General features: G+C 69.8%; 55 protein-coding genes (1 of these 55 only partly in view). 34 read left to right on the top strand and 21 right to left on the bottom strand.

The window, feature by feature from the left end; genetic code table 11:
* From FV234_RS11690 to FV234_RS11675, 4 genes are all read right to left on the bottom strand, one after another.
* Positions 1–572, bottom strand: partial view of a bifunctional transaldolase/phosoglucose isomerase gene (locus FV234_RS11690; RefSeq protein WP_147829425.1) — the 5' end (the start) only. The gene continues 2,278 nt to the left of window position 1, outside the view; the window shows 572 of its 2,850 coding nt (coding positions 1–572); its start codon is at positions 570–572; the stop codon falls past the left edge of the window.
* A 174-nt stretch (positions 573–746) separates the two neighbouring features.
* Positions 747–2,840 carry a transketolase gene (gene tkt, locus FV234_RS11685; RefSeq protein ID WP_147763362.1) on the bottom strand — a complete coding sequence of 698 codons (2,094 nt, stop codon included), beginning with the start codon at positions 2,838–2,840 and terminating at the stop codon, positions 747–749.
* Positions 2,841–2,862: 22 nt separating this feature from the next.
* Positions 2,863–4,740, bottom strand: a complete 1,878-nt coding sequence (locus FV234_RS11680; RefSeq protein ID WP_147829423.1) for a glycoside hydrolase family 15 protein — start codon at positions 4,738–4,740, stop codon at positions 2,863–2,865.
* 177 nt (positions 4,741–4,917) lie between these two features.
* A complete protein-coding gene (locus tag FV234_RS11675) occupies positions 4,918–5,484 on the bottom strand; it encodes a hypothetical protein (RefSeq protein ID WP_147763364.1) in 567 nt (188 codons plus the stop codon).
* A gap of 300 nt (positions 5,485–5,784) precedes the next feature.
* On the opposite strand from FV234_RS11675, the gene FV234_RS11670 reads away from it, so the two are divergent.
* The 8 genes from FV234_RS11670 to FV234_RS11635 all read left to right on the top strand — a co-directional run bounded on the left by FV234_RS11670 (position 5,785) and on the right by FV234_RS11635 (position 17,877).
* Entirely contained in the window at positions 5,785–6,372 is a 588-nt protein-coding gene (locus tag FV234_RS11670; RefSeq protein ID WP_147751501.1) for an ANTAR domain-containing protein, read from the top strand.
* A gap of 34 nt (positions 6,373–6,406) precedes the next feature.
* Complete coding sequence (locus tag FV234_RS11665) at positions 6,407–7,423, top strand: CmpA/NrtA family ABC transporter substrate-binding protein (RefSeq protein ID WP_147763365.1); 1,017 nt, start codon at positions 6,407–6,409, stop codon at positions 7,421–7,423.
* Between the two features lie 653 nt (positions 7,424–8,076).
* Positions 8,077–9,351, top strand: a complete 1,275-nt coding sequence (locus tag FV234_RS11660) for an FAD-dependent oxidoreductase (protein ID WP_147763366.1) — start codon at positions 8,077–8,079, stop codon at positions 9,349–9,351.
* A gap of 33 nt (positions 9,352–9,384) precedes the next feature.
* The gene (locus tag FV234_RS11655; RefSeq protein ID WP_147763367.1) at positions 9,385–11,169 is read left to right on the top strand and encodes a NirA family protein; all 1,785 of its coding nucleotides are present in this window, start codon (positions 9,385–9,387) and stop codon (positions 11,167–11,169) included.
* Positions 11,166–12,770, top strand: a complete 1,605-nt coding sequence (locus FV234_RS11650; RefSeq protein WP_147763368.1) for a sulfite reductase subunit alpha — start codon at positions 11,166–11,168, stop codon at positions 12,768–12,770. Before FV234_RS11655 ends, FV234_RS11650 begins: the two co-directional genes overlap by 4 nt.
* A 134-nt stretch (positions 12,771–12,904) precedes the next feature.
* On the top strand, positions 12,905–15,592 hold the full coding sequence (locus tag FV234_RS11645; RefSeq protein ID WP_147763369.1) for a nitrate reductase: 2,688 nt from the start codon (positions 12,905–12,907) through the stop codon (positions 15,590–15,592).
* Positions 15,593–15,636: 44 nt separating this feature from the next.
* Complete coding sequence (gene cysG / locus FV234_RS11640) at positions 15,637–17,115, top strand: siroheme synthase CysG (protein WP_147763370.1); 1,479 nt, start codon at positions 15,637–15,639, stop codon at positions 17,113–17,115.
* A gap of 180 nt (positions 17,116–17,295) precedes the next feature.
* Positions 17,296–17,877: an SCO family protein gene (locus FV234_RS11635; RefSeq protein ID WP_147763371.1), complete on the top strand. Its 582-nt coding sequence runs from the start codon at positions 17,296–17,298 to the stop codon at positions 17,875–17,877.
* A 24-nt stretch (positions 17,878–17,901) separates the two neighbouring features.
* Here the strand turns inward: FV234_RS11635 and FV234_RS11630 are convergent, their stop codons facing one another.
* Complete coding sequence (locus tag FV234_RS11630; RefSeq protein WP_147829421.1) at positions 17,902–19,770, bottom strand: glycosyltransferase; 1,869 nt, start codon at positions 19,768–19,770, stop codon at positions 17,902–17,904.
* A 171-nt stretch (positions 19,771–19,941) separates the two neighbouring features.
* On the opposite strand from FV234_RS11630, the gene FV234_RS11625 reads away from it, so the two are divergent.
* Together FV234_RS11625 and FV234_RS11620 are read left to right on the top strand one after the other, a co-directional pair.
* Positions 19,942–20,772 carry a transporter substrate-binding domain-containing protein gene (locus tag FV234_RS11625; protein WP_246686180.1) on the top strand — a complete coding sequence of 277 codons (831 nt, stop codon included), beginning with the start codon at positions 19,942–19,944 and terminating at the stop codon, positions 20,770–20,772.
* Between the two features lie 315 nt (positions 20,773–21,087).
* Complete coding sequence (locus FV234_RS11620; protein ID WP_147829419.1) at positions 21,088–22,806, top strand: lysine--tRNA ligase; 1,719 nt, start codon at positions 21,088–21,090, stop codon at positions 22,804–22,806.
* 46 nt (positions 22,807–22,852) lie between these two features.
* Here FV234_RS11620 and FV234_RS11615 read toward each other — a convergent pair whose 3' ends face one another.
* Positions 22,853–24,040: a putative zinc-binding peptidase gene (locus tag FV234_RS11615; protein WP_147751512.1), complete on the bottom strand. Its 1,188-nt coding sequence runs from the start codon at positions 24,038–24,040 to the stop codon at positions 22,853–22,855.
* Positions 24,041–24,355: 315 nt separating this feature from the next.
* Between FV234_RS11615 and FV234_RS11610 the strand changes: the two genes are divergently transcribed.
* From FV234_RS11610 to FV234_RS11600, 3 genes are read left to right on the top strand one after another with little or no spacing between them, the layout of a single operon-like run.
* Positions 24,356–27,664, top strand: a complete 3,309-nt coding sequence (locus FV234_RS11610; RefSeq protein WP_147829418.1) for a transglutaminase family protein — start codon at positions 24,356–24,358, stop codon at positions 27,662–27,664.
* Positions 27,661–30,219: a circularly permuted type 2 ATP-grasp protein gene (locus FV234_RS11605; RefSeq protein ID WP_147751514.1), complete on the top strand. Its 2,559-nt coding sequence runs from the start codon at positions 27,661–27,663 to the stop codon at positions 30,217–30,219. Before FV234_RS11610 ends, FV234_RS11605 begins: the two co-directional genes overlap by 4 nt.
* Positions 30,216–31,115 (top strand): transglutaminase family protein, encoded by a 900-nt coding sequence (locus tag FV234_RS11600; protein ID WP_147829416.1) that lies wholly within the window; start codon positions 30,216–30,218, stop codon positions 31,113–31,115. The genes FV234_RS11605 and FV234_RS11600 overlap by 4 nt, the downstream gene beginning before the upstream one ends.
* 13 nt (positions 31,116–31,128) lie before the next feature.
* Here the strand turns inward: FV234_RS11600 and FV234_RS11595 are convergent, their stop codons facing one another.
* From FV234_RS11595 to FV234_RS11570, 5 genes are all read right to left on the bottom strand, one after another.
* The gene (locus tag FV234_RS11595; RefSeq protein ID WP_147754785.1) at positions 31,129–31,650 is read right to left on the bottom strand and encodes a catalase; all 522 of its coding nucleotides are present in this window, start codon (positions 31,648–31,650) and stop codon (positions 31,129–31,131) included.
* 160 nt (positions 31,651–31,810) lie between these two features.
* Positions 31,811–32,023: a hypothetical protein gene (locus FV234_RS11590; protein WP_147754784.1), complete on the bottom strand. Its 213-nt coding sequence runs from the start codon at positions 32,021–32,023 to the stop codon at positions 31,811–31,813.
* 297 nt (positions 32,024–32,320) lie between these two features.
* Positions 32,321–32,515 carry a hypothetical protein gene (locus FV234_RS11580; protein WP_147816088.1) on the bottom strand — a complete coding sequence of 65 codons (195 nt, stop codon included), beginning with the start codon at positions 32,513–32,515 and terminating at the stop codon, positions 32,321–32,323.
* 64 nt (positions 32,516–32,579) lie between these two features.
* Positions 32,580–33,212 (bottom strand): acyl-homoserine-lactone synthase, encoded by a 633-nt coding sequence (locus tag FV234_RS11575; protein ID WP_147754772.1) that lies wholly within the window; start codon positions 33,210–33,212, stop codon positions 32,580–32,582.
* 199 nt (positions 33,213–33,411) lie between these two features.
* Positions 33,412–34,143 (bottom strand): autoinducer binding domain-containing protein, encoded by a 732-nt coding sequence (locus FV234_RS11570; RefSeq protein ID WP_147754771.1) that lies wholly within the window; start codon positions 34,141–34,143, stop codon positions 33,412–33,414.
* A gap of 174 nt (positions 34,144–34,317) precedes the next feature.
* Between FV234_RS11570 and FV234_RS11565 the strand changes: the two genes are divergently transcribed.
* The 6 genes from FV234_RS11565 (at position 34,318) to FV234_RS11540 (ending at position 39,267) form a co-directional block, all read left to right on the top strand.
* Positions 34,318–34,569 carry a hypothetical protein gene (locus FV234_RS11565; RefSeq protein ID WP_147754770.1) on the top strand — a complete coding sequence of 84 codons (252 nt, stop codon included), beginning with the start codon at positions 34,318–34,320 and terminating at the stop codon, positions 34,567–34,569.
* Between the two features lie 66 nt (positions 34,570–34,635).
* A complete protein-coding gene (locus FV234_RS11560; protein ID WP_238271521.1) occupies positions 34,636–35,484 on the top strand; it encodes a trypsin-like serine protease in 849 nt (282 codons plus the stop codon).
* Between the two features lie 171 nt (positions 35,485–35,655).
* Positions 35,656–35,892 carry a hypothetical protein gene (locus FV234_RS11555; RefSeq protein ID WP_147829412.1) on the top strand — a complete coding sequence of 79 codons (237 nt, stop codon included), beginning with the start codon at positions 35,656–35,658 and terminating at the stop codon, positions 35,890–35,892.
* A 124-nt stretch (positions 35,893–36,016) separates the two neighbouring features.
* Positions 36,017–36,406, top strand: a complete 390-nt coding sequence (locus FV234_RS11550; RefSeq protein WP_187273657.1) for a phage holin family protein — start codon at positions 36,017–36,019, stop codon at positions 36,404–36,406.
* A gap of 134 nt (positions 36,407–36,540) precedes the next feature.
* Positions 36,541–38,421 carry a hypothetical protein gene (locus FV234_RS11545; RefSeq protein ID WP_147829409.1) on the top strand — a complete coding sequence of 627 codons (1,881 nt, stop codon included), beginning with the start codon at positions 36,541–36,543 and terminating at the stop codon, positions 38,419–38,421.
* 108 nt (positions 38,422–38,529) lie between these two features.
* The gene (locus tag FV234_RS11540; protein ID WP_147829407.1) at positions 38,530–39,267 is read left to right on the top strand and encodes a hypothetical protein; all 738 of its coding nucleotides are present in this window, start codon (positions 38,530–38,532) and stop codon (positions 39,265–39,267) included.
* An 82-nt stretch (positions 39,268–39,349) separates the two neighbouring features.
* Here the strand turns inward: FV234_RS11540 and FV234_RS11535 are convergent, their stop codons facing one another.
* From FV234_RS11535 to FV234_RS11510, 7 genes are all read right to left on the bottom strand, one after another.
* Positions 39,350–40,150: a fumarylacetoacetate hydrolase family protein gene (locus FV234_RS11535; RefSeq protein WP_147829405.1), complete on the bottom strand. Its 801-nt coding sequence runs from the start codon at positions 40,148–40,150 to the stop codon at positions 39,350–39,352.
* Between the two features lie 108 nt (positions 40,151–40,258).
* Entirely contained in the window at positions 40,259–41,323 is a 1,065-nt protein-coding gene (locus FV234_RS11530; protein ID WP_147829403.1) for a response regulator, read from the bottom strand.
* Complete coding sequence (locus tag FV234_RS11525; protein ID WP_147754180.1) at positions 41,320–41,754, bottom strand: response regulator; 435 nt, start codon at positions 41,752–41,754, stop codon at positions 41,320–41,322. The genes FV234_RS11530 and FV234_RS11525 overlap by 4 nt, the downstream gene beginning before the upstream one ends.
* Before the next feature lie 14 nt (positions 41,755–41,768).
* A complete protein-coding gene (locus FV234_RS11520) occupies positions 41,769–43,667 on the bottom strand; it encodes an MHYT domain-containing protein (RefSeq protein WP_147829431.1) in 1,899 nt (632 codons plus the stop codon).
* Between the two features lie 232 nt (positions 43,668–43,899).
* A complete protein-coding gene (locus tag FV234_RS26190; protein ID WP_187273655.1) occupies positions 43,900–44,052 on the bottom strand; it encodes a hypothetical protein in 153 nt (50 codons plus the stop codon).
* Positions 44,046–44,291, bottom strand: a complete 246-nt coding sequence (locus FV234_RS11515) for a hypothetical protein (RefSeq protein ID WP_147829400.1) — start codon at positions 44,289–44,291, stop codon at positions 44,046–44,048. The genes FV234_RS26190 and FV234_RS11515 overlap by 7 nt, the downstream gene beginning before the upstream one ends.
* A 113-nt stretch (positions 44,292–44,404) precedes the next feature.
* Positions 44,405–44,647 (bottom strand): cysteine rich repeat-containing protein, encoded by a 243-nt coding sequence (locus tag FV234_RS11510; protein WP_147829398.1) that lies wholly within the window; start codon positions 44,645–44,647, stop codon positions 44,405–44,407.
* Between the two features lie 186 nt (positions 44,648–44,833).
* On the opposite strand from FV234_RS11510, the gene FV234_RS11505 reads away from it, so the two are divergent.
* The 6 genes from FV234_RS11505 to FV234_RS11480 all read left to right on the top strand — a co-directional run bounded on the left by FV234_RS11505 (position 44,834) and on the right by FV234_RS11480 (position 49,934).
* Positions 44,834–45,904, top strand: coding sequence for a UV damage endonuclease UvsE (locus FV234_RS11505; RefSeq protein WP_147829396.1), 1,071 nt, complete (start codon positions 44,834–44,836; stop codon positions 45,902–45,904).
* A 131-nt stretch (positions 45,905–46,035) separates the two neighbouring features.
* Positions 46,036–46,350, top strand: coding sequence for a hypothetical protein (locus FV234_RS11500; protein WP_147754176.1), 315 nt, complete (start codon positions 46,036–46,038; stop codon positions 46,348–46,350).
* Between the two features lie 559 nt (positions 46,351–46,909).
* Complete coding sequence (locus FV234_RS11495; protein WP_147829394.1) at positions 46,910–47,596, top strand: class I SAM-dependent methyltransferase; 687 nt, start codon at positions 46,910–46,912, stop codon at positions 47,594–47,596.
* 22 nt (positions 47,597–47,618) lie between these two features.
* Positions 47,619–48,368 carry a TylF/MycF/NovP-related O-methyltransferase gene (locus tag FV234_RS11490; RefSeq protein WP_147829392.1) on the top strand — a complete coding sequence of 250 codons (750 nt, stop codon included), beginning with the start codon at positions 47,619–47,621 and terminating at the stop codon, positions 48,366–48,368.
* A gap of 166 nt (positions 48,369–48,534) precedes the next feature.
* Positions 48,535–48,837 carry a hypothetical protein gene (locus FV234_RS11485; protein ID WP_147829389.1) on the top strand — a complete coding sequence of 101 codons (303 nt, stop codon included), beginning with the start codon at positions 48,535–48,537 and terminating at the stop codon, positions 48,835–48,837.
* Positions 48,838–49,049: 212 nt separating this feature from the next.
* On the top strand, positions 49,050–49,934 hold the full coding sequence (locus FV234_RS11480) for a class I SAM-dependent methyltransferase (protein WP_147829387.1): 885 nt from the start codon (positions 49,050–49,052) through the stop codon (positions 49,932–49,934).
* 207 nt (positions 49,935–50,141) lie between these two features.
* On the opposite strand, the gene FV234_RS11475 is transcribed toward FV234_RS11480, so the two are convergent.
* Positions 50,142–50,861, bottom strand: coding sequence for a thermonuclease family protein (locus FV234_RS11475; RefSeq protein ID WP_147829386.1), 720 nt, complete (start codon positions 50,859–50,861; stop codon positions 50,142–50,144).
* Positions 50,862–51,017: 156 nt separating this feature from the next.
* On the opposite strand from FV234_RS11475, the gene FV234_RS11470 reads away from it, so the two are divergent.
* Genes FV234_RS11470 through FV234_RS11460 form a run of 3 tightly spaced genes read left to right on the top strand, consistent with a single transcriptional unit; the run spans position 51,018 to position 52,142 of the window.
* Positions 51,018–51,278 (top strand): hypothetical protein, encoded by a 261-nt coding sequence (locus FV234_RS11470; RefSeq protein WP_147829384.1) that lies wholly within the window; start codon positions 51,018–51,020, stop codon positions 51,276–51,278.
* Complete coding sequence (locus FV234_RS11465) at positions 51,275–51,643, top strand: hypothetical protein (protein ID WP_147829382.1); 369 nt, start codon at positions 51,275–51,277, stop codon at positions 51,641–51,643. Before FV234_RS11470 ends, FV234_RS11465 begins: the two co-directional genes overlap by 4 nt.
* A 40-nt stretch (positions 51,644–51,683) precedes the next feature.
* Positions 51,684–52,142 carry a hypothetical protein gene (locus FV234_RS11460; RefSeq protein WP_147829380.1) on the top strand — a complete coding sequence of 153 codons (459 nt, stop codon included), beginning with the start codon at positions 51,684–51,686 and terminating at the stop codon, positions 52,140–52,142.
* 116 nt (positions 52,143–52,258) lie between these two features.
* Here the strand turns inward: FV234_RS11460 and FV234_RS11455 are convergent, their stop codons facing one another.
* Both FV234_RS11455 and FV234_RS26185 read right to left on the bottom strand, forming a co-directional pair.
* Positions 52,259–52,903 (bottom strand): hypothetical protein, encoded by a 645-nt coding sequence (locus tag FV234_RS11455; protein ID WP_210250882.1) that lies wholly within the window; start codon positions 52,901–52,903, stop codon positions 52,259–52,261.
* 538 nt (positions 52,904–53,441) lie between these two features.
* Complete coding sequence (locus FV234_RS26185) at positions 53,442–53,618, bottom strand: hypothetical protein (protein ID WP_187273654.1); 177 nt, start codon at positions 53,616–53,618, stop codon at positions 53,442–53,444.
* A 23-nt stretch (positions 53,619–53,641) separates the two neighbouring features.
* On the opposite strand from FV234_RS26185, the gene FV234_RS11450 reads away from it, so the two are divergent.
* The 6 genes from FV234_RS11450 (at position 53,642) to FV234_RS11425 (ending at position 56,061) form a co-directional block, all read left to right on the top strand.
* Positions 53,642–53,941, top strand: a complete 300-nt coding sequence (locus FV234_RS11450; RefSeq protein ID WP_147829376.1) for a hypothetical protein — start codon at positions 53,642–53,644, stop codon at positions 53,939–53,941.
* The gene (locus FV234_RS11445) at positions 53,938–54,162 is read left to right on the top strand and encodes a hypothetical protein (RefSeq protein WP_147829374.1); all 225 of its coding nucleotides are present in this window, start codon (positions 53,938–53,940) and stop codon (positions 54,160–54,162) included. Before FV234_RS11450 ends, FV234_RS11445 begins: the two co-directional genes overlap by 4 nt.
* A complete protein-coding gene (locus FV234_RS26180; RefSeq protein ID WP_187273653.1) occupies positions 54,159–54,329 on the top strand; it encodes a hypothetical protein in 171 nt (56 codons plus the stop codon). The genes FV234_RS11445 and FV234_RS26180 overlap by 4 nt, the downstream gene beginning before the upstream one ends.
* A 410-nt stretch (positions 54,330–54,739) precedes the next feature.
* Positions 54,740–54,964 (top strand): Arc family DNA-binding protein, encoded by a 225-nt coding sequence (locus tag FV234_RS26935; RefSeq protein ID WP_348643058.1) that lies wholly within the window; start codon positions 54,740–54,742, stop codon positions 54,962–54,964.
* 115 nt (positions 54,965–55,079) lie between these two features.
* On the top strand, positions 55,080–55,268 hold the full coding sequence (locus FV234_RS11430) for a hypothetical protein (protein ID WP_147829372.1): 189 nt from the start codon (positions 55,080–55,082) through the stop codon (positions 55,266–55,268).
* Positions 55,269–55,272: 4 nt separating this feature from the next.
* Positions 55,273–56,061, top strand: coding sequence for a helix-turn-helix domain-containing protein (locus FV234_RS11425; protein WP_147829370.1), 789 nt, complete (start codon positions 55,273–55,275; stop codon positions 56,059–56,061).
* The last annotated feature ends 102 nt before the right edge of the window (positions 56,062–56,163 follow it).

Genomic DNA, 56,163 nt, shown 5'->3' with positions numbered 1-56,163 from the left:
CCGTTCCTCGCGCGCTCCGCGAGGCCGTCGACGAAGGCGCGGGCGACCTTCTCGTACTCGCCCTGCGAGAACAGCAGGGTGACGTTGATCGAGATGCCTTCCGCCGTGAGCTGGCGGATCGCCGGGATGCCCTCCGGGGTCGCGGGCACCTTCACCATCAGGTTGTCGCGCGCCACGGCCTTGTGGAGCCTGCGAGCCTCCTCCAGCGTGTCCTCGGTCTGCAGGGCGAGGTAGGGCGAGACCTCGAGGCTGACGTAGCCGTCTGCGCCGTCGGACGCCTCGTAGACCGGGCGCAGCACGTCGGCCGCCGCCTGGATGTCGGCGATGGCCAAGCCCTCGTAGAGGTCGATGACGCGGCTGTCGCCCTGCTCCATCACGCTCTTGAGGCTGGCATCGTACTCGTCGGAATGGCCGATGGCCTTCTCGAAGATCGAGGGGTTGGAGGTCACGCCGCGCAGGCCGTCGTTCTCGACCAGCGCCTTGAGCTCGCCCTTGGCGACGAAGCCGCGGGCGACGAAGTCGAGCCAGACCGCCTGATCCTGTTCGGCGTGCAGGGCCTTGAGCGCGTTCATGTCGATGCCTCGCAAAGTCGTCGGTCTCGGTTCGTCGTGTCGTCGACCCCCCGCTCGGGAGATCAACCCGCGGACCCAGGCCTTGGCTCCGGCGTGGAGCGCAGGCCTGGGTCGCGATGCCCAGGACTCGTGCTTGTACGCGTGCTTGTACGCGTGCCTGTCTCAGTGCTTGTCTCAGTGCTTGGCGTTGTGATCGTTCTTGTGCTTGGCGATCTGGTCTCGCGCCGCCAGCAGCACCTTCTCCGGCGTGAACCCGAACTTGGCCTGCAGGTCCTTGATCGGCGCCGAGGAGCCGAAGGTGTGCATCCCGATGATCGTGCCGGCCGAGCCCGCATAGCGGTCCCAGCCGATCACCGAGCCCTGCTCGACGGCGACGCGGGCCAGCACGGCCGGCGGCAGCACGCTCTCGCGATAGGCCTCGTCCTGGCGCTCGAACAGGTCCCAGGACGGCATCGAGACGACGCGCGCCGCCACGCCCTCGGCCTTCAGGCTCTCGTAGGCCTGGAGGCAGAGCTGCACTTCGGAGCCGGAGCCGATCAGGATCACCTCCGGCGTCGCGTCGCCGCCCGCGAGCACGTAGCCGCCCTTGGCGACGCCCGACGCGCTGGCGAAGGTCGTGCGGTCGATGGTCGGCAGCGGCTGGCGCGAGAGGGCGAGCACCGCCGGCTGGTCTTTCAGCGAGAAGATCACGCGGTAGGCTTCCGCGACCTCGTTGGCGTCGGCGGGGCGCAGGGTCACGAGGCCGGGGATGCAGCGCAGGCTCAGGAGCTGCTCCACCGGCTGGTGGGTCGGCCCGTCTTCGCCGACGCCGATGGAGTCGTGCGTGAAGATGTGGAAGACCGGCAACTCCATCAAAGAAGCCAGCCGCACCGCCGGGCGCATGTAGTCGACGAAGACCAGGAAGGTCGCGCCGTAGGCCCTGAGGCCCGAGAGCCCGAGCCCGTTCACGATCGAGCCCATGGCGTGCTCGCGCACGCCGAAGTGGATGTTGCGGCCGCCCGGCTCGAACGGGGTGAGCGAGCCCGCCCCCTCGAAGGTGAGGTTCGACTTGTTCGAGGGCGCCAGATCCGCCGAGCCGCCGAGCATGAACGGCACGTGCTGGGCGATGGCGTTCAACACCTTTCCAGAGGATTCGCGGGTCGCGAGCCCCTTGGCGTCGGGCTCGAACACCGGGATGTCCCGGTCCCAGCCCTCGGGCAGGCGGCCCTCGAAGAAGGCGTCGAGGGTCTCGGCGTGCTCGGGGTCGGCGTCCTTGGCGGCCGTCAGGAAGCCCTGCCACTGGTCGTAGAGCTCGGCGCCGCGCTTGCCGATGTTGTCGGAAAAGTTCTGCTGCACGCCGTCGGGCACCAGGAACTGCGCGTCCTCCGGCCAGCCGTAGGCGCGCTTGGCGCCCTTGGCCTCGTCCTCGCCGAGCGCGTCCGAGTGGGCCTTCGACGTGTTCTGCTTCTTCGGCGCGCCGAAGCCGATGATCGAGTTGACGATGATGATCGTCGGCCGGTCGCTCGACTGCAGGAAGGTCTCGATCGCACCCGAGATCGAATGCACGTCGTTGGCGTCGGCGACGCGCAGCACCTGCCAGCCGTAGGCGAGGAACCGGGTCGCGACCTCTTCGCCGAAGGCCAGTTCGGTGTGGCCCTCGATGGTGATGGTGTTGTTGTCGTAGATCCAGCACAGGTTCGACAGGCGCAGGTGCCCGGCGATCGAGGCGGCCTCGGAGGCGACGCCCTCCATCAGGTCGCCGTCCGAGCAGATCGCGTAGACGTTGTAGTCGAACAGCGGCAGCTCGGGCCGGTTCAGGTGCTCACCGAGGTAGCGGCCGCCCATCGCCATGCCGACGGAGTTCGCCACGCCCTGGCCGAGGGGCCCTGTGGTGGTCTCGACGCCGGTGGTGAAGTGGTATTCCGGGTGGCCCGGCGTGCGGCTGTCGAGCTGCCGAAACTTCTTGATGTCCTCGAGCGTCACGGCCGGCGCGTTGCCGCCGTCCTTTTCCGCCACGCCTGCAAGGTGCAGCAGCGCGTAGAGCAGCATCGAGGCGTGGCCGCAGGACAGAACGAAGCGGTCGCGGTTGGGCCAGTGGGGATGCGCCGGGTCGTAGCGGAGGTATCGGTTCCACAGGGTGTAGGCCACCGGAGCCAGCGCCATCGGCGCGCCGGCGTGTCCCGAATTGGCCTTCTGCACCGCATCGATCGCCAACGTGCGGATGGTGTCGATCGAGAGCTTGTCGATCTCGGAAAGCGCCGTCTTGGGCACGGTGTCAGCTCCGCTCATGGTGTCGTCTTTCCCGTTGTCGTCACTGCGGCGCGAGACCGCTCGCGACCGCGTGCGGTTGGTGCACGCGCAAATCGCGGCCGGCGGGCGCGTCCGAATCGTCCGCGCCGCCCCGCTCCTTCGCAGGCCCTTCGGCCCGGCTGTAATTGAGGATGGTGTTCACGAGCGCAACATGCGTGAACGCCTGCGGGAAGTTGCCGACCAGCCGCCGGGCCTTCCCGTCATACTCCTCGGAGACGAGGCCGAGGTCGTTGCAGATGCCGATCAGGCGCTCGATCAGGGCGCGGGCCTCCGCGCGGCGGCCGAGGCCGATCAGGTTGTCCGCGTACCAGAAGGTGCAGGGCAGGAATGCGCCCTCGTTGCCGGGCAGCCCGTCCGTGGTCTGGCCCCGCGTGTCGTAGCGCAGGATGAAGCCATCGCGCATCAGGTCCCGGCCGATCGCCTCGACGGTGCCGACCACGCGCGGGTCGTCCTGGGGCAGAAAGCCCATATGGGCGATCAGCAGCAGGCTCGCGTCGAGCTTCTTCGAGCCGTAATACTGCACGAAGCTGTTCAGCTCCGGATCGAAGCCCTTCTCGCAGACCTCCGCGTGGATCTGGTCGCGGATCGCCTTCCAGCGCGCGACCGGCGCGTCGGGGGCGTCGGCCTGTCCCGTATGGCTGCGGATCGCGCGATCGAAGGCGACCCAGGCCATGACCTTCGAGTGGACGAAGTGCTTGCGCCCGCCGCGCACCTCCCAGATGCCCTCGTCCGGCTCGCTCCAGACCTTCTCCAGGTGGGCGATGATGGCGAGGCCCACGCGCCAGCCGTCCTTGTCGGTCGGCATGCCGCGCATCCGCGCCTGGTAGAGCGCGTCGAACAATTCGCCGTAGACGTCGAGCTGGAACTGCGACACCGCGGCGTTGCCGACCCGGACCGGCTTCGAGCCCTCGTAGCCGGGCAGCCAGTCGAGCTCGATCTCGGGCAGCAGCCGCTCGCCGGCGATGCCGTAGAGGATGTGCGCCTGCTCCGGGTTGCCGGCCACCGCGCGCTGCAGCCAGTCGCGCCAGGCGCGGGCCTCGTCGAGGAAGCCGCCATCCATCAGCGCGAGGAGAGTGAAGGTCGAGTCGCGCAGCCAGCAGAAGCGGTAGTCCCAGTTGCGCACGCCGCCAAGGTCCTCCGGCAGCGACGTCGTCGGCGCGGCCACGATCCCGCCCGTCGGCATGTAGATCAGCGCCTTCAGCGTCAGCAGCGAGCGCTTCAGCATCGCGTCCCAGGGCGTGCCGCTGGCGCAGCGGTCGGACCAGTCCCGCCAGAACCGGTCGGTGGCGGCGAGCACCTTGCGCGGCTCGATCGGCGCCGGGTCTTCCTCGTGGCTCGCGCCGTAGCTCAAGGTGAAGGCGACCGCCTCGCCGGCATGCACCGTGAACTCGGAGACCGTGGTCTGCCCATGCCCACGCAGAGGCGCCTTGGTACGCAGGACCGCCTTGTGCGGCCCCGAGATCGCGCGGAGGTCGCCAAGCTCGTTGTGCGAGACCCAGGGGACCGCCGAGCCGTAATCGAAGCGCATCGCGAGATCCATGCGCATCGCCACGCGGCCGTGCAGGCCCTCGACCAGGCGGATCAGGTGCGACCCGTCGCCGACGGGCATGTAGTCGACGACACGCACCTCGCCCTCGCGGGTCTTGTGGTGGGTCTCCAGCACGAGGCTGCCCTCGCGGTAGGCCCAGCGGGTCTCGACGTGGGCGGCCTGCGGCGCGAGGCGCCAGAACCCGTGCTCCTCGGTGCCGAGGAGGGCGGCGAACAGGGCGGAGGCGTCGAAGCGCGGCCAGCACAGCCAGTCGACGCTGCCCTGCCGGCTAATCAGCGCGGCGGTGCGGCCGTCGCCGATCAGCGCGTAGTCCTCGATGCGTGCGGCCATGAAGCGGATCCGTCGCGGCCGGCGACGGGCGCCGTCCGATGCACTGCACCTAGTTCGGCAAAGCGATGCGGTCCAGGGCGCGACGGGGAAAACGGACGCCGCCCAAGACGCTAATCACGGCGCCCGTCACGGTGCGCACGCGGCCGGACGGCCGCAGCGCAGCATGGCGGAAAGCCCTCAGTCCAAACGGTCGACCAGGACCGAAACCGGGCTGCCGAGTGCGGAGGCGCCGGTGCGCAGGTAGGCGGCGGCGTCCCCGACCGCGCGCACGGCCGGGGCGAAGGGCAGGGCGAGGTCCGGCAGCAGGCCGTCGCGCACCTGCGCCTCGGCCTCGACGGGTGAGGGCCGGACGATTTCGGAGAACGGGTCGGGCCGGCGCGGCGGCCCCTCGGCGCAGCGCGGTCCGGAGCAGGCGCGGCGCGGCGTCACGGCCGTCGTCGCGACCCGCGCGACCGGATGCGACGCGGTGCGGATCTCCGGCAGGACGAGGCTCGGCGGGAACTGCGCGAAGGCGATCGCGGCCGGCGGCCGGGGCAGGGCGGCCTCGGCCGGGGCCGCCGCATGGAAGGCGTGGGGCGCGACGGAGGCGGAGGGCGCCGGGACGGCCGGTGCCTGGGCCGGCTCGCGGCACAGGAGCGAGGCTGCCCCGATCACGAGCGCCGTAGCCAGGGTCGGCAGGAAGGGGAGGGAAAGCCGGCCGGAACCGCCGCCGTCCAGGGTCGCGAAGGGGTCTGGCTTCGACATCCGATGCTTCGAACCTCCTCGACCGTCGCGACGACCGCCTGGGTGATCCCGATTTGCGGCGGAAGCTAGACCGTTTCCTTTCCGCTCCGTTGCCCGGAGCGATCCGGCAGGGCGCGAAGGGCGCCCCGCGGAGCGAAAGCCCAAACCCGTGGAGGCAGGCGCCGTTGATCGAGACCGAAGAAAAAAGAGCCGGCGCTTTCAAGCGATCGCCCTGGCGATCCGGGGCACGACGCTTGCCTTGCGGGGCAGCCGGCGGCATGCGTCGCCGCGATCCGATTTGTCGCCCAGCACCGGGCCTAGATGTCAGACACCAGCCTCACCGTCGCCGTGATCGATCCGAGCCGGGCGCGTGCCGCGATCCTGGAGGAGGGCCTGCGCGCCGCCGGGATCGGTCGCGTCGTGGTGATGGCCGACACCGCCGACCTGATGGAGCGCGTCGCCGCGCTCGCCCCCGACGTGGTGGTGATCCACCTGGAAAGCCCGAGCCGGGACATCCTGGAGCAGATGTCCGGCGTCGCGCGCCACGTCGAGCGGCCGGTGGCGATGTTCGTGGACCGCTCGGACGCCACGATGATGCAGGCGGCGGTCGACGCAGGAATCTCGGCCTACGTCGTGGACGGCCTGCGCCCCGAGCGGATCAAGCCGATCCTCGACATTGCGATCCTGCGCTTCAACGCGTTCTCGCGCCTGCAGCGGGAGCTCTCGGAGGCGCGCGGCGAACTCGCCGACCGCAAGCTGATCGAGCGCGCCAAGGGCATCCTCATGAGCATGAAGGGCCTGTCCGAGGACGAGGCCTACAAGCAGCTGCGCAAGAAGGCGATGAACGAGAAGCGGAAGATCGCCGACATCGCGCGGGCGATCGTCACCGCGGCCGACCTGCTCGGATGAGGGCGCCAGTGACTTCGCCGAGGAGGCTTCGCAGATGAGACTTCATCTGGGCTACGTGCCCCTCTGCGACGCAGCCCCCGTGATCGCCGCCCACGAGATGGGCTTCGCCCGCGCCGAGGGGCTCGACCTGGAGCTGACCGCCGAGCCGTCCTGGGCGACGCTGCGCGACCGGCTGGCGCTCGGATACCTCGACGCCGCGCACATCCTGGCGCCGCTGGCGTTGGCGAGCGCGCTCGCCCTGTCGGGGCCGCCCTCCGACCTGATCGTGCCGCTGTCGCTCAGCCTGAACGGCAACGCGATCACCCTATCCAACCCCCTCTGGGCCACGATGGCGCCGGAGAGCGAGCGCCTCGCCGACGTCGCCGGCGCCTTCGCCCGGATGGCGGGCGCGCGCAGGGAAGCCGGCCGGCCGCTGACGCTGGGCACGGTCCATCCGTTCTCCTCGCACACCTACCAGCTCCGGCTGTTCTGCGAGGCCGGCGGACTAGACCCGGCCGCCGTCCGCCTGGTGGCGGTGCCGCCCCAGCACAGCGTCGAAGCCCTATCGCGCGGGATCGTCGACGGCTTCTGCGCCGGCGCGCCCTGGAACGCGGTGGCGGTCGCGGCCGGACTCGGGCGCATCGCCGCGCTGGGCTGCGAGGTGGCCCCGGACGCGCCCGAGAAGGTGCTCGCCGTCGCGCCGCGGCTCGAGGGCGCGATCCCGCCCCTGGTGCGGGCCGTCGCCCACGCCGGGCGCTGGTGCGCCGACCCGGCCAATCGCACCGAGCTCGCCCACCGCCTCGCGCGGCGGCCCTACCTGAACCTCGACCCCCATCTGATCGCCCGCACCTTCGAGGGGACGATCGTCCTCGACGGGCCGGGCCGGGAGCGCGAAGCGCCCGATTACCTGCGCCTCGACGCGGCGGCGCAGGAGCCGCGCGCCGCCCATGTCGGCTGGATCCTGTCGCAGATGCGAGCCGCCGGGCAGATGCCGGCCGAGGACCTCCTGCCGGCCGCGGAAGCCGTCTACCGGCCGGACCTCTACGCAGCGGCCGGGCTGTCCCCGGCCTGAGCCCTCCGGACCGCACCGGCACGACGATCGCAACGGAACGCGGGCGCCGCGACGCAGTTATGGTTCTGCCATGCCAGGTTGCCGCAAGCTCGACACCGCCTCGTCCAGTCCCGCCTCGCGCGGACGCGTCGATCTTTCGGCCTACGTTCGACACCGTGGACGCGCGCCGCGGGCGATGAACGACAACCGGCGCGCGAAGGCCGCGCATCCGTGGCGCTGGGTCCTGCTCGGCGCGGTTCCCGTCGTCGGCCTGATGGCCGCTCTCTCGACCCTCATCTAGCCTCCGCAGCGGGCCTCGACCCCGCCGAAGCGCATCGCGACCGCCCCCCTAAGCCGGAGCCGTCGCGTTCGCACATGCCTGCCTGATCAGCGCTCAATAGCCTGATCTTTGTGCAGCGCACGCGTGTGATCGAAAGGCCCGCGAAGGTGCCGTTCGCGTTCCCGGCGACAGCGGGCGAACCGTATCCTCACGAATTGGCACGGAACCTGCTGAGATCGCCTGCCCCGTCAACGACGACGGGCAACACCGTCAGCGAGGCCGCTGAACCGATGTCTCCTCGCGGGCGGATACGCTCGCCCGAGGTCGATCGGCGGCGGCTTTTTTCGTGGCGGACGTGCCCGCGCAGTTTTTCGAGGACGAGACCCTTCCACCGATGCTCACAGCGCAGACGGATCAGGTTCCAGCGGCGGAGATTCCGCGCGAGAGGCTCGTCGTGGTCGGCAACGGCATGGCCTCGTTGCGCTTCCTCGAACGGCTGACCGAAGGGTCGCCCGGCCGCTACGACGTCACCGTCGTCGGCGCCGAGCCGGTGGCCGCCTACAACCGTGTGCTGCTGTCCTCCCTGCTCGGCGGCGAAGTGGACGAGGCGGCTTGCGCCTTCCGCGGGCTCGACTGGTACGAGAGCCACGGCATCCGCCTGATCACCGGCGCCCCCGCGACGCAAGTCGACCGCGAGAACGCGCTGGTCGTCGTCGGCGAGACCCACGTGCTGCCCTTCGACAAGCTGGTGCTGGCGGTGGGCTCCGTGCCGATCCGCCTGCCCAAGCCCGGGATGGACCTGCCCGGCATCATCACCTTCCGCGACCTCGCGGACGTGTCGGCGATCCGGAAGGCGGCGGTCGAGCACGCCAAGGCCATCGTCATCGGCGGCGGCCTGCTCGGATTGGAGGCCGCGGTCGGGCTGGCGCGGCTCGGCGTCAACACCACCCTGCTCCACGTCATGGACCGGCTGATGGAGCGTCAGCTCGATCATTCCGCCGCCACCCTCGTCCGTCGGGCGATGGAGGCGCGGGGCGTCAAGGTGCTGCTCAAGGCCGACACCGACCGCGTCGAGGGCGACGGCCGGGTCGAGCGCCTGATCCTCGCCGACGGCACGGTGCTGCCGGCCGACCTCGTCGTCATGTCGGTCGGCGTGCGCCCGAACCTCGCCCTGGCGCAGGGCGCAGGGCTCGAGACCGGCCGCGGCATCAAGGTCGACGACCGGATGACCACCTCGGACCCGCGGATCTTCGCGCTCGGCGAATGCGCCGAGCACCGCGGCATGGTCTACGGCCTCGTCGAGCCCGCCTACGAGCACGCCGAGACCCTGAGCCGCCACCTTTCCGGGCAGGAGGCGCGGTATTCCGGCACGGCGCTGTCCACGAGCCTCAAGGTCTCGGGGCTGCCGGTGTTCTCCGCAGGCGTCGTCGACACGCCCGAGACCGCCGAGGCGATCGTGATGAGCGATCCGGGCGCCGGCCTCTACCGCAAGCTCCTGATCGAGCGCGACCGCCTGATCGGCGCGGTCTTCGTCGGCGACATCGGCGAGCAGGCCCGATGCAAGACACTGATCCGCACCGGCGAACCGGTGGGAGACCAGATCGACGACCTGATGTTCGGGCGCCCCGCGACGGCGGCCGACCCCCTCGCCGAGACCTTGGCCGCGTGAGCAAGGATCTTGGCCGCGTGAAGGAGGCGGACCATGGCTGAAGACTTCAACGCCGAGCAGAAGCGCTACCTCGAAGGCTTCGCCTCGGGCGTGGCCGCCGCCCGGCTGACGGGCGGCCTGGCCATCGGGCAGGGCGGTCCGCCGCCCGAGCCGACCGGGCCGGACGCGATCCACATCAAGGCGCAGGACGCCACGGTGAAGGCTGGCGGCAAGCTCTGCGAGCAGGAGAAATGGAAGCGCGCCGAGAACCCGTTCGAGGGCCACAACCGGCTGAAGGTCGAGGCGGCGACGGGCAAGGCGCCGAAGCCCGAGGACAACTTCCGCTGGCGCTATCACGGCCTGTTCTGGGTCGCCCCGAACCAGACCTCGTTCATGGCCCGCCTGCGCATCCCCAACGGCATCCTGCACCACTGGCAGTTTTCAGGTGTCGCCGACCTCGCCGACGCGCATGGCGGCGGCTTCGTCCACGTGACCACGCGGGCCAACCTCCAGGTGCGCCACATCGCGCCCGAGCACGCCCAGCCCTTCCTCGACGGGCTGGTCGACATCGGGCTGACCGCGCGCGGCTCGGGTGCGGATAACATCCGCAACGTCACCGGCTCGCCCACCGCCGGCATCGATCATCAGGAGCTTCTGGACACCCGCCCGCTCGCCAAGTCCTGGAACAACTGGATCATCAACGACCAGTCGCTCTACGGCCTGCCGCGCAAGTTCAACGTCGCCTTCGACGGCGGCGGCATCGTCGCGGTGCTGGAGGAGACCAACGACATCGGCTTCCAGGCGATCGAGGTGCTGGAGGGCGCGAGCGTCACGCCGGGCGTGTGGATGCGCCTCGTGCTCGGCGGCATCTCCGGCCACCGGGATCTGGCCCGCGACACCGGCATCGTGTTGAAGCCCGAGGATTGCAACAAGGTCTCAGACGCGATCATCCGCGTGTTCATCGAGAACGGCGACCGGACGAACCGCAACAAGAGCCGGATGAAGTACGTCCTCGACGCCTGGGGCTTCGACAAGTACCTCGCCGCGGTCGAAGAGAAGCTCGGATACAAGCTCGACCGGGTCGATCCGGCCCACGTCGTGCCGCGGAAAGCCACCGACCGGTTCGCCCATGTCGGCGTCCACGCCCAGGTGCAGCCCGGCCTCAACTGGATCGGCGTGATCCTGCCGGTGGGCAAGATCATGAGCGATCAGGTCCGCGAGCTCGCGCGGATCGCGCAGGAATGCGGCGACGGGCAGATCCGCATGACGGTCTGGCAGAACTTCCTGTTCTCCGGCGTGCCCGACGTCAAGGTCGCCGAGGTCGAGGCGCGGGTGGCGGCGCTCGGCCTCACCACCAAGGCGGCGGGCATCCGCTCGGGCCTCGTCGCCTGCACCGGCTCGAACGGCTGCAAGTTCGCCGCCGCGGACACTAAGGGCGACGCGATGATCATCGCCGGCCACGTCGAGGCGACGCTCCCCGAGCTCGACGTGCCGGTGAACGTCCACATCACCGGCTGCCACCATTCCTGCGCCCAGCACTACATCGGCGACATCGGCCTGATCGGCGCCAAGGTGGTGGTCTCGGAGGAGGGCGACACCGTTCCTGGCTACGACGTCGTGGTCGGCGGCGGGTTCGCCGAGAACCCGAAGATCGGCACCGGGATCTGGACGGCGATTAAGGCCGAGGACGCGCCGTCACGCGTCGAGGCGCTGCTGCGCACCTACCTCGCCCGCCGCACCGGGCCAGAGGAGAGCTTCCAGACCTTCACGGCGCGAACGGGGCCGGAAGCCCTGCGCGACCTTGCCGAAGAACAGCCAGCCCTCAAGGCAGCCGCATGAGCGAGCACGTCTCCCCCCCCCTCGTCCTCGTTCCCGAGAACGCCCCGTTCTCCGCCGACCAGCGCTCGTGGCTTTCGGGCTACTTCGCCGCCCTCCTCGGCCCGGCGGTCGAGGGCGCCACCGCGATCGGCACGGCCGAGATGCCCGGCGGCCCGAAGCTCGCCGACAACGACGACGCGCCCTGGCACGACCCGTCGATGCCGATCACTGAGCGCATGGAGATGGCCAAGGCCCGGCCCGAGCCGCAGAAGCTCATGGCGGCGATGGCCCAGCAGGATTGCGGCCAGTGCGGCTACAACTGCGCCGACTACGCCAACGCCATCTTCCTCAAGAGCGAAGCGCGTCTGAACCTCTGCCAGCCCGGCGGCAAGGAGACGCTCCGGATGCTGAAGAAGCTCGACGAGGAGTTCGGCACGGGCGACGCGGCCGCCCCGGCTGCGGCCGCAGGCGAGGCGGCGGCGGCGGACAAGCCCATCGACCTCGGCCCGCTGGGCTATTGCCGCGAGAACCCGGTCGAGGCGATCTTCCTCGGCCGGCGCCGGCTCAACGAGCCAGGCGGCGAGAAGGAGACGTGGCACGTCGAGTTCGACCTTAGGGACACGCCGATCACCTACGAGGCCGGCGACTCGCTCGGCCTCTTCCCGGCCAACGCGCCGGCGCTCGCCGACGCGGTGATCGCCGAGCTCGGCGCCCGCCCCGAGCGGGTGATCGGCGGCAAGACGCTCCGCGACCGGCTGATCGCCGACTACTCGCTCGGCGCCGCCCCCGACGGTCTCTACCAGCTGCTCTCGCTGCTGACCTCGGGCGAGGCCCGCCGCAAGGCCAAGGCGCTCTCGGCCGGCGAGGACCCGGACGGCGACGCCGCCTACCTCGACGTACTCGGCGCGCTCCACAAGTTCCCCGGCGCGCGTCCCGACGCCGAGGTGTTCCTCGAATCCCTCGACGAGCTGCAGCCGCGGCTCTACTCGATCTCGTCCTCGCCGAAGATGGATGCGGGCAAAGTCTCGCTAACGGTGGACGCGGTGCGCTACAACCACCGCTCGCGCCTCCGGCTCGGCGTCGCCTCGACGCATCTCGGCGAGCGCATGCCCGAGCAGACCCGGGCCAAAATCTACCTGCAGAAGGCGCACGGCTTCGCGCTCCCCGCGGACCTTTCCACCGACGTGATCATGTGCGGCCCCGGCACCGGCATCGCCCCGTTCCGGGCCTTCCTGCGCGAGCGCGCGGCGACGCAGGCGCCGGGGCGCAACTGGCTGTTCTACGGCCACCAGCGCCAAGCGAGCGACTTCTTCTACAAGGACGAGCTCACGCAGATGCGCGACGACAAGGTGCTCACCCGCCTGTCGCTGGCCTGGTCGCGCGACGGCACCGAGAAGACCTACGTCCAGGACCGCATGCGCGAGACCGGCGCCGACCTGTGGAAGTGGCTGGAGGGCGGCGCCCACTTCTACGTCTGCGGCGACGCCAAGCGCATGGCCAAGGACGTGGAGCGCGCGATCATCGACGTGGCCGCCCAGCACGGCGGCAAGTCGCCCGACGAGGCGGTGGCCTATCTCGGCACCCTGAAGAAGGCCGGTCGCTACCAGGCCGACGTGTACTGAGCGGCGACGGTTCTTCCCTTCCCCCCTCTGCGGGGGAGGAAGACTCCGCAAATGCCCGGCCCGACTCTTGCTGCCCTCCGCCGCGCCGGCCGACGTCGAAACCACCAAGACGTCGAAACCACGAGGACCTTGCCATGACCGTGCACGTGCCGGAGCCCAAGGTCTCGAGCCAGGCTGCAGCGGTTCGGACCACCTGCCCCTATTGCGGGGTCGGCTGCGGCGTGATCGCGACGCCGGACGGGACGGGCGGCGCCGGGATCGCCGGGGACACCGCGCATCCGGCCAATTTCGGCCGCCTGTGCTCCAAGGGCTCGGCGCTCGGCGAGACGCTGGGCCTGGAGAACCGCCTGCTGCATCCGCACGTCGACGGCGTGCGGGCGTCTTGGGAATCGGCGCTGGGCACGGTCGCCGGCGCCTTCCGCCGCACGGCCGAGAAGCACGGGCCGGACGCGATCGCCTTCTACCTCTCCGGGCAATTGCTCACCGAGGATTACTACGTCGCCAACAAGCTCGCGAAGGGCTTCATCGGCACGCCGCACGTCGACACCAACTCGCGCCTGTGCATGTCGAGCGCGGTCGCCGCGCACCGCCGCGCCTTCGGCTCCGACACCGTGCCCGGCTGCTACGAGGACCTCGACGAGGCCGACGTGATCGTGCTGGTCGGCTCCAACACCGCCTGGTGCCATCCGATCCTATTCCGCCGGATGGTGGACGCGCGCACGGCGCGCGGCACCAGGCTGATCGTGGTCGACCCGCGCCGGACCGAGACCGCCGAGGAGGCCGACCTGTTCCTCGGCCTCCGGCCCGGCACCGACAGCGCCCTGTTCTCGGGGCTGCTGGTGCATCTCGACCGGGTCGGCGCCTGCGACGCCCGCTTCGTGGCCGACCACACCTCCGGCTACGACGGCGCGCTCGAGCGGGCGCGCGCCATCGCGCCGACGCCGGCCGCCACCGCCGCGGCGACCGGCCTGTCGGAGGCGGACGTGTCCGCCTTCTTCGACCTGTTCGCCGGCACGAAGCGCGTCGTCACCGCCTTCTCGCAAGGGGCCAACCAGTCGGCACAGGGCACCGACAAGGGCAACGCCATCATCAACTGCCACCTCGCCACCGGCCGCATCGGGCAGCCGGGGGCGGGGCCGTTCTCGCTCACCGGCCAGCCCAACGCCATGGGCGGGCGCGAGGTCGGGGGCTTGGCCAACATGCTGGCCGCCCACATGCACTTCGCACCCGAGGAGGTCGACAAGGTCCGCCGCTTCTGGAACGCGCCGAACCTCATCACCGGCGAGGGGATGAAGGCGGTGGCTTTGTTCGACGCGATCGCACGCGGCAAGATCAAGGCGCTCTGGGTGATGGGGACCAACCCGCTGGTCTCGATGCCGCAGGCCGACGTGATCAAGGACGCCCTGAAGGGCCTCGACCTGCTCGTCGTCTCAGAGGTGATGGCCGATTCCGACACCGCCAGCGCGACGGCCAAGAAGACCGTGCTGTTGCCGGCCCTCGCCTGGGGCGAGAAGGACGGCACCGTCACGAATTCCGAGCGCCGGATCACGCGCCAGCGCCGCTTCCTCAAGGCGCCGGGCGAAGCGCGGCCGGACTGGGCGGTGCTCGCCGACGTCGGGCGCCGCCTCGGCCACGGCGCCGCCTTCGGCTTCACCTCGGCGGCGGCGGTGTTCCGCCAGCATGCTGCGCTCTCGGCCTTCGAGAACAACGGCACCCGCGACTTCGACATCGGCGCACTCGCCGACATCGGCGACGCCGCCTACGAGACGAACCTGCCGGTGCAGTGGCCCCTGACGAAGCGCGGCGGCACGAAGGCGCGGCTGTTTTCGGACGGACGCTTCTTCACCTTCGACAAGCGCGCCCGCTTTGTCGCGGTGCAGGCGCCGGCGCTGGCCCAGGCCACGAGCGAAACGATGCCGTTCGTGCTGAACACCGGGCGCGTGCGCGACCACTGGCACACGATGACGCGGACGGGGAAGAGCCAGCGGCTCTCGGCCCACCGCCCGGTGCCCTTCGTCCAGGTCCACCCCCGCGACGCCACCGCCGCGAATCTCGCCGAGGGCGGCCTCGCTCGGGTCTCGACCGCGCACGGCGCGGCCGAGCTGGAGGTGATAGTCACCGAGGCGGTGGCGCCCGGCACCCTGTTCATGCCGATGCACTGGAACGATTCGAACGCCTCGATGGCCCGCGTCGGGGCGCTGGTCCGGGGCGTGCCCGATCCGCTTTCGGGCCAGCCTGAGCTGAAGGCGACGCCGGCGGCGATCGCGGCGGCCTCTTACCGTTCGCGGGGCTTCCTGCTCAGCCGCGACCCGGTGACGACGCCGGCCGGGTGGTGGTGGGCGCGGGCGGCGATCGGCGGCGGCTCGGGCCTGCAATTCGCCACGCGGGAGGGATCGCGGGAGGCCATGCTGCTGATGCGCGGCCTGTTCCAGGGGCTGGAGCTCGCCGAATACGCCGACCACGCCCGCGGCCGCTACCGCTGCGCGGTCTACGACGGCGAGCGCCTCGTCGCCTGCCTCGCGCTCGGTCCCGAGGCGGGCCGGCCCGACTGGGAGGCGGCCAAGGCCCTGTTCGCGGGGGCGGTGCCCGGCGCGGCCGAGCGCCGCGCCCTGCTCTCGGGCCGCGCCGCCACCGCCGGCGCTGGACCGGTGGTCTGCGCCTGCCACGGGGTCGGGCTCGACGTCATCACGGCGGCCATCACGGGCGGCGCGGGCTCCGTCGAGGCGGTGGGCGCAGCCTGCAAGGCCGGCACGAATTGCGGCTCGTGCATCCCTGAGATCCGCAAGCTGCTGCCCGAGGCGCTTGCGCGCGACGCCGCGTAGCATCAGGTTCGTCCGTGACCCAGACGAGATCCAAGCCGACCCTCATGAGCACGCCCCGCCAGCCGCGCGAGACCCGCGCCGGCCTCGAACCCCTCGCCGTCCTCCCGGTCTTCGTGCCGCTGCAGGGCAAGCGCGCGGTGCTGGCCGGCTCGAACGGCGGCGCGCCCTGGAAGGTGAAGCTGCTCGCCGCCGCCGGCGCCCACGTCGACGTCTACGCGGCGGAGCCGAGCGAAGAGATGCGAAGCGTGCCGGGCGAGGTCGTCGCCGGCAGCGTGACCCTACACGAGCGCGCCTGGGCGCCGGACGACTTGTGGGGCTCGGCCTTCTGCATCGGCGCGATGGATGACGAGGCCGAGTGCGTTGCCTTCGTCGCCGCCGCGCGCGGCACCGGCGCCATCGTCAACGCCGTCGACCGGCCGCATCTCTGCGACGTGAAGTTCGGCGCCATCGTCAACCGCTCGCCCTTGGTGGTCGGCATCTCGACGGAAGGCGCGGTGCCGGTCTTCGGGCAGACCGTGCGGGCGCGCATCGAAGCGATGCTGCCGCGCGGGTTTTCGCGCTGGGTCGCGGCGGCGCGGGACTGGCGCGAGGGTGTCACCGCGCGCTTCCACGGCTTTGCCGAGCGCCGCGGCTTCTGGGAACGGTTTTCGGATCTGGCCTTCGCCGAGCCGGACCGGGCGCCGACGGACGCGGACCTCGAACGGCTGCTCGCGCAGACCGAATCCGCGCCCAAGGGCGGGGCGGTGACGCTCGTCGGCGCCGGGCCGGGCGACGCCGAGCTGCTGACGTTGAAGGCGCTGCGTTCCTTACGCAACGCCGACGTGATCCTCTACGACGACCTCGTCGCCCCCGAGATCCTGGATTACGCCCGCCGCGAGGCGCGCACGATGCTGGTGGGCAAGACCGGCCATGGGCCGTCCTGCCGCCAGGACGACATCAACGCGCTGATGGTCTCGCTCGCCAAGTCCGGCAAGCAGGTGGTGCGCCTCAAGTCCGGCGACCCGCTGATCTTCGGCCGCGCCGGCGAGGAGATCGAGGCCTGCCGGCAGGCCGGCATCCCCGTCGCCGTGGTGCCGGGGATCAGCGCGGCGCAGGGTGCGGCGGCCTCCCTCGGCGTCTCGCTCACCCACCGCGACGCGGCGCGCCGCCTGCAATACGTCACCGGGCACGACCGCCGCGGCGCGCTGCCAGACGACCTGAACTGGGGGGCGCTTGCCGATCCCTCGGTCACCACCGTGGTCTACATGCCCAAGCGCACCCTGCGGGTGCTGCTGGAGCGCGCGGTCGCCGAAGGCCTCGCGCCCGCGACGCCGGCGCTCCTGACCTTCAACGCCACCCGCCCCGATCAGCAGGTTGTGACGGGCACGGCCTTCGACCTTGCCGACCGCGCGGACGCGGCAGGCCTGGACGGTCCGGCGATCCTGATGATCGGCGAAGCCCTGCGCCACACGAAGGCTTCGTCCGCCCTCGACGACGTGGCCTTGCCGACGCCGTTCGAAGCAGCGGGCTCCGTCGCGTCCTGACCGCGTTGGTCGAGGCCTCACGCGGTCGGCGCTTGATCGGCGCGCCGGCGTCCAGGCGGATGGCCGTGGCGGTGGATACCGAGGCCTGAGGCAAAGCGCCAGGGTCCTTAGAAGTGCCCCGACCTTGCCACCCGCGGCCGCCCATGCTGTTCCAGCGGCCTTCGCGAGAAGGTCACCTCCATGCGCCGCTCCCTCCTGCCCATCATCGCCTTCGTGCTCGGCTTCGTCGGGCTCACGGCCGCGGCCGTGTTCACGCTGATGCCGGAACGGACGGAGGTGGCGGCTTCGAGCGTCGGCGGGCCGTTCACGCTAGTGGATCAGGACGGGAAGGCGGTCACCGAGGCCGACTTCGCCGGCGCGACGCACCTCGTGTTCTTCGGCTTCACCCACTGCCCCGACATCTGCCCGACGACCCTGCAGCAGATCTCGGACGTGCTGGCGGCGCTCGGGCCGAAGGCCAAGGCAATGAAGGTCGCCTTCATCACCGTCGACCCGGATCGGGACACGCCGGCGAGCCTCAAGGCCTACCTGTCGAGCTTCGATCCGCGGATCACCGGGCTCACCGGCAGCCCGGCCCAGGTGGCGGCGTCCGTGAAGGCTTATCGCGCCTACAGCCGCAAGGTGCCGGGCAGGGACGGCGACTACACGATGGAGCACACCGCCCTGGTCTACGTGATGGACGGCAAGAACCGCTTCCTCGGCGCGCTCAACCTGATGCGCCCGGCCGACGAGACGGCGGCGGAACTGGCCAAGCGGATCTGATCGGCCGCCCCAGGCGGCCCGGCCTCACGCCGCCGGGCGTCGCGGACGCAGCACGCCGCTGCGCGAGGTGCGTGACAGCCCGTGCTCCGTCTTGTTCCACTGCGAGGGCGCGCGGACGAACTCGATCACCGCGAGCCACGCGGCGACGCTCACCAGGGCGAAGTAGAACGGCATCACCGGCACGAACCACAGGAGGTCCCACCAGCCCCGGCGGATGCATCCGAGCGCCGGCGGCAGGATCAGGGCCGTGATGCCTGACAGGAACAGGGTGATCGCGACGCCGATGGGGAGGTTGCGCCAAAACTCGGGTGCGACCGGAATCTCGAAGAGCAGGAAGTCGGCGCACGCCCAGACGAGGAAGACCGGGTAGACCAGCGCGGAGGCGACCGCGCCGGGAATCAGCGTCGCGGCGCAGAGCGTGTCGAGGCGCCCGAGGCGCCGATAGGTTTCGATGGGGTTGCGGCCGTGGGTGACGGTGGTCTGCAGGAACCCCTTCATCCAGCGGACGCGCTGGTGCAGCCAGGCCCGCAGCACGATCGGTGCCTCCTCGATCGTCGCGCTCGGCAGGTCGCCGACGTGGTAGCCGGCGCAGGCCAGCCGCATCCCGAGGTCGGCGTCCTCGGTGACGTTGCGCGCGTCCCAGCCGTGCAGCTCGCGCAGCACCGCGGTGCGGACGTGCATCGAGGTTCCCCCGAGCGGCATCGGCAGGTGCCAGTGCGCCAGCGCCGGGTTCAGCACGTCGAACAGGCCGGCATATTCCAGGGCGAAGCACCGGGCGATCCAGGAATCCTCCGGGTTGTCGATCACCAGGCGGCCCTGCAGGCAGGCGGTGCTGGCGGGCGCCCGCGCAAAGATCTCGGCGGCGAGGCGCAGCTGGCCCGGGTCGGGCACGTCCTCGGCGTCGTAGACCACGAGCAGCTCGCCGCGGGCGAGAGGCAGGGCGACGTTGAGCGCCCGCGGCTTCGTCCGCGGCCGGCCGTCGGGAACCGCGATCACCTCGAAGCGGGCGGGCAGCGGGATCCGCGCGAGGGCGGCGATAGTGCCGGCATCGTCCGCCTCGACGACGAACTTCAGGTCGAGCTTGGCCAACGGGTAGTCGAACCGGGCCAGCGCCGAGACGAGGCGCGGCACCACGCGGGCCTCGCGATAGAGCGCCACGAGGACGGTGTACGTCGGCAGGTCGCGGTCGTTCAAGGGCGCGACGACTGGTGGCGGCACGGTCGGGGAGGGGATGAACAGGGCTCCGACGCGGAACATCGCCATCGCCAGGAACAGCGTCTGCGCCGCCACGACGAGGATCAAGGCAAGGATCGGCGGCAGGGCCTCGAAGGCGAGAGTGCCGGCGCAGGCGATCAGGGCGGCGAGCGCCAGACCCGGCCCGAGCGGCCGGGTGCCGAAGGCCCAACCCGGCGCCTTCGCTTCCAGGTCGTCGGCGGCGTACTCGGCGATGGCTTTCGGCATCGCCGCGAACAGGGCCGCGCGCAGGCGCGTCGGGCTCGTCACCGCAGGCATCCGCCCGCGCGGACTGCGCCCGGCGAGCAGTTCGGCGATCTGCCGCCCGCGCGGCGCCAGCACCGCCGGGGCGCCCGCCCCCAGCACCAGCGGCGCCATGCCGAGCGACAGGCTGTCGGGGAAGCGCGCGCCCATGCCGAGCGGGATCGGCCCGTCGAGGTACTCGGCCTCGAGGGCTTGGGCGAGGGCCCGGTAATACGGTTCCTCGTCCATCAGCCCGGCGCGCAGAAGGGCGGTCGCCGCGTCGGTCCCGCTCGCCTCGGCCAAATCCGCGGCGCGACGCAGCAGCTCTGGATCGACGCCCGCGTCCGCCAGGAACGCGATCTCCGGCGGCAAAGCCGGTGGGCCGGGGGAGGGGCCGAGGAAGCGGAGGAACGACACGGGGCGCCGGCTGCCGTCGGCTCCAGGACGTGCTAAGGCGAGGACGTGAGCCGGACCCCCTCCCCATCGCGCCGTCGGCGCTCCGCGATCATAGGCGCGCGCGCTCAGGGTGCAAGGACGATGTCCTTTTCAAAGACTATTCTCTTAGCGCTCTTCGCCTGCGCCGCCGCGATGCCGCGGGCCGGCGCCCAGCCCGTTGCCGCCCCGCAAGCGCCCGCGGCGGTGACGGTGCCCAACTTCTGGAACCCGCGCAGCCGCGGCGAGCGGGTCGAGGCGCCGCAGACCGGCCGGGCCGTGCGCTTCCTGACCGACGACGAGTTCCCGCCGCTGCACTTCGCCGGCCCCGACGGGAACCCGACCGGCTTCGCGGTGGAGCTGGCCCGCGCGGTCTGCGAGAAGCTGGCGATCACCTGCACCGTGCAGGCCCGGCGCTTCGACACCCTTCTCGACGGCCTGACCGAGAAGCAGGGCGACGTCGTCGCCGCCGCGATCCCGCTGACGCCGACGCTGCGGGCGACGTTCGCCGCGACGCGGCCCTATTTCCGGTGGCCGGCGCGCTTCGCCGCCCGCGTCGACCGCGGCCTGCCGGTTCCCTCGGCGGGCGCGCTGGCGGGCAAGTCGGTGGCGGGCAAGTCGGTGGCGGTGGTCGGCGGCAGCGCCCACGCCGCCTACCTCCAGGCGTTCTTTCCCAAGGCCGAGGCGAAGCCGTTTTCCGACCTCGCCTCCGCCGAGGGCGCGGTGAAGCGCGGCGAGGCCGACTACGTCTTCGCCGACGGGCTCGGCCTCGCCCTCTGGGTCGGCGGCCTGGAGGCGGGCAATTGCTGCGCCCTGACCGGCGGCGACTACCTGGAGAACCGCTACTTCGGCGAAGGCATCGGGCTGATCACCCGACAGGAGGACGCGGCCCTGTCGCGGGCGCTGGACGACGCGCTCCAGCGGGTGTGGGACGACGGGAAGTACACCGAGCTGTACCTGCGGTTCTTCCCCGTGAGCCCGTTCTGATTCAGGGCCATCGCTCGAAAGCGCCGGCCCTGCGTTCCTGACGCCTCGATCGCCGGCGCCCGCCTCCGCGGGCTTGGGTTTGGGCTTTCGCTCCGCGGTGCGCTCTTCGCGCCCTGCGTTCTGGTCCTTTTCGGATTTCGCATCGCGGTAAACCGCACGAGAGCATTTTCAGTGATCTTTGCATCACCGAAAATATTCTCACTTGTTGCGGGATTGCATTTTCTTCACGCGAGCCGGCATCCCCCTCGCTCGAAAATGCTCTAGGGTGCCGCACCCGCAAAAACCCCATGTCACACGCGAAGCGTCTCGAAGCCCATGTCCGCGCCTCTCCACCTCGACCCCGACCTGATCGAGGCCGCAGCCCACGCCGCCGCCTGGCCGTTCGAGGAGGCGCGCAAGCTCGTGGCGCGGCTGGAGCGCCGGCCCAAGCACGAGGTGCTGTTCGAGACCGGCTACGGCCCGTCGGGCCTGCCGCATATCGGCACCTTCGGCGAGGTGGCGCGGACCTCGATGGTCCGCCACGCCTTCCGGGTCCTGACGAAGGACGCCGTGCCGACCCGGCTGATCGCGTTCTCCGACGACATGGACGGCCTGCGCAAGGTGCCCGAGAACGTCCCGAACCGCGCGATGCTGGCCGGCCACCTCAACCAGCCGCTGACCCGGGTGCCCGATCCGTTCGGGACGCATGACAGCTTCGGCGCGCACAACAACGCGGAGCTGCGCCGCTTCCTCGACGCCTTCGGCTTCGACTACGAGTTCCGCTCGGCCACCGCGTGCTACCGCTCCGGTGCGTTCGACGAGGCCCTGATGCGGGTCGCGGAGCGCTACGACGCGGTGATGGCGATCATGCTGCCGTCGCTGCGCGCCGAGCGCTCGGCCTCGTACTCGCCGTTCCTGCCGCTTCACCCGGTGACGGGGGAAGTGATGCAGGTGGTGATCGACGCGGTGCATGCCGACAAGGGGACGCTCGCCTGGCGCGACCCGAAGACGGGCGAGGCCTACGAGACCCCGATCACCGGCGGCCACGCCAAGCTGCAATGGAAGCCCGACTGGGCGATGCGCTGGGTGGCGCTCGGCATCGACTACGAGATGGCGGGCAAGGACCTGATCGACTCGGTGAAGCTCTCCGGGCAGATCGCCCGGGCGCTCGGCGGCGAGCCGCCGGAAGGCTTCAACTACGAGCTGTTCCTCGACGAGAAGGGCCAGAAGATCTCGAAGTCGAAGGGCAACGGGCTCACGATCGACGACTGGCTCGCCTACGGCACGCCCGAGAGCCTGAGCCTGTTCATGTACAACAAGCCGCGCGAGGCCAAGCGGCTGTTCTTCGACGTGATCCCGCGGCACGTCGACGAGGTCCTGAACTTCTCCGAGCGCTACGCCGGGCAGGACGCCAAGCTGCGCCTGGGCAACCCGGTCTGGCACATCCATGCCGGAAACCCGCCCGCGCCGGAGCGGATCGGGGAGGGCGCGGAAGGCGGGGCCAAGGGCGGCGTGAGCTTCGCGATGCTGCTCAACCTCGTGGCGGTGGCCAACGCCGAGGAGCCGGGGGTGCTCTGGGGCTTCATCCGCCGCTATGCCGCCGACGTCGGACCCGACACCCATCCCGGCCTCGACCGGCTCGTCGGCCACGCGCTGGCGTACTTTCGCGATTTCGTGCGCCCGGCCAAGAGCTACCGCGCGCCGAGCCCGGAGGAGCGCGCAGCCCTCGAGGACCTCTCCGCGTCGCTCGCCGAGCACGACGGCTCGACCGATCCGGAAGGCCTCCAGGCGGTGGTCTACGAGGTCGGCCGGCGGCATTTCCCGGACCTGTCGGGCAAGGGCAAGAGCCCGGACGGGCGGCCCGGCGTGTCGCAGGCGTGGTTCACCACGATCTACAACGTGCTGTTCGGCGAGGCCCGCGGCCCGCGCTTCGGCTCGTTCGTGGCGCTCTACGGCGTGGCCGAGACCCGCGCGCTGATCGCCAAGGCGCTGTCGGGCGACCTGCTCGCCGAGCACGCGGCGTTCAAGGCGGACCGGGCGGCGAAATCCGCCTGAGGAAGACGGCCCTTCGCCGCGGCCGGACGCAGGGTGCCCGCAGCGCTCACGCGTTCGGCACCGCCACCTTCTGGCGCAACCCCGCGATCACCGCGCGCAGGATGTCGGCGCCCGCCTCGGCGCCGGCCTGGGGACCCATGTCGCCGCGCACCGCGTAGATGCGCTCGTGGACGAAGGCGAGCTTGGCGATCACCGCGGGCGTCAGGCGGAACGGGTAGAGGTCCGGCTGGCCCATGCTGCGCGAGAGCGAGTTCACCGCGTAGGTGAGGGGCAGCCACGCCGCGATCAGCTTGTCGAGGTCGGGGGTGCGATAGGGGTCGAAGTCGATCACCACCGGCTCGCTCGGCCCCCGGCGCAGCTGCGGCCGCAGCTGCAGCGCGAAGGTGGATGCGGTCTCCACCGTGTCGACGATGTGCAGGTAGTGCGCCCAGGTCTCGGCGAAGTCCTCCCACGGGTGGCTGGTGGCGTAGGCCGAGACGTAGGATTCCTCCCAATCGCTCGGGGCGCCGTGGGCGTAGTGGGTCTGCAGGGCGCCGACGTAGTTCAGGCTCTCGTCGCCGAACAAGTTGCGGAACGTCCACAGGTGCGGGCTGTTCTGGACGAGCAGGTACCAGAAGTAATGCCCGATCTCGTGACGGAAGTGCCCGAGCAGGGTGCGGTAATGCTCGCCGAAGCGGATCCGGCGCCGCTCGCGCTCGACGTCGTCGGCCTCGGCGATGTTCATGCTGATCAGGCCGTTGAGGTGGCCCGTCAGCACCGGCGGCCCGATCAGGAAGCTCTCGGACGGGTCGACGAGGAAGTCGAAGGCGAGCCCGTCGGTGTAGGCGGCCCGCGTCGCCAGCGGCAGGTCGAGGCGCAGCAGCGAGTAGAACAGCCGGTGCTTGGCCGCCTCCACCTGGCGCCAGCGGGTCAGGTTCCAGGCGAGCGTCAGGTCGGGCACCACGCGGTTGTGGCGACAGGTGACGCAGAACGTCTCGGGCGCGTCGTCCGGGACGAGCCAGTTGCAGGCCGCGTGCCGGGCGTTGGCGCAGAACCGGTAGCGCGGCCCGGGGCGCGCGTAGGCGTGGAAGGTCTGCGCCGCGCCCGAGCCGGGATGGGCCGATTGCCCGGACGGCTCCAGCGCCGAGATCTCGTGCACCTCGCAGACGTAGCCGAGGCGCCGCTGGCAGCTGTCGCAGGCCGTGCTCTCGAACGTGAGCGGCTGGTCGCAGGCTTGGCACTGGAAGATCTTCATGGCGGGTCCCGGCGCCCGAGGCGGGCAAGCACCCTGTCGTCGAAGGCGTCGTCGGCAGATGTCGGCGAGCGCAGGCAGGCGGCCCGCCCTCGCCGCATCAAACGGGCTTGCCCGGCAAAGTTCCCCGGGCGGGCGAAGGGGCAGGCGAAGGGGCGTGCGAAGAGGCGGGCGGAGCGGAATTCACGCGGCGCGCCGCAGGGAGCCGGAGGCCGCATGGAAATTGCTTGCCTCCCCCCCTTTGCCGCATAAGGCGAAGACGAGGGCACCGCCGGATTCGGTCCGGCCGCCACCTGCTTCGCCCAGACGAGAGTGCCCGTGTCGATCAAAGCCGCCCTGCACCACGTCACCCACTACACCTACGACCGGCCGATCGCGCTCGGTCCCCAGGTGATCCGCCTGCGGCCGGCGCCGCATGCCCGCACGAAGATCCCCTCCTACACCCTCAAGGTGACCCCGGAGAACCACTTCGTGAACTGGCAGCAGGACCCGAACGGGAACTGGCTCGCCCGGCTGGTCTTCCCGGAGAAGACCAGCGAGCTGAAGATCGAGGTCGACCTCACCGCCGACATGTCGGTGATCAACCCGTTCGACTTCTTCGTCGAGGACTACGCGCAGACCCGCCCCTTCGCCTACGCCCCGGACCTCGTCGCCGAGCTCGCGCCCTACCGCGTCCTCGACGACGCGCAGGGGCCCGAGATCGACGACTTCCTGACGCGCCTGCCGGCCGAGCCGAACACCGTGCTGTTCCTCGTGGCGCTGAACGCGCAGATCAGCCGCGAGGTCGCCTACGGCGTCCGCATGGAGCCGGGCGTCCAGACGCCGGCCGAGACCCTGACCCTGAAGAGCGGCTCGTGCCGCGATTCCGGCTGGCTCCTCGTCCAGGTGCTGCGCCGCATCGGCTTCGCCGCCCGCTTCGTCTCGGGCTACCTGATCCAGCTCGTGCCCGACACCACCGCGGTCGACGGCCCCGAGGGCACCAAGACCGACTTCACCGACCTGCACGCCTGGGCCGAGGTCTACCTGCCGGGAGCGGGCTGGATCGGCCTCGACGCCACCTCCGGCCTGCTCTGCGGGGAAGGGCACATCCCGCTCGCCGCCACCCCGCACTACCATTCGGCTGCGCCGATCTCGGGGCTGGCCGAGCCGGCCAAGGTCGAGTTCGGCTTCGAGATGACCGTGACCCGGGTCGAGGAGAGCCCGCGGATCACCAAGCCGTTCTCGGACGCGGTCTGGGCCGCCATGGACGTGCTCGGCGACCGGGTCGACGCCGACCTCGTCGCCCAGGACGTGCGCCTGACCATGGGCGGCGAGCCGACCTTCGTCTCGATCGACGACTTCGAGGCGCCCGAGTGGAACATCGCCGCCGTCGGCCCGTCGAAGCGGGGGCTGGCCGACCAGCTGATCCGGCGCCTGCGCGACCGCTTCGCGCCGGGCGGCATGCTGCATTACGGCCAGGGCAAGTGGTATCCGGGCGAGAGCCTGCCGCGCTGGGCCTTCGCGCTCTACTGGCGCCGCGACGGCCGCCCGATCTGGCGCGACGCCGACCTGATCGCGCGGGAGGACGCCCCGAAGTCGGCCGACGCCGACGCCGCGCGCAAGCTGATCGACGCGGTCGCCGGGCATTTCGGCCTGGGCGACTACGTGATGCCGGCCTACGAGGACCCGGCGCACTGGGAGGAGAAGACCGCCGAGCTTCCCGTCAACGTGACGACGCAGGAGGCCAAGAGCGGCTCGGTGGAGTTCGATTCGCGCATCAGCCGCGTCTACGAGCGGGGGCTCGGCAATCCGGCCGGCTTCGTCCTGCCGCTCGCGAGCCTGCCCACCGGCAAGGACGGCGATTCCGACCGGGTCTGGATCTCGGAGGCCTGGGCCTTCCGGCGAGGCCAGGCCTTCCTGGTGCCCGGCGACTCGCCGCTCGGCTTCCGCCTGCCGCTCGGCTCGCTCCCGCACGTGCCGCCGGAGCACTACCCCTATTACCAGCCGCAGGACCCGCTGGAGCCGCGCGATCCCCTGCCCGAGGGACATCCGGGCGAGGGACATCCGGGCGAGGGGCCGGGCAAGGAGGCAGGGAAGGCGACCGTCAACGGCGGCGGCATCACCGGCGTCGCGGTGCGCACCGCGCTCGCCGTCGAGCCCCGCGACGGGACGCTGCGGGTGTTCATGCCCCCGACCCAGCGCGCCGACGAGTACCTCGAGCTGATCGGCGTGCTCGAGGCGGCGGCGGACAAGCTCGGGCTGGCGATCCACGTCGAGGGCTACGAGCCGCCCTTCGACCCGCGCCTCAACGTCATCAAGGTCACCCCCGACCCGGGCGTGATCGAGATCAACGTCCACCCGGCGACCTCCTGGCGCGAGGCGGTGGCGATCACCACCGACCTCTACGCCGACGCGCGGCAGACGCGGCTCGGCGCGGAAAAGTTCATGGTGGACGGGCGCCACACCGGGACGGGCGGCGGCAACCACGTGGTGATGGGCGGCGCGACGCCCGACGACTCGCCGTTCCTGCGCCGGCCCGACCTCCTGAAGAGCCTGGTGCTGTACTGGCAGCGCCACCCGGCGCTCTCGTACCTGTTCTCGGGCCTCTACATCGGCCCGACGAGCCAGGCCCCGCGCATGGACGAGGCCCGCCACGACGGCCTCTACGAGCTGGAGATCGCGCTGGCGCAGGTGCCGGGCCCGGACGAGCCCAACATCCCGCGCTGGCTCGTCGACCGGGTGTTCCGCAACATCCTCGTGGACGTCACCGGCAACACCCACCGCTCCGAGATCTGCATCGACAAGCTGTACTCGCCCGACGGGCCGACCGGGCGGCTCGGCCTGCTCGAGTTCCGCGCCTTCGAGATGCCGCCGGACCCGCGCATGAGCCTCGCGCAGCAATTGCTGCTGCGGGCGCTGGTGGCGTGGCTGTGGCGCGAGCCGCAGGTCGGCGGCTGTGTCCGCTGGGGCACGGGCCTGCACGATCGCTTCATGCTCCCGCATTTCCTCTGGGCCGACTTCCTCGACGTGCTGGAGGATCTGCGGGCCGCGGGCTACGACTTCGACCCCACGGCCTTCGAGGCGCAGGCCGCGTTCCGCTTCCCCGTCTTCGGCCGGGTCGAGCATGGCGGCGTGAAGCTCGAGCTCCGTCAGGCGCTGGAACCGTGGCACGTGATGGGCGAGGAGGGGACCAGTGCCGGCACCGTCCGCTTCGTCGACAGCTCGGTGGAGCGCCTGCAGGTCAAGGTCGAGGGCTTCGTGCCCGGCCGCCACGTCATCGCCTGCAACGGCCGGCGCCTGCCGATGACCGGCACCGGCACGAACGGCGAAGCGGTGGCGGCCCTGCGGTTCAAGGCCTGGCAGCCGGCCTCGTCGCTGCACCCGACGATCCCCGCCCACTCGCCGCTGACCTTCGACATCCTCGACAGCTGGAGCGGGCGCTCGCTCGGCGGCTGCCGCTATCACGTCGCCCATCCGGGCGGGCGCAACTACGAGACCCATCCGGTCAACACCTACGAGGCGGAGGGGCGGCGGCTGGCCCGCTTCCAGGCCCACGGCCACACGCCGGGCAAGGTCGCGATGCCGGCGCCCGAGACCAACCCCGAATTCCCCCACACCCTCGACCTGAGAACGCCGAAACCGACATGAGCTCGACGCTGGGGGCGGCACAGGTCACGGCGGGGTATCAGGCGGCGACCGGGCCGGACGCGGCGGACGAGCCCGACCGGCTCGCCCGCTGGACCGACGGCTATCGGCCCGAGCCCGGACGCCCGGACGAGTACCGCGACGCCGACGGTCGCCCGCGCGGCGCGTGGCCCCGGCTGCTGGAACGGCTCGCGCGGCTCTCCGAGCCCGAGATCATGGCCCGCTTCGTCTCGGCCGAGCGCCACATCCGCGACACCGGCATCTCGTTCCGCATCTACGGCGACCAGCGCGAGCATGCCTGGCCGCTGGGCTCGCTGCCGCTGGTGATCGAGGCGGCCGAGTGGCGGAGCTTGAGCGCCGGGCTGATCCAGCGGGCCGAGCTGATGGAGGCGGTCCTCGCCGACGTCTACGGGCCGGGCCGCCTCGTCGCCGACGGCCTGCTGCCCGCGGCCGTGGTCGCCGGCAGCCCCGAGTTCCTGCGCCCGCTGCAGGGGGTCTCGCCCCCCGGCGGGCGCTGGCTCAAGCTCTACGCCGCCGACATCGGCCGCGGGCCGGACGGGGCGTGGCGGGTGCTGGCCGACCGGACGCAGGCGCCCTCCGGCCTCGGCTACGCCCTGGAGAACCGGATGGTGCTCGGCCGCACCTTCCCGGACGTGCTCGAAAGCCTGCAGGTCGAGCGCTTCCCCGCCTTCTTCCAGGCGTTCCGCGAGGGCCTGGCGTCCGGCGCCGCGCGCTCGGACCCGCGCATCTGCCTGCTGACGTCGGGCCCCTACAGCAGCACCTACGTCGAGCAGGCCGCGCTCGCGCGCTATCTCGGCCTGATGCTCGTGGAAGGCGACGACCTCGTCATGCAGGACGGGTGCCTGCACGTGCGCACCGTCTCCGGCCTGAAGCGGGCCGACGCGGTCTGGCGCCGGATCGACGGCGACTTCCTCGATCCGCTGGAGCTCAACCCGGCCTCGCGGCTCGGCATCCCCGGGGTGATCGAGGCCTTGCGCAACGGCAGCCTGGTGATGGCCAACATGCCGGGCTCCGGCGTGGTCGAGTCGGCGGCCCTCAGCCCCTATCTCGACGGCATCGCCCAGCGCCTCCTCGGCGAGGGCCTGAAGCTGAAGAGCCCGCCGGCCTGGTGGTGCGGCGATCCCGCCGGGCTCGCCCACGTCCGGGACAACCTCGACGCGATGACGCTGCGCCCGGCCGCCACGCCGCAGCGCGGGGCGGGGCGCGACGCGATCCTCGGGCCGCAGGCGCTCGCGGCCGAACGCGAGCGGGTGCTCGCGGCCTTCCGGGACCGGCCGTTCGACTTCGTGGGCCAGGACCTCGGCCCGCTCTCGACCATGCCGGCCTGGGAGCGGACCGACCGGGGCCTGCACCTCGTCCCCCGCCCCTTCGCGCTCCGCGTCTTCGCGGCCCGCACCCCCGACGGCTGGCGGGTGATGCCGGGCGGCTTCTGCCGGGTCTCCGAGCGCGAGAACGTCGACCCGATCGAGATGCGCCTCGGCATCCGCTCGGCCGACGTCTGGATCCTCTCCGAGAACCCGGTCGACGTCCGGCATCTCGGGCAGCAGGCCACGCCGCGGGTGCGGCGCATCTCCGGTCACCTGCCCTCGCGGGCGGCCGACAGCCTGTTCTGGTTCGGCCGCTACGTCGAGCGCGCGGAGGCGGTGATCCGCCTGACGCTGGCGCATCTGCGCAGCGTGGGCGACGCCGTCGTCACCGACATCTCGGGCGACACCGAGGCCCCCACCGCCTTGCGCATCCGCGCGCTGCTGGAGGAATGGGGCGCGACCCGGTCCGCTGACATGCCGACCGCGGCGCTGGCGCAGGAGGCCCTGGTCGGGCGCGAGGTGCACGGCTCGGCCCGCGCCCACGTGATCTCGGCGCGCACCAACGCGGCGACCCTGCGCGCCCGGCTCTCGGGCGAGGCGTGGCGGGTGCTCGCCGACCTGATCGACCTGCTCTCCCTCGACGCCGCCCGCGCGTTCACCGAATCGCAGCTGCTCGGGCGGGCCGAGCGGGCGCTGAGCCACATCGCGGCGCTCTCCGGGCTGACGCACGAGAACATGAACCGCGCCGCCGGATGGCACTTCGTCGACCTCGGGCGGCGGATCGAGCGGGCGATCAACACCAGCGCCTTCACCCTGGCCTTCGCCCACGACGAGGCCGGGGCCGACTGCCTCGGCGTGCTGCTGTCGCTCACCGATTCGCAGGTCACCTACGGCGCGCGCTACATGCAGGGCGTGGCCCTCGACCCCGTGCGCGACATGGTGCTCCTCGACCCCTACAACCCGCGCTCGGTCGCCTTCCAGGCGGAGGCGATCGGCCGGCACCTGGCCGAGCTGCCGGCGCTTTCGGCCGACGGCATCCCCGAGCCGCATTGCCGCCTGGCCGCACGGATCGTGGCGGCGCTCCGCAGCGGCGAGGCCGCCGACTTCGACGTCGTCGGGCTGACGCGGATCGAGGACGACCTGGAGCGGCTCGCCGACACCATCGCCGGCCGCTACTTCCCCAACGGCCCCCACGCCCTGCGGCCCGAGAAGCTGGCGGGGCTGGCGTGATCTACACGCTGCGCCACGTCACCACCTACACCTACGCGAAGCCCGTGAGCTTCGCGCGCTGCTCGCTGCGCCTGAAGCCCGCCGAGGGCGAGGGCCAGTCGGTGATCGAGAGCGTGGTGACGATCGACCCGAGCCCGGCCACCGCGGTGATCCGGCGCGACACGTTCGGCATCGAGACCGTGGGCATCACCCTGGACGCGCCGCACACCCGGTTCCGGGTCGAGGCGCTGTCGAAGGTGCGGGTCGAGCGCGCGCCGCCGCCCGCCCCCGAATCCGGCCGCGGCTGGGAGGCGGCGCGGGCGGCCGCGATCGCGTCCCGCGACCTCGGGGCGGACGCGCCGGTCCACTTCCTGTTCCCCAGCGCCCGGGTGCCGCTGCTGCCCGACGTGACCGACTATGCGCGAAAGAGCTTCTCGCCCGGGCGCAGCGCCTACGGCGCCGCCTTCGACCTGATGACGCGCATCCGCGCCGACTTCCGCTTCGACGCGAAGGCCACGGACGTGCACACGCCGCTCTCGGAGGCCTTCGCCCTGCGCGCCGGGGTCTGCCAGGACTTCGCCCACGTGATGATCGCGGGCCTGCGCGGGATGGGGCTGCCGGCGGCCTATGTCAGCGGGTATCTCCGGACGATCCCGCCGGCCGGCCGGCCGCGCCTGCGCGGCGCCGACGCGAGCCACGCCTGGGTCGCGGTCTGGTGCGGCGACGGCTGGCTCGGCCTCGATCCGACCAACGGCATCGGCGTGCGCGACGACCACATCGTCGTGGCCCGCGGGCGCGACTACGGCGACGTCGCCCCGATCGACGGCATCGTCAGCGGCTCGGGCAAGCAGAAGCTCAAGGTCGAGGTCGACGTGATCCCTCAGGACGAGGCGGAGGCGCTGGCCCTCGTCGGCTGAGCGCCGCCCGCCGTCAGCGGCCCGGTTCGATCTGGAGCGTGAAGCGCTGGCGCGGGTCGCGCCGGAACGACAGCAGGTCGGACGCCGCCGCGAGATGCGCGCGCAGCCTCGGCAGCGCGTCGGCGAGACGCGGATGCGCGGGCAGCATGCGCATCCGTGCAGCCAGGCCCGCGAACGCCGCGGCCGCCCGGCCGCCGAACGTGGCCGCCACTCGACCCGCCATCCGACCCGCCACACCATCAGCCATTTGGCCGCGCAGGCCCGAGCGCGGACGCCCGGCGCCCGCGCGCTCCGGCGCCGCGACGGGGACGTAGAGCGCCTCGAAGAACGACAGGTCGAGGATGCTGGCGCCGTCCGCGTCGGTGACCGCCATCACGGCGTTCAGCAGGCGCGGCTCGCCGCCGTGCTGGACGACGAGGCGGCGGATGATGGTGCGCGCCACCGCGCGCGCCTCCTCGGCGTCCTGGACGAGCTGCCCGGTGCGTTCCGGCAGGAAGGCGTCGTCGAGGCGGATGTTGAAGTATGCGTGGATCATGATCGAACGCCCCGTTCCTCAGGTTGCGTGGGCCGGCGGACCTCCGACGACGGTCGATGGCAAGTCCCATGGGTCGGGACCCATGAGGTCCGGCGGATTGCCGCCGCCCCGCAATCGCGGGGGCCAGCCCTCGATGAGGCGGGCTCATCGAGGGCTGGTGTCAGGCGGCCTGGGCGCCGGGGTCGGCGGCGTCTGCCGCCGGGATGAGCCGCGGATGGAAGGCGTCGGCCAGGCGTTCGAGGCGGTGGGCCATGTCCCGCACCTCGTTGAGGGCGATGGACTTCTGGCCTTCCTTCACGGCGCGCGTGATGTCGCTGATCTGCGTCGTCGCGATGCGCTTCAGCTCGGTCGCGAGCTGGTCCTTGGTCATCATCGGTCCGGGTTCCGGTGCTGGTCGGGGGACACCGTGGCGCGGCGTCCGTTACCAGTCGGTTTCCCATCCTCCGAGGTCGCCGGAAGAGCGGTGGACAAGTCCGTCAGGAACGAATCCGGCGGCCGGACGGGACGCGCCGCCGGCCCCTTCGGACCGGCGGCGGACGCGGCACCGGCCGGGCGCGCGGGATCAGACCAAATCCGGTCGATCCCTTCGGGATGGCGGATTCGGGCTTCGCTCAAGCGCCGCGCGGGCTTGCCTGACACGGCCTCCGCTTCGATCAAGCGAAAGGCCTTGTCAGGCCGTGGGGTGCTGCGTCGCGAGGCGCTCGGCGAGGCCGAAGCCGACCCGGACGAGGAGGGCCTCGAGGGTCGCCTTCATCTCCGGCGTGCCGGCTTCCTCGATCAGGCCGTGCGCCTCGATGCAGATCTCGGCGAGGCGCTCCATCGGGTTGTCGGGCTCGGTGGGGGCGGGAAGGGTCTGGCGGGTCATCGGTGCGTTCGCGTGTTGGCGTCTGTCGGGGGTCCGGCGGCGGCGCCGCCGGAGCGGACGGGTCTCAGCTGGCCAGGCGCTGGGGCAGGGCGGGCCGGGCGGTGAGCACGGAGGCGGCGTCGCCCCGGGTCTCGCGCAGGCGCCGGAGCGTGCGCACGTCGAAGGCCGCGACCACGGCGAGGGTGTCCTCGCCGGCGATCCGGCAGGGCAGGCCGAGGGGCGTCACCCGGAAATGCAGCTGCACGAGGCGCAGCAGCCAGAGCGGGTTCATCTCGATGACGATCGACTCGATGCCGCTCTCCAGGCCCCACTCGACGATGCCGGCGAGCAGCGCGCTGCCGACCGGGCTCAGGATGCGGCCGCGGTCGCGCACGTCCCGCTGCACGGCGTAGCGGGTCCACTCCCAGACCCGGGCGCTGCGCGGCGCCTCGACCTCGCAGAGCTCCGGCAGCACCTCGGTGAGCAGGTAGGGGCGGGTGGTCGGCAGCATGCGCTGGTAGCCGACGACGCGGTCCTCCTGCATCGCCAGCATGTGGACGGCGTGGCCGTCGTCGAACTGGTCGATCTCGCGTCCGTCGGGCTTGGCGAGGTCGTGCCAGCCCTTCTCTTCGACGAAGACTTGGTGCCGCAGGCGATAGGCCTGCTCCATGGCATCGCGGTAACGATCGACGTTCTCAGGGGTGACGATATGGATCAAGACGGCCTCCATTGATTGGCCGTCAGTATCGTTCCTAAGTATTTCTCCGAAAGTACGCGTTCGCGTACTATTCTGCACTTAAAATTGGCGCAGCTTGACTGGATTTGATCAATCCGTCCGCGTTTGCGGTCGGCCGCGCCGCCACCTCGCCGGCAGCCGTTTTCGACGAACCGGTATCCGATACGAGGGCTTGCTGCGCCTACTTCAGCAACCCGCGACGAAACCCTTCCGCGACCGCGTGCGTCCGGCTTGCGGTGCCGAGCTTGGTCCGGATCGAGCGCAGGTGCTTCTCGGCGCCGTGCTCGGAGATCGACATCAGCTCGCCGATCTCCCACTCGGTCTTGCCGTCGGCGGCCCATTGCAGGGCCTCGCGCTCGCGCGGGGTCAGCCGGACCTCCGGCCGCGGCGGTCCTTCGCCGAGCGCGATCGACCGGCCGAAGGCGTAGCTCGCCACGAGCTGCAGCATGCCGCGCAGCTCCGGCGACGGGTCGAACCGCTCGGCACCGAAGCTGAACCCTGCGACGCGCCCGTCGAGGGTGATCAGCGGCACGGTGAAGCCCTGGCGCAGGCGGAAGTCGCCGGCCTCGTCCATCACCCGCCGGGCGGCGGCGTCGGCGCGGTAGGCCGGCTCGATGTCGGACCAGCGGAACGGGGTCAGGTCGGCGGTCAGGCGGCGGATGGTCGGATCGCGGAAGAGGTGGCCGGCCTTGAAGTAGCGCTCGGTCCACCCGGGCGGCGTGCTGTCGAGCAGGACGTGGGCCGCCTGGTCGCGACGGCTGGTGCCGGGGATCGGGATGATGCCGGCGAACGTGCTCTCGACGCCGAGCTTGGACACCGCGTCGAGCAGCGTGCGGTCCAACGCGTCGACCGAGCCGGCCCGGTCGAAGGCCTGGAACAGGCCGTAGGTGACGTCGAGGGCCTTCGTGATCATGCGTTGCGCAGCCCTTTCGCAGGAGCCGTACGACGGAGCCGGCCGTCGCCCGCCGGTCGCGGACGCGACGGATATCGCGTCCGGCGGCTGGACAGACACCATCCTGCCCTGTTTATAGAGTCTTGTAAGTTTATTCTAGGTTGCATAACGAGACCGTGGCGTAAGGAGCCCACCGTGGAGGACGGCCGGAACGACGGATCGGATCGATCCGAACGGGCGCAGATCCTGCTGGGCAAGATCGCGGAACTGCTTCGCGTCGACACGGCGTTCTTCCTCGGCCCGCGCACCGGCGTCCAGGCCTCCGATCCGGACCCTGCCGAATTGCTGCGGCTGTTCCAATCCATCGGCGACGCGGAGCTCCGCCGCTCGGTGATCGCCATGCTGAAGGACCTCGAGGCGAAGGACGACACCCGCCGCGATTCCTGAGGGCGCGACGCCCCGCGTCCTCGCGCCCGCTTGCCCCCGGACGGGCGCGGACGATGTCTGGACGACGTGTCCCACATCTTCGAGGCCTGCGTGCTCAGAATTTCGATCCCGTCCCGAGCGGCCGCTCGCCCGCATGCGCGCCTCTCCGTTCCCGGCTTCGCCACCCCCCACCTCGCCATCGCCTACCTCGCCTTGCCCCTGCTCGCGCTCGCGCTCGGGGCCGCGCCGGCGGCGGCGATCGAGGGCGGCGCCGCGGGGCGGGCGGGCGACGCGCTCGCGCAGGCCACCGTCGGGCTCGGCACCGTGACCGACCCCGGGGACGGCCTGCACCTCTCGCGCTGCACCGGCGTCCTGATCGCCCCGGACCTGATCCTCACGGCGGCCCATTGCGTCAACGGCGATCCGCTCGGCTCGCTCGTCGTGTTCTTCCGCGGCAGTGAGCCGGTGAAGCCGGTCCGCACCGCCCGCGTGACCGCGCGCTACAGCCCCGACCCCGGGCAGATGACCTCGAACGTGGTCGACGTCGACCTGAACACCCTGTCGCTCGACCTCGCCGTCCTGCGCCTCGCCGAGCCGGTGCGCGACCGCGTGCCGGTCCCGCTCGCCACCGATCCGAGCCGGGTGCCCCGCAGCCTGCGCGTCGCCGGGACCGGCGTGTCCGGCCGCACGGTCGGCCGGCTGCGCACGGTCGGCCTGACGCCCGTCGCGGCGTCGAGCACCGGGCTGACGGTCGCCCGCGTGAACGGCGGCCGCGTCTGCTTCGGCGATTCCGGCGGGCCCGTGGTCGGGCAGGACCGGCGCGGCCTGTTCGTCTGGGGCGTGGCCAGCGCGGTGCTCTCGCGCCAGGCGCCGTGCGGGAACCTCGTCGTGATCGCCCCGGCGGCGCAGGTCTTCACCAGCCCCGGGATGCGCTGACGCGGCCGTCGCGGTTTTTCGGGCCGCCCATGCAACGGCGGCCCGGCAGCGTCGTTGACCCGGCATTACGTCGTCTTGCGTCGCCCGCGCGTTCCTGCGTCGCCGTCGTGCCGCCACCTCGGGTCTGGCGGCCCTGCCGAATTCCGCCGTCCTCGATCGCGCGGGTGCCCCATGCTCTACGAACGCCTGCTCGACCTCGCCCCTGGTACGCGGCTCGAACGCCGCCTCGCCGAGCGCGTCGCCGCCCGGCTTGTGATCGGGCTTCTCCTCGGCCTTCCCCTCTGCGCGGTCGCCGCCTTCGTCCTCGTCGCCGGCGCGGTCCACGCGGTCTTCGCCGCGATCTGGGATGCGGGACGGGTCGCGGGCCTGCGCCTCCGGGACGGGTTCGAAGCCGTCTCGCCGCGCTGAAGCCGGACGCAGGCGGTCGCACCGGGAACGCCCGGTCGCATCCGGGGTTGGTAGCCGCGCCGCGGTGGTGCGCGTTTGCCTGGCTCCCTTGCCGGCCCCTCTGACTGGACGACGGCTCCCCTCGATGCAGGATCGCACCTCCGAGAGCACACCCGCGAGCACCTTGGCGCTGACCCTCGGGATGCTGCGCGAGTCGAGCCGCCTCGTCGGGCGCACGCTCGACCTCGCGCGGACCGAGATCGACGGCAACATCCGCGCACTGATCGGCCTGCTCGCGCTTCTGGGAACGATCGTCGTGCTGCTCGTCGCGGCGTTCTTCGTCTTCCTCGATGCGATGGTGAAGGCGCTCGCGGTGCTGATCGGCTCCGAGGTGGTGGCGGCGCTCGTCGTCGCGAGCCCGTTCCTGGCCGCCGCGGGGCTGCTGGCGGCCCTCGGCCTGCGCCGGATCGCCCGCGCCACCCGGATCGTGCCCCTAAAAGCCCGCGGGCAGGCGGCGCTCGCGACCGGTTCCTGACGGGACGCGGCGGGCAAGCCCCTCGGGCCGCCGGGATTCGGCGCGTCGTCGGGGGATGCGGCGGCCGCCGGCCTCGACAAATCCGGCGCGCTGCGCTTCGTGGATGCACCGCGACGCCCGGACGCCCCTCCGCCATGAAACCGATCCTGCCATCAGCCGTCCTGATCCTCGGCTGCATCGCCGTCGCGTCGGCGCAGGCGCCGAAGCCGCGGAGTTCCGACTTCTTCGCGCGCGACGCCGAGGAGCGGCCCGCCAAGCCGAGGGCGTCGGAGTTCTTCTCCCGCGGCGACGCGCCCGCGCCCGCCATCTCCGCCCTCGGTGCCGACGGCCTCGTCGCCGAGGGCGTCCGCTACGTCTCCGGCGCGATGACGCTCACCGCGCCCCGCATCGAGGTGCGCGGCACGTCCCTGACGCGCGAGGACGTCGCCCGGCTCCTCGACCCCGCCGCGCCCGGCGACCTGCGCGAGCGCCTCGCGGCGATGAAGGCCCGCGAAATCGTGGTGCCGGACCTCGCGATCACGCTCGGCTCGGCCGTCGCCAGCCTGAAGGACCTTCGCCTGTCGGATGTCGGCGACGGCCGGATCGGTGCGGTCGTGGTCGGGCCGGGATCGGTCGCCCTCGGGGAGGGCGCAACGCCCGCCCGCGCCGCGTTCGCGCGGTTCGAGACGGCCGGGGTCGACGCCGACCACCTGCTCGCCCCGTTCCTGCCGCACCCGGCGGACGACGCCAGCGCCCTGAAGGCGGCGTTCGTCGGCGCGGCGCTCGACGGCATCGCGCTGACGAGCCCGGACGGCGACGTCGTCCGGATCGCACGGGTCGTCGGGCGCGACGCCCGCAGCCGCCGCACCGCCGCCGGCCTCGGCGCGACCTTCGACCGGATCGCGGCAAGCCTCGACAAGGAGGCCGACGCCGGCGCGAGCGCCCGCGGGCTGGCGGCCGCGGCCGACCTCCTCGGCGCGTTCCAGGTCGGCAGCCTGGAGGCGGTCGGCCTCGACTACGCGGACCCGCACGGGACGACCGGACGGATCGCGCGGATCGGGCTCGCCGCCGCGGCCGGTGCGCCGGGAAGTGTGCGGCTCGACGGATTCGAGACCGCCGGCCCGGACCTCACGGCGCGCGTCGCCTCCGTCGCGGTCGAGGACGTCTCGCTGCGCAGCCTGATCGACGGGATGGCGGCGGCGGCCGCGACCGGTTCCCGGGTCGGCCCGGCGGAGGCCCGGCGCTTCGTGCCCCAGGTCGGCGCGATCCGGCTCGGCCGCATCGAGGTCGCGAAGTCTGGAGCCAAGGACGGCTCCAAGGATGGCTCCAAGGACGGCACGACAGGCGGTGAAGGCGCCGGCGCGGCAGCCTTCGCCCTCGACGGCCTCGAACTCGTGACCTCCGACCTCGTCGAGGGCGTGCCGACGCGGCTTCGCTTCGCGATGCGTGACCTGTCCGTGCCGGCGGCCTTCGTGTCCGGGCAGGATTCGTCCGGCCAGCTCGCCGCCCTCGGCTACACCGCCGTCGCCACCAGCGTGAGGGCCGACCTCGCCTGGAGCGAGGCGAGCCGGCAGCTCGCCGTGCACGAGATCGCCGTCGAGGGCGGCGGAATGGGCACGGCGAAGCTGCGCGCCGTCGTCGGGAACGTGTCGCGGGACCTGTTCGGCCGCGATCCGGAGGCGGCGACGCGGGCGGCGCTCGGCGCCACCGCACAATCCCTCGACCTCGACATCCAGGATCGCGGCCTGCTCGACCGCGTCCTGGCGATGCAGGCCCGGCAGAGGGGCGTCGCGGCGGAGGACGTCCGCATCGAGTACGCCGCCTACGCCCGCCTCGGCATCCCGCAAATGCTGGGTTCCATGCCGGGCGCCACCGAGCTGGGCCAGGCGGTGGCCCGCTTCATCACGCGGCCCGGCCAGCTCCGGCTCGGCGTGAAGCCGCTGCAGCCGGCCGGCCTCAGCGCGGCCGAGGTGGCGGCGGCCGAGGACCCGGCGACGCTGCTCGGCCGCATCGCGGTGACGGCGACGACCGAGTAGGCGTCGCGAGAACCGACGGCGCCCTTCGCGGCGCCTCTCGCGGCGCCTCCGAACCGCTGGTACAGGGAGCGCGCTGCAACCACGCCGCCGGGCGGCGGGAGGATATCCGTGACGCCTTGGGTCCACGTCGACACCGGTCTCGTCCCCGGCGAGAAGACCACCTTGCGCCTGATGCGGCAGGGCGACGCCTTCGCGATCACCGTCGGCAACCAGGACCTGATGCGCGACCGGCACTGCGAGTCCGAGCGCGCGCTCGCGACCCTCGTCGCGGCGCGGCTGCGGGACCGGCCGAAGGCGCGCGTGCTGATCGGCGGCCTCGGCATGGGCTTCACCCTGCGGGCGGCGCTCGACGCCTTCGGGCCGGATGCGGAGATCGTCGTCGCCGAGCTCGTGCCCGCGGTGGTGGCGTGGGCGCGCGGCCCCCTGGCGCACCTGTTCGCCGGCAGCCTCGACGACCCCCGCCTCGCCCTGCACGAGGCGGACGTGAACCGGTTGATCCAATCCGGCCCGGCCATGTTCGACGCCATCCTGCTCGACGTCGACAACGGCCCGGAGGGCATGGTCCGGGGCGAGAACAACCGCCTGTACGACGCCTGGGGCCTGAAGCGCGCGCATTACGCCCTGCGGCCGGGCGGCGTCCTCGGCGTCTGGTCCGGCCGCCCGGACCGCAAGTTCAAGGCGCGGCTCGCCCGCTCGGGCTTCTCCGTCGAGGAGGTGCGGGTGCGGTCGCGCGCCAGCGGAGACGGCCCGCGGAACGTCCTGTGGATCGCCACCCGGACGGGGCCGCCGGTCTCGCCGCCCGCCCGTCCCGCATCGGACGTCGAGAGCACCGTCCCAGGTCCCTGATTCAGGACAGCCGTCGCGAGTCGTCTTTTCCGAAATCAGGCAACCACTTTTTGGGGCGTTGCTCCTTTTCCGAGGCGATGCCCTAGACGATGCGGATCGACAGCGGCGGCAGGCCGTCGATGGTGCCGAGCAGGACGTCGCCGCGCACGACCGGCCCGACGTTCTCCGGCGTGCCGGAATAGATCACGTCGCCCGCCTTGAGTTCGAACGCCTCGGAGAGGTTGGCGATCTGTTCGGCGACCGACCAGATCATGTCGGACAGGTCCGCATCCTGCCGCACGGTGCCGTTCACCGCGAGCCGGATCCGGCCGCGCGCGGGATGGCCGAGGGTCGACGCCGGCAGGATCGGCGTGATCGGCGCGGACCGGTCGAAGCTCTTGCCGACCTCCCAGGGCTTCTTCTGGTCGCCCATGCCGCGCTGAAGGTCGCGTCGGGTCATGTCGAGGCCGGTCGCGTAACCGTAGACGTGGTCGAGGGCGCGGTCCTTCGGGATGTCGCGTCCGCCGGACTTCAGCACCGCGACGAGTTCGAGTTCGTGGTGGTAGTTCTTCGTCAGCGACGGATAGGGGTGGTCGGCCACCGTGCCGGGCTCCACCACCTGGATCGCGTCCGCCGGCTTCTGGAAGAAGAACGGCGGCTCGCGGGCCGGGTCCGATCCCATCTCGCGGGCATGCGCCGCGTAGTTGCGCCCGATGCAGTAGATGCGCCGCACCGGGAAGGCCTGCGCCAGCCCCGTGACGGGGATCGTCGTCTGCGCCAGGGGAAACAGCGTGGCGCCTCGGTCCGGCTCCGCCGCCGCGGGGTCGGCGGCAAGGCCGACGAGGGCGGCCCCGGCGGCTCCGAGGGCCGTGCGGCGATCGAGGCGGGTGGTGATGCGGCTCATGAGGGCGGGTCCGATGGGAGCGCGGCGAGGCGGCATCGTCGCATATCGGGCGCGGCGGGGCGACGGTCGCGGTCGTCGGGCCGGCGCGCCGAGACCCGCGAGGGCCCGTCAGGCCCGGAACGACAGCACGGCCCGCGTGCCGACGCGGTCGGGGACGTAGCACAGGCCCGAGCGCAGGTTCGTCGCCATCGCCCGGACGATGCGCGAGCCAAGGCCGGTGCCGCGCGGCCGGCCTTCGCCGGTCCAGCCGATCCCGTCGTCCTCGACGGCGAGCTCGAGGGTGTCCTCGGCCCGGCGCCGGAGCTCGACCCGGATCTCGCCGGCCGCGTCCACGGGGTAGGCGTACTTGTAGGCGTTGGTGACGAGCTCGGTCACGACCACGCCGACGGAGACCGCCTTGTCGGTGGCGAGCCGCACCGGGTCGGCGCTCAGCCGGATGGCGTGGTCGCGCCCCGAGGCCCGCATCGCCGCCTGCAGCTCCTCGACGAGGCTGGCGAGGTAGGCGTCGAGCTCGACCGCCTCGACGTCGTCGGAGGTGTAGAGCCGGCGGTGGATGCCGGCGATGGCCGAGATCCGCGCCTGCATCTCCTCGAGCGCCGCCTTGGCGGCCGGGTCCGAGACGGCGCTGGTCTGCATGTGCGTCAGCGCCGCCACCAGGGCGAGCGAGTTGGCGACCCGGTGGTTGACCTCGCGCAGCAGCATCACGGCGTGGTCGCGCGCCGCGCGCACCTCCGCCTCGGCGCGTTCCTTGTCCCGGCGCAGCGCCTCCTGGCGCAGCGCGGTGTCGATGGCGCCGCCGAGCAGTTCGCGGAACTGCCCCTGCACGTCCTTCCAGACGTAGTCGACCGCCCCGGCCTTCAGCGCGGCGACGGCGACCCGGCTGTCCTCGGAGCCGGTGACGTAGACCACCGGCGGCGCGTCGGGCAGCGCGCGGATCGCCGGGAGCACGTCGAGGCCGGTCTGCCCCGGCATGTGGTGGTCGAGGGCGACGACGTCGATGCCGCCCTGCGCCAGCCGCTCCAGCCCCGCATCGCCGTCGGCGGCGAGCTCGACCACGTAGCCGCGCGCGCCGAGCGCGCGCTGGACCAGGCGCGCGAGACCGGGGTCGTCGTCGATGTAGAGGATGCGGGCCGTGCCGGCCGGTCCGGCCGCGGCGGGGGGAGGGCCGGTCATGGGTTCTCGGGCACCTGGATCACCGAGAAGAACAGCCCGAGCTGCCGGATGGCGTTGGCGAAGCCTTCGTAGTTCACCGGCTTGGTGATGTAGACGTTGGCGCCGAGATCGTAGCAGCGCTGGACCTCGCGGCTGTCGTCCGTGGTGGTCAGGACGACGACCGGCGAGCGCTTGGTGTGCGGGTTGGCCTTCACCTTCTCGAGGATGTCGATCCCGGTCATGTCGGGCAGGTTGAGGTCGAGCAGGATCAGCAGGTGGCGCCGCGCGCTGACCTCGCCCGAGCCGTCCGGCCCGAGGAGGAAGTCCAGGGCCGAGGTGCCGTCGCGGAAGGGGATGATCTCGTTGTTCACGCCCGCGCGGCGGATGTTGCGCTCGATCAGCCGGGCGTGCCCGTCGTCGTCCTCGATCATCACGATGCTGACGGCGTTCATGGCGGCCTCCAGGGTCATTCCGCGGCCAGGGTCGTCGGGGCGCCGTGTGCCTCACGACCTGTAGCCGCCTCGCGCGGCAGCGTCACCTCGAAGGTGGTGCCCTCGCCCAACGTCGAGGTCAGGTCGATGCGCCCGCCGAGCGACCGCACCAGCGCCTTGACGTGCGCCAGGCCGATCCCCTCGCCCGGCCGGTCCTGGACCCCGGAGCGGCGGAACAGCTCGAACACGCGGGCGTGGTCGCGCGGGGCGATGCCGCGCCCGTTATCCGTGACGGCGATGCGCACGCGGTCGCCGCCCGCCGGCCGGGCGGTGATGGCGATCCGGCCGGGCCGGCCTGCGTCGAGGTACTTCACGGCGTTGTCGATCAGGTTGCCGACCACCTGCTCGACCGCCAGCCGGTCCGCGACGATGGTGGGCAGGTCGGCGGCGACGGAGACCGTCGCCCCGGCGGTCTCGATCTGGTGGCGCTGCGCGTCGGCGAGCGACTGCAGGACGCTCGTCAGCGCGAGGGGTTCGGGGGCGAAGCGCCGTCGCCCTTCGCGCGACAGCTTCAAGATGGCGGCGATCAGGCCCTCCATCCGGGTGACGGCGGCCCGGATGAAGCCGAGCGCCTCGCCGAGGTCCCGGTCGATCCGCTCGGCGTCCGGGTGGTCCCCCAGGGCGCGGCGGATCTCGGGACGGGCCTCCTCCAGCTCGGAGGTGAAGCCCATGACGTTGACGAGCGGCGAGCGCAGGTCGTGGCTGACGATGTAGGCGTAGCGCTGCAGCTCTTCGTTGGATTCCAGCAGCTCGCCTTCGGCCTCGCGCTGCTCGGTGATGTCGGTGTGCACCCCGACCCACTCGGTGATCCCGCCCCGGTCGTCGAGCACCGGCACGGCGCGGATCGCGAAATGGCGCCAGGCGCCGTCCTGCGCGCGGACCCGGTGCTCGTGCACGAAGGGCCGGCGCGCCGCCACCGTCGCGTTCCAGGCCGCCACGCTCGGCGCCACGTCGTCGGGATGCACGGCGCTCGCCCATCCGAACCCGGCATAGGCCTCGGGCGTCTGCCCCGTCAGCGCCGCCCAGCCGGGCTGCTCGCCCACCATCCGGCCCTCGGCGTCGTTGGTCCAGAGCACGCCGCGCACCGCCTGCACCGCCGCGCGGAACCGCGCTTCGCTGGCCTGCAGCTCGCGCTGGACCCGCTGCTGGTCGATGGAGGAGGCCAGCATGGCGAGGAACAGGATCAGGAAGGTCGCGCCGCCGACGGCCAGCGCGAGGTTCTGCTGCCCGGCGCCGCCGCCGCCGGCATGGACCTCGCCGGCATGGGCCGCGTGGGCGCCGGCCGCCTCCGCCGTGAAGGTCGCCGCCGCCATCCCGGTATAGTGCATGCCGGCGACCGCGAGGCCCATCACGAACGCGGCCGCCAGCTTCTGCCCGACGCCGTGCTGCCGGAAGGTCAGCCAGAGCGCGGTCGTGGCGGCGGTGACGGCGATCGCCACCGACAGCGCGACGACGGGCAGGCTGTAGGCGAGGTTGCCGGGCACCCGCATCGCCGCCATGCCGGTGTAGTGCATCCCGGCGACGCCCACGCCCATCAGCGGGCCGCCGACGAGGATGTCGCGCAACCCCGCGCCCGGCCGGCTGATCAGCACGAAGGCCGCACCGGTGGCGCCCACCGCGATCAGCAGGGAGGCCAGCGTGAGGCCGAGGTCGTAGGCGGCCGGCATCCCCATCTCGAAGGCGAGCATGCCGACGAAGTGCATCGACCAGATGCCTCCGCCCATCGCCAGCGCGGCCCCGGCGACCCAGGCCCAGCGCGGCCCGCGCGCGGAACCGCGCATGCGCCCGGCGAGGTCGAGCGCGGTGTAGGAGGCGAACACGGCGATCGCGAGGGAGAGGGCGACGAGGGCTGGGTTGTAGCCGGTGTGGACCATGGCGCGACCGGTGGACGGGGACACTCGCGCGAGGCCGGCCGCGGCCGTCGCCGCACGGCTCGGGCCGGCGAGGGCGCTCGCGGTCGGCGCGACCTTAGAGGGCTTTCGGCCCGGCGGGATACCGACCGGACGAAAGAAAGCGCGTCACGCGACCGGTCGTCGACGCCTCTTGCCGAACGCGCGCAGATCGACGGCACACGACGCTTCCTGCCCCGTCGAGCCCGGACGTCCGTCAGGCCGGGAGAAGCTGGATCAGCAGGTCGCCGACGAGGAGGACGAGGAGGGCCGCGCCGATATAGGACGGCATCCGGCTCGTGCGCCCGCGTTCCCAGACCGGGAACGCCGCGACGTCCTCCGCGTCGTCGAGGCGGCCGAGCCTCAGCACGGCGCCGGGGACCGGGCGCCGACGAAGGCCGGGGGGACGCGGTCGGCGGCCCGTTCGGCGTCGGCGATCTCGCGGATCAGGTCGGCGCGTTGCGCGTCGACGAGGTCGGGCAGGATGTCGTCGTCGCACGCGTCGATCGCCGCGATCAGGCGGAAGCCCGACCCGATGCGCTCGAAGGCGACCCGGACCTCGCGCTGCGCGTAGGGGTCGTGCGGGTCGAGGCAGACATGCTCGGGCATGGTATCGGGACGCGATGCCGCCGGGGCGGCGAGGGCGTCCGCTTAAGGGGGGCGCGTGACGGCCGGATGACGGGCGCGGGCGCCCGTCGTCGAGGTCCTCTCCTCGGTAGGCCCTACTTGCCGCCGGACTGCGCGTAGGCGTCGATCGCCCGGCGGCAATTCTCCGTCAGCGCGTCGCGGTTCTTCTTGAAGCACGCCTCCATCGCCGGATCGTCGGGATCGATGTCGCCGCAGAGTTTCAGCGCGTCGCCGGTGCAGTACTTCTTCAGGTCCGCGTTGCCGCGCGTCGAGGCGGGGGCCGCGAGGGCCGGGACGGCGGTGAGGGCGAGGACGAGAGCTAGCAGGGCGGCGCGCATCGTGGCTTCCAGATGAGAGGATCTTGGGCGGCTCGAGGATGGTCGTTCGGTCGAGGCCCACGGCAAGGAACGCCGCACCGTGCGAAACGGCTCCGTCGTGGCCGGCCCGCGCGCCTGCGGCATCGACCGCCCGCGGCGATGCACGGATCGGATGTGACGAAACCCGGCGCCCGGCGTTCTCGACCCATGATCGATGATGCGCCTCGCCTCGGCTTCTGCTGCAAGTTCGTGCTCACGCCGCCCCCGGACGGCTTCAAGACCCTGAAGGCCGCCCGCGAGGCGACGCTTCGGATGAACCTCACCAACGCGACCATGGCCTCCCTGACGGCGCTGGCGCCGGCGGCGCGCCGCGCGAAGATCGAGGGCCTGGTGCGCCACAACCTCGGGGCCCTGGAGCGCCAGATCGCCTGGGTCGCCGGGCGCCCGCCGATCGAGCGGCTGCTGCGCATGGCGAGCAACGTCCTGCCGGGCTACACCCATCCCGTGGCGCGGGACATCTACGCCGAGCCCGAGATGCGCCGCCTCGTGGAGGCGGGCCTCGCCCGCTGCGGCGAGGCCGCCCGCGCAGGCAGCGTGCGCCTCAGCTTCCATCCCGGCCCGTTCTGCGTGATCGCCTCGCGCAACCCGGCGGCGTCCGAGAACGGCATCGCAGAGTTCGAGTACCACGCCGAGCTGATGGCGCTGCTGGGCTACGGCGACGGCTGGCACCCGCACGGCGCGCACATCAACATCCATGTCGGCGCACGCGATCCCGGCACCGAGGGCTTCCGCGCCGCGCTGCCGCGCCTGTCGCAGACGGCGCGCGACCTCATCACCGTCGAGAACGACGAGAACGCCTTCGGGCTCGAGGCGGTGCTGGCGCTCGCCGACAGCGTGCCGGTGGTGCTCGACCTGCACCATCACTGGGTCGAGAGCCGGGGCGAGTACATCGCGCCGGACGATCCGCGCGTCGCGCGGGTGCGCGAGTCCTGGCGCGGGGTGCGGCCGGTGGCGCATGTCAGCGTCTCGCGCGAGACGGTGCTGCCGGAGCACGATCCCGACGCGCTGCCCGACTTCGTGGTGCTCAACGAGGCCGGGCATTCCTGGCGCGACCTCGCCGCCCATTCCGACATGATGTGGAACCGCGCCCTCAACGCCCTGGTCGCGCGCCACCTGGCGTGGGCGGATTTCGAGATCGAGGCGAAGTCCAAGAACCTCGCCTCCGACGCCCTGTCGGCGGAACTCCGCCGCGAAGGCGCCGCCGCATTCCCTTCCTAGGCCCGCTGGCGTACCGATCGGGGGCGGCGAAGTCGGGCGCGGCAGCCGGCCCCCCAAAGGCCGTACGTCGCGTTCCCGACGCGCATGTTCGAGACGATGCCCGCGCCGAAGGCGGGCCGACGGGATGCGAGATGCGGGATCTGAGTCCGGAGGACGCGCAGGCCGTCGACAGGTTGGCGTTCCACCTGCTGCGGGAGGCCTATTGCGACCTCGCCGGCGTGATGATGCGCGCGAACGCCGAGGCCGCCCGCACCGTGCTCGGCACCATCGAGCAGCGCCTCACCGACACCCTCGGCCGCTTCCACTCCGAGACGGCGGAGGGCGCCGCCTCGACGGCCATCGTGATCGCGGTCGGCGACAGGATCGGCGACGTGATGGACGAGGCCCAGAACCGGACCGGCGCCGGCGCCTCCGCCCTAAGGCGGGCGGCCGACCCACGAAGCTGAGGACGCGCGGATGTGGAAGCGTGGTCGCGTCCGACGCGGCGGCTACGCCGACGGTCCGATCCATCGCGACGACGCGATCACAAGAAAGCCCGGCGCGGATGTCTCCGGCCGGGCCAAGGTGATCTCGGGTCTCCTGCCTGAACCGATCAGGACCGGCCGTCATCCACCAGATGGGGGATCGCTGGCGCGCCAGCGCAGCAACGCCCGGCCGCCGTAGGGCAGCTCAAGGCGGCGGGATCGATCAGGGGAAGGACTTGAAAGGGTGATGGCTCCCCGAGCAGTTCTAAAATAATCCTGCAAAACCAAGGCTGATTGCCCCGCACCCTGGGGGATAGGTTCCGTTGAGCCGTAAGGGTAATTTTCGGCGCGCCCCGCACTTGATCGGCCTGTAGCGCCCCGCTCGGCCGCCTCTAGGATTTCAACATGGCGGAGCCCACCACCCGCGATCCCCGCACCCCGATCGGCCTTGCCGCCGTGATAATCGGACTGCTGGCGCGGTAATCTTGCAGGATTGTGCGAGCCAGGAAATACCCGCATTCTGTTCGAGATGGAGGGTGAAATGCCGGTATGTTCGGTGTGCGGCAATGATGAATTTCTTCCCGCTCGCCCGATTCTGTGGCGCGAGCTGAACGATGCTTGGCAGATCTCCCAACACGAAATCGACTACGTGAATGCGCAGCAGGGGCGATGCTGTTCAGGCTGCGCTGCCAATCTGCGGTCGGTAGCGCTAGCGACTTCGATCATGGCGAGCGTCGGAGCTAGCGGCCCCTTGAACCGCTTTGTTCTATCGGCCGAGGCCGCGTCGCTGCGTGTGTTGGAGCTGAACGAGGCGGGCACACTTCACCCGATCCTAAGCCAACTGCCCGGGCATACTTTCGGGGCCTACCCTGACGTTGACATGCACGCGCTGCCCTTCCCGGATGGGACCTTCGATGTCGTTACCCACTCCGATACTTTGGAGCACGTCGAGAACCCCGCGAGCGCGTTGCGCGAGTGCGCTCGCGTGCTCAAGCCCAACGGAGCTGTTTGCTATACCGTGCCTGTCATCGTCGGGCGATTGACGCGAGGTCGAGCGGGTTTACCCAAAAGCTGGCACGGGTTTCCGGACCAGACCGGGGACGATTTCCTGGTACACACCGAGTTCGGTGCCGACTTTTGGATCACACCGGTGCAAGCAGGGCTATCGCAGCTGACTATCCATGCTGTTGAGTTTCCGGCGGCTTTAGCTATAGCAGCGCGACGGTAGAGCGACACAGATCGATCTGAAAATGAGCATAGATACATACGAATTCGATGGACTGAAAACAATTCACAATCATGAGTTCTTGAACGATCCAGCGTTCAAAAATGCTTACGCACGCGGGGTAAAAGCGGCGGATCAGGACTACCAATGGTATTGGCGCGTCCACATTGGGCTTTGGGCCGCTCGGCACGCAAGCACACTTCCGGGCGACTTCGTCGAATGCGGTGTCAACCGTGGCTTTCTCAGCTCAGCAATTATGCAGCTGCTGGACTGGGATCGAACTGGCCGCACGTTCTTCCTCATGGACACGTTCACCGGCGTCGACCCACGATACATCACCGAGGAGGAGCGGGCGGGTGGAACTCTAGAGCGCACCCAGCGCGAGCGCGATATCGGTTTTTTGGTCACCGGGTCCGATTTAGCGTGGCGCAACTTCTCGGAGTGGTGCAACACACGAATTATAGAGGGCGTTATTCCTGAGACCTTAAAACAAGTCACGCCGAATCAAGTCGCGTTCCTTCACATCGATATGAATTGCTCTCCTCCCGAGGTGGCCGCAATGGAACACTTCTGGGATCGACTGGTCCCAGGGGCCCCTGTTGTTTTTGACGACTACGCATATTACGGATATCGCACCCAAAAAGTTGCGATAGATGCATTCGCAATGGAACGAGGCGCGACGGTCGCTTCCCTTCCGACTGGTCAGGGGCTTCTTATCAAGCCGGGATCACAGCGTCGCGGATGGTGGGCGCGCTTCTTTACTAGGGGCTTGTAGCACCAAGCCAGGGCAGCTCGGCAGAGCCTGCGCCCGGGTCCGGCGCGGTTGCAGTGAACGACAACCGGACACGCGCGGCCGAGCTCCACCGCCGGCGCCTGCCTCTCTACCTAATCGGCTCCGGCTTCCTCGTGCTGCTCGCGGCCGAGGCCTGGATGCGGCTGGCGTGACCGGCGTCCCGAGGCACCTGCGCAACCCGCGCCGCTGGTACGATTCGGACGGCATCGAGCAGCCGCCGGCCACGATCGCGAACAGCAAGGCGAACGGCGCCCGTGGGCTGCTGGTCTACTGCGGGTGCGGGCACAGCGGAGAGATGCCATTCGATGGCCTGTCGGACGATCTGCCGGTGTCCGACGTCGCGCTGCGGCTGGTGTGCTCGGCCTGCAAGCGGAAGGACCGGATCAGCACCCGGCCCGACTTCACGGGCGTGCACACGGGCTTAGGGCCGCGGCTGCGGTCGGTGGAGTAGACAAGAAAAAGCCCGCCTCGGCGGGTGCCGGGCGGGCTGATTGATGGGTTTCCTCGTGCGATAATTGTGTATGGGGCGGAAGGCTTTACCGGTCAGCGGGGCACGAAATAACCGGCTTTAGGAAAGCCTATTGGCCCTGCCCCTAGACAAAGACACAACCTGACGTTAATTTGTGTAAATACAATCGTCGCAAATAATTAAGCGGCGAAAGTATGCGCGAAGGTTCTGAACTTAACGAAGTAATGAGGGTCATGTTGGCTTCGATTTTCACGAAACAAGACAACGCAGTAATAATGTCTGCCAATCCCGAGCATGATAAATCCGTCAAGGATTTTTCGTTGCTGAAACAAGTTTTGAAAGACTATGATCCGAGCGAAGTAAGTTCTGAGACTTCGCCGGTCGATGCCATGGCTGGCGCCAATTATATGTGGGTTGGAGCTTCTGCTGCAGAAGTAATTATGACAGCCATCGCGGCCAGTCGATTGACCGAGGTAAATCGCGTCCTTGACCTACCATGTGGCCACGGTCGAATTCTTCGACATTTGGTAAAAATGTTCCCTGATGCCACGTTTGACGCTTGCGACTTGGACAGTGATGGCGTCGATTTTTGTGTTAATCAGTTCAACGCCCGGCCAATCCGTTCGCAAGAAGACATGACCAAGGTGAAATTCGAAGCGCTTTACGATATAATTTGGATTGGTAGTTTATTTACGCACACATCAGCCGAAATAACAAAATCGTGGCTTTCATTTTTGGCCAAACACCTGACGGAAAATGGGATTATTGTTGCAACTTTTCACGGAAGAATTGCACTAGAGCTACAAAAAATAAATCCCTATATCGACGAACAAAAATGGTCAAAGATTATGGATGGGCACCATAGCACGGGCTATGGATTTGCAGATTACTCAAGCGATAATAAACATGGGTACATTAGCGGAAGCTATGGGGTGTCAGTTGCCAAGCCAAACGGCCTGATGTCGATACTCGAAGGCATTCCTGACGTAAGAATTTTTATGTATCAGGAAAGAGCCTGGGCCAATAATCATGACGTGGTCGTGATTGGGCGCCCGGCTTGGGACGACGGTTTGCGATAGATTGAGTTATTGAACGCAGAAGATACGGGCGAGCGTCGGTCGGACGCGCCGGGGATACAAAGACCGTAAAGCGAAGTAGGTCGCGAGAGGGCTGAGACAGAAAAACCCGCGCGGCGGGTGCCGGCGGGGCTGAGGTCGTCTGGGAAGATGAGAGGCTATCGCGTCAAGCGGTGCGCGTCATCCCTCAGATGGGCGTCGCGAACGCCGTCATCCCCGCGGGGCTCGCCACCCGGCGGCCTTCGCCTCGTCCTCGCTGCAGAACATGCGCTCCCCGTCCTTCACGCTGATGCGGGTCCGGTCGTAATCGCGCGATCCAGGGACGTGGTAGACCCGCTCGCCCTTCCGGCTGATGTTGCCCTTGATCGAGCAGCTGCCCGCCGCCGGCGGCACCGTAGGCGAGACCGGCGCGGGGATCGGCCCGTCCGGCCCGCCCGGCGTCGCGAACCCCATAGACAACCCGCGCTCGCCCCGCCGCCACTCGGACGGGGTCGTGAACGAGCCGGCCCAGATGCCGCGCTTGACCGCCTTCGCGGTCGTCTCGGCCTCGACGTAGTCGGTGGAGTAGCGGCGGTAGGCGACGGCGTGGCCCTGTGTGACCATCCAGGCATTCAGATCCTCGGCGCCCTTCCGGCAGACGGCGACGGTGCGGCCATAGCGGTCGGTGTCGCGAGGCTCGCACGAGATGGGGGCTTCGCCGATCCGGTCGGACAGCGCGAGAGCGGCGGCCTGTCCGCAGCGGTAGGACTTGCCGGCGACGTCCTGGCATAGCTGCGCGCTCTCGGGGGCGTCGATGCCGTGAAGGCGGATGCGGGTCCCGCGGATGATGACCGTGTCGCCGTCGGTGACGCTGGCCCGGCCGACGATCGGCTCCGTAGCGACGGCAACGCCGCCGTGGATGACGAGGGCGGCGATCAGGGCAAGGCGCATCCCGGCAGGATAGCCGCCGGGGTGCGGTTGTCGAGGTAGGCGACAGCCGAGCCCAGCACCGTTACGGAACGACGGCGGCGTGGGGCCGGTTTACGGGGCTCACATTGTCCCTGGTCAAAGTCGCACGATATGATCGATCCACACTGAGCGAGTCGCATGCAGGTTTTCGCGATCATAGCCCCCAAAGGTAGCGAGGCGCTGGAACAGGCGATCAAGACCGCCTTTCCGGAGAACTTCTTTCGCATCACAGCGGGGCAGTACCTTGTCGCGGTAGCGGGACTCACCGGTCAGGAGGTGGGTGCGAAAGTCGGCGACAAAGGCGAAGTCGGACAGATTCTGGTGCTGCCGTTCGACAAACGGTGGGGCTGGCATCGAATGGACATGTGGGAATGGGCGGATGCGAGGGCGCAAGCGTGAGCGCTGGCCAAAGCTCTGGAAGCCCTGAGAACAGCAGAAGCGCAAATCCGTCGGATATCTCCGACAGGTCGAGCCAAGCTCGCCTTGTGCTCGAACCCATTACGAAAGATATTGGCGCGATCAGGGATGATATAAAAGAAATAAACAACAACAGGCACGATGACGTTGTTAAAATTTTGATTATGTTTGGTGGTGGCTTTTTGATATTGGCTGCTATGGTACTTACGATCTATTCTAAACTTGACGACAAGATTGCGACGATCAATGATCGCACGATCAAAGTCGATACGAAGCTCGAAGAGCTGATCAAGCGCATCCCGCCGTCCATAACGGCGCCGGTCACAACGCCGCCGGCGCGACGCTGATGCCACGGGCGCCTCTGCCTCACAGACAGACTGACGCAATATGAACGACGAAACCCCCGCCGCCTTGCCGGCCGCGGGCTACTTGTGCAACGAAAAGGATATGACACTTCGATTTGCAGCGATCATTCTCGTCAGCATTGCACTGACTACTCAGGCAAGGACTCAGGAGATATTTTGCCAAGAAGTTCAGGGAACTTCGTGCAACGATGCTTCTTGCGATGCGCGAGAGTCAAATCTGAAGATGAATTTTACAGTCGATATTGGCAGAAACAAATTTAGACGCTGCATAACCTTATTTGGAAAACTAGATTGTTTTGATATGAAGGTCATATCGATCGGCCCAAATCCTTATCTGCGACATATTGTTTTGGCGAATGATAATATGATATCTGATCAAGTCGTCCTATCGCTTGGAACCAATGATAATAAATTCTTCCAAGTGGCACTTGGGAAGGATGGATCAAGTGCTTCGCGCGGCATCTGTAGCGTTCTGAAATAAAAACTCGTTTCGTCATCAGGCGCTTAAGAAAATCATAGGCTCTATTGCAACATATCTTTCTGGGTAGCGCCCTCGGCCCGTCGCCAATCCTTTAGATTAAGATGATGCCAGCAGACTTAAGGGCGGCAAGCAGAGTGGTCATCATCGCTAAGGGAAATGGCCTCCGCTTCCTCGCCAGGTAGTGGGCCGGACTCCGCGATGCCAAGATCTTCCCAGGGCAAGGGCCAGAACCCGCCGGTTGTGAGATCGCAAAACAGATGGCGAACGGCAAGTGAGAGATCGGAGAGAAGTAGGCGACCGCCGATCAGGTAGCGGTCATGATGAATGAAAGTCCAGTCTGCAGTTACTGCAGTGCCGCTTTCCGCGTCGCGGTGGAGGTGCCGATCTCGGTACCGTCCTTTGCCGAGCCTGTACTGATCGTCATGCTCGCGCATATCGCGAACGTCTTTTAGATTAGCTTCAAGTGCAAAAAATCGGTCACCCAACGACGCCGGAACAACTCCTTCCCTCATCGCAATTTTGAGCCACCGAACACTTTTCCATGAAGCAGTTAAAAGAGCATTTTCGTCTGCTCTTATGATCGCGCCCTGTCTTTGCTGATGACCAATGTTTTCGCGCTGTTCTTCTTTCTTGACGAAATTATTATAAAGGCGGCGCTGCGCCAGAAGTGCGTGGGCGACATTTTCGCAAAGACCGCACAGCAGAGTCATTTCCCTGCTGTGTAGATCGTATTCATCTATAGGACGATGAGATCCCGTCACGTCAGATAGCCCTTCGCCTTAGATGCCTTTTCAGGACCATCAGTTCGCGCCCTCTGGATCCTCATGGTGCCGCACATACCCCTGGCCGGTGAGCCAGTCTGTAAGCGCGTGTCGGATCGCCTCTGGACGGGACGGCTTCGGCTCGGGCTGGTCAGCGATCCAGGCGTCCAGAGAGGCGTCGAGCTCTGGATACAGCCTCAGGCCAATGGCCTTGCCGATACCGGTCGGCGGGCGTCCCCGCGGCTTTCTGCTATCAGCTATTGACATCGTGATTTTACGATAGCAGATATAGGCGGGCCATCCAAGAGCTTGCACCCTCTCGGAAGGCCCTAACCACAACCGTCCTCTGGAGACGATCATGGCTAATCACGCCCATAGCACACGCACGCCCTTATTACCCCAGGCTGGCGCTCCGTCGGCCTTATTACCCCGCGGGGCCGGCAGGCAGCCTGGCCCCGTCACGCTGGCCCTCCGCGCCATGCGGACCGCCGATCCCGACCAAGCCGCGCACGACGCTGTTGAGGCGATCCGCAGGGGCTTAGATCGCCATTTTGCGCACGCTGATCGGCACCGGCTTCGGGTGCTTCGTCAGCGCATAGCCGCCCGCGTCGAGGCAGACCTCGCCTTGCTCGACATGCTGGCGGGCGACGTCGACCTTGAGGATGGCGCCGACGCCGAGCTGACTGTCGTCGAGTGGACCGGCGCCGGCGCCCACCGCTTCAACTGCGGGGTTGCAGCATGAGCACCCATGCCATTCGCCTTGATCAACAGCCGGCGTTCTCTGATTTGGATTCGGCCCTCCTCGACTTACGCCTCTTGGCCAGCATCGCGGAGACCATCAGCGACGACGCTCTGACGGCGGCCGATCCACGCCTGCTGCAGGCATGCCTCGGATCGCAGTCGTATGTGCCGATCCTGATGACGACGACGCAGAAGGAGAACCTGAGCTTCATCATCGGACACGTCGCGGATCTCGCGCGCCGCGCTGCGCGTGCCTATGGCGACGCCGTCGAGAGCAGCATCGAGGCCGGCCGATGACGGAGCGCTACCCCGTATACAGCCACCTCTACAAGATGGAGGACGAGGTTGCCGACGTTGGTCGATGGTCGGAGGTCATACGCGATCTCGGCACCGGTGACGGAGAGGTCAGTCAAGCCGGCCTGTTCGCGATCGGCGGCGTCATGATCGAGCTGAGCAAGCGGCTTGAGGCTCGATGGAGGGCGGCGTTCGACGCTGCCAAGGCGGAGGCTCTGCGATGAGCCCGCACCCGCTCGTCAATCGCGGCAGCCTGCAGGCCGCGGTCGCCGCCCTGGTGCTGTCCCGCCTCGCAATGAGCGCGGGCCGGCTCTCAGATGGGCTCTACCGCCTCGCCGAGAGCCGCATGCGCCACGCCCAGGCCCTCGCCGCCTTGGCAACGGGCCGCTGATACCCGGCGGGGCCGCTCGCACCTCGTTGACGCCGGCCACGCGAGATGCGCGGGCGGCGTTCACGTGCACCTATCTAAGGTCAAATTTCTGCAGTCGCCTAATCTCCAGCTCTAATTGCTGCGCCAATTCTTGAAAAATTGCTTCATGCTCTGGCTTTGGGTGCCTTAAGTGAATACGAAACAACTCTTGCAAGTTACCAAGAAGGTCAATCGCGTCCTCCGATGGCGGAAATGACCTGGCAAGCGCTCCAAGTATTTCCGTGTTCATGCTCCGACCGTTGAGCTCAGCGCGATCGCGAATGCGCTCGCGGAGGTCGTCGGGCAGCCGAAGCTTCATCTGAGGATCGTCGCGTGCCATCGCCGGACAATGGACCACCGTGGGGTTGACTTCAAGGGACCACGGTGGTTGCATGACAGCTATCCCAACCCAGGGGGCTCGAATGTATCAGGTGCAACAACTCAAGATTCGTCTCCCAGCAGACATCAAGACTTTCATCGAGCTCCAAGCTGACAAGAATGGATCTTCTTTGAACAGCGAAGTAATATGCGCACTTCGCGAAAGAATGGAACGTACGACTCCCGCGCGCCAGTCTCATTCATCGTGCCAGCGGACCGCGGAACAGGCGTTCCCTTGATGCCGCGGCGCACCCATCACGATCAGGGCGTTGCATTGATCGACCGCGATGGCACGGTCACCGCCCACTTCCGCTGGCCAGACGAAGTACGGGCCTTCCTTCAGGGAGGCCGCGCATGAGCGACATTGCTGCGATCATCGCCTCGATCATCATCGAGACAGAACGTCTAAGATGGCGTCATCGCAATGACCTGATCTATTGGGCTATGGACCGCCGGTTCGGCGCCACTAAGGCGGAAGCCGAACGTGCTTTCTTGATCGCTGCCGAGATCTTCGCGGCCGATCACCTCGCTTGGGCGGGGTGACTCAATGAGTGCGGTCACCCTGCTTCAAAAATGGCAGCTGCTTCAGGCGGTCATCGCCGACGCATCTCTGTCTCAGACGGCGAAGCTCGTGGCCGCTCGCCTGCTCTATCACCACAGTTCGCAGACGGGACGCTGCTTCCCCTCCTATCAGACCCTCGCGGATGGCGTCGCGCTGAAGCGGCGCGCCGTGATCAACGCGGTCCAGGAGCTCGAAGCCGGCGGGTGGATCTCGGTCAATCAGGTGAAGGGTGGCGCGGCTGCCGGGCCCAACCGGTACGCGACGAACACCTTCCTGATCGATTTCGCGCGCGCCGACCAACCTGCCTCAACAGTGCACGGCGGTGCACCGTCAACGGTGCAGCAAGATGCACTGTTACACGAAGACAACAGTGCACGACAGTGCACCCCTCCAGTGCACGACGGTGCACCGTCAACGGTGCACGGCGGTGCACCCTACTCAGGGAAAGATACAGGGAAGGGAAACAGAGAAGAGACTCCCTCTTCCCCCTCGGACTTCGATCGCTTCTGGCAGGCATATCCCCGGAAGGTCGGCAAGGATGCCGCCAAGGTCGCGTTCGCCAAGGTCGTGAAGATCCGGAAGGCGACAGCTGCCGAGCTGATCGAGGGCGCTGGGCGGCTCGCTGCCGAGAAAGCAGGCGAGGACCCAAAATTCACGAAGTACCCGGCGGGCTGGCTCAACGCCGGGCATTGGGCCGACGAGCCGGCACCGCCGCGGGCTTCCGCCGGGCATCGGCCACAAGCCTTCAGGGTCGTGTCCCTAGGCGTGGTGTAGCTTGGTGAGGGCCACCACGATCACCGGCTTGGGCCGGGACGATCAGGCTGCGAGGGTGGGCAGGCTGACGAGGGGATCATCGCCGATCGGGGCGATGCTTTC

Origin of the sequence: Methylobacterium sp. WL8, assembly GCF_008040045.1 — a bacterium.
Lineage (GTDB): Bacteria > Pseudomonadota > Alphaproteobacteria > Rhizobiales > Beijerinckiaceae > Methylobacterium > Methylobacterium cerastii.
Note: the sequence above shows the minus strand (reverse complement) of the source record. Positions and strands in the feature narration are given on the sequence as shown.

Bases quoted from the DNA above. Each gene is read 5' to 3' on its own strand.
- tkt (WP_147763362.1), bottom strand. From the start codon at position 2,840: ATGAGCGGAGCTGACACCGTGCCCAAGACGGCGCTTTCCGAGATCGAC.
- FV234_RS11680 (WP_147829423.1), bottom strand. From the start codon at position 4,740: ATGGCCGCACGCATCGAGGACTACGCGCTGATCGGCGACGGCCGCACC.
- FV234_RS11675 (WP_147763364.1), bottom strand. From the start codon at position 5,484: ATGTCGAAGCCAGACCCCTTCGCGACCCTGGACGGCGGCGGTTCCGGC.
- FV234_RS11670 (WP_147751501.1), top strand. From the start codon at position 5,785: ATGTCAGACACCAGCCTCACCGTCGCCGTGATCGATCCGAGCCGGGCG.
- FV234_RS11665 (WP_147763365.1), top strand. From the start codon at position 6,407: ATGAGACTTCATCTGGGCTACGTGCCCCTCTGCGACGCAGCCCCCGTG.
- FV234_RS11660 (WP_147763366.1), top strand. From the start codon at position 8,077: ATGCTCACAGCGCAGACGGATCAGGTTCCAGCGGCGGAGATTCCGCGC.
- FV234_RS11655 (WP_147763367.1), top strand. From the start codon at position 9,385: ATGGCTGAAGACTTCAACGCCGAGCAGAAGCGCTACCTCGAAGGCTTC.
- FV234_RS11650 (WP_147763368.1), top strand. From the start codon at position 11,166: ATGAGCGAGCACGTCTCCCCCCCCCTCGTCCTCGTTCCCGAGAACGCC.
- FV234_RS11645 (WP_147763369.1), top strand. From the start codon at position 12,905: ATGACCGTGCACGTGCCGGAGCCCAAGGTCTCGAGCCAGGCTGCAGCG.
- cysG (WP_147763370.1), top strand. From the start codon at position 15,637: ATGAGCACGCCCCGCCAGCCGCGCGAGACCCGCGCCGGCCTCGAACCC.
- FV234_RS11635 (WP_147763371.1), top strand. From the start codon at position 17,296: ATGCGCCGCTCCCTCCTGCCCATCATCGCCTTCGTGCTCGGCTTCGTC.
- FV234_RS11625 (WP_246686180.1), top strand. From the start codon at position 19,942: ATGCCGCGGGCCGGCGCCCAGCCCGTTGCCGCCCCGCAAGCGCCCGCG.
- FV234_RS11620 (WP_147829419.1), top strand. From the start codon at position 21,088: ATGTCCGCGCCTCTCCACCTCGACCCCGACCTGATCGAGGCCGCAGCC.
- FV234_RS11615 (WP_147751512.1), bottom strand. From the start codon at position 24,040: ATGAAGATCTTCCAGTGCCAAGCCTGCGACCAGCCGCTCACGTTCGAG.
- FV234_RS11605 (WP_147751514.1), top strand. From the start codon at position 27,661: ATGAGCTCGACGCTGGGGGCGGCACAGGTCACGGCGGGGTATCAGGCG.
- FV234_RS11595 (WP_147754785.1), bottom strand. From the start codon at position 31,650: ATGATCCACGCATACTTCAACATCCGCCTCGACGACGCCTTCCTGCCG.
- FV234_RS11590 (WP_147754784.1), bottom strand. From the start codon at position 32,023: ATGATGACCAAGGACCAGCTCGCGACCGAGCTGAAGCGCATCGCGACG.
- FV234_RS11580 (WP_147816088.1), bottom strand. From the start codon at position 32,515: ATGACCCGCCAGACCCTTCCCGCCCCCACCGAGCCCGACAACCCGATG.
- FV234_RS11570 (WP_147754771.1), bottom strand. From the start codon at position 34,143: ATGATCACGAAGGCCCTCGACGTCACCTACGGCCTGTTCCAGGCCTTC.
- FV234_RS11555 (WP_147829412.1), top strand. From the start codon at position 35,656: ATGCTCTACGAACGCCTGCTCGACCTCGCCCCTGGTACGCGGCTCGAA.
- FV234_RS11550 (WP_187273657.1), top strand. From the start codon at position 36,017: ATGCAGGATCGCACCTCCGAGAGCACACCCGCGAGCACCTTGGCGCTG.
- FV234_RS11545 (WP_147829409.1), top strand. From the start codon at position 36,541: ATGAAACCGATCCTGCCATCAGCCGTCCTGATCCTCGGCTGCATCGCC.
- FV234_RS11535 (WP_147829405.1), bottom strand. From the start codon at position 40,150: ATGAGCCGCATCACCACCCGCCTCGATCGCCGCACGGCCCTCGGAGCC.
- FV234_RS11530 (WP_147829403.1), bottom strand. From the start codon at position 41,323: ATGACCGGCCCTCCCCCCGCCGCGGCCGGACCGGCCGGCACGGCCCGC.
- FV234_RS11525 (WP_147754180.1), bottom strand. From the start codon at position 41,754: ATGAACGCCGTCAGCATCGTGATGATCGAGGACGACGACGGGCACGCC.
- FV234_RS11520 (WP_147829431.1), bottom strand. From the start codon at position 43,667: ATGGTCCACACCGGCTACAACCCAGCCCTCGTCGCCCTCTCCCTCGCG.
- FV234_RS11515 (WP_147829400.1), bottom strand. From the start codon at position 44,291: ATGCCCGAGCATGTCTGCCTCGACCCGCACGACCCCTACGCGCAGCGC.
- FV234_RS11510 (WP_147829398.1), bottom strand. From the start codon at position 44,647: ATGCGCGCCGCCCTGCTAGCTCTCGTCCTCGCCCTCACCGCCGTCCCG.
- FV234_RS11505 (WP_147829396.1), top strand. From the start codon at position 44,834: ATGATCGATGATGCGCCTCGCCTCGGCTTCTGCTGCAAGTTCGTGCTC.
- FV234_RS11500 (WP_147754176.1), top strand. From the start codon at position 46,036: ATGCGGGATCTGAGTCCGGAGGACGCGCAGGCCGTCGACAGGTTGGCG.
- FV234_RS11495 (WP_147829394.1), top strand. From the start codon at position 46,910: ATGCCGGTATGTTCGGTGTGCGGCAATGATGAATTTCTTCCCGCTCGC.
- FV234_RS11490 (WP_147829392.1), top strand. From the start codon at position 47,619: ATGAGCATAGATACATACGAATTCGATGGACTGAAAACAATTCACAAT.
- FV234_RS11480 (WP_147829387.1), top strand. From the start codon at position 49,050: ATGCGCGAAGGTTCTGAACTTAACGAAGTAATGAGGGTCATGTTGGCT.
- FV234_RS11475 (WP_147829386.1), bottom strand. From the start codon at position 50,861: ATGCGCCTTGCCCTGATCGCCGCCCTCGTCATCCACGGCGGCGTTGCC.
- FV234_RS11470 (WP_147829384.1), top strand. From the start codon at position 51,018: ATGCAGGTTTTCGCGATCATAGCCCCCAAAGGTAGCGAGGCGCTGGAA.
- FV234_RS11460 (WP_147829380.1), top strand. From the start codon at position 51,684: ATGAACGACGAAACCCCCGCCGCCTTGCCGGCCGCGGGCTACTTGTGC.
- FV234_RS11450 (WP_147829376.1), top strand. From the start codon at position 53,642: ATGAGCACCCATGCCATTCGCCTTGATCAACAGCCGGCGTTCTCTGAT.
- FV234_RS11445 (WP_147829374.1), top strand. From the start codon at position 53,938: ATGACGGAGCGCTACCCCGTATACAGCCACCTCTACAAGATGGAGGAC.
- FV234_RS26180 (WP_187273653.1), top strand. From the start codon at position 54,159: ATGAGCCCGCACCCGCTCGTCAATCGCGGCAGCCTGCAGGCCGCGGTC.
- FV234_RS26935 (WP_348643058.1), top strand. From the start codon at position 54,740: ATGACAGCTATCCCAACCCAGGGGGCTCGAATGTATCAGGTGCAACAA.
- FV234_RS11430 (WP_147829372.1), top strand. From the start codon at position 55,080: ATGAGCGACATTGCTGCGATCATCGCCTCGATCATCATCGAGACAGAA.
- FV234_RS11425 (WP_147829370.1), top strand. From the start codon at position 55,273: ATGAGTGCGGTCACCCTGCTTCAAAAATGGCAGCTGCTTCAGGCGGTC.